The organism is Amycolatopsis mediterranei (assembly GCF_026017845.1).
Classification (GTDB): Bacteria; Actinomycetota; Actinomycetes; order Mycobacteriales; family Pseudonocardiaceae; genus Amycolatopsis; species Amycolatopsis mediterranei.
The window spans coordinates 1342178-1393844 of the sequence record NZ_CP100416.1 but is presented as its reverse complement, the minus strand read 5'-3'; the positions used below and the strand labels follow the sequence as shown (position 1 = coordinate 1393844).

Below are 51667 nucleotides of genomic sequence, written 5' to 3'. Positions count from 1 at the left end.
GAAGGACAGGCCGTAGGTGTGCAGGTCCTTGGTGTCGTCGCTGAAGGCGTTGCCCTGCGGATGCGCGGCGTCGATCGCCTGGAACGCGATCGGGGCCCCGGTGCGCCGCGAGAACACCTGCAGCACCTGCAGCTTGCCCTGCGTCAGATCGCCCCTGTCGCCCGGCACGTAGCGGTAGACGAAGCTGTTGGGCAGTTTGGCGTTGGTTCCGGGCACGGTGGCGCCGCCGGAGTCTTCGACCACCCACAGATTGCCCGCGGAGTCGTTCTGGATGCCCTCGTAGCCGCCGCGGCCCAGCGCCCCGGAGATGTCCTCGGTCCGGGATCCATCCAGAGTGGACTGCCAGACACCGCCGCCGGCGCCGAGCTCGGCGGTGAACAGCAGCCGCCGCGCCCACGGGTCCCACGTGGACCCGTCGAAGTTCGGCAGCGGCTTGCCGTCGGTGGTCGCGGTGGCCAGCAGCGTGACCCGGTGGGCGGTGTCGGCGTCGAGGTTGACCCGCGTGATGAAACCGGTGGCGCCCGCCTCGTGGCCCTGGAAGACGAAGTGCGTGCCGTAGTCGTAGTGCGGGTCGGCACCGCGCTGACCGTGCAGCACCAGGTAGGTGTTCTTGTCCGGCTCGGTCTTGGACGCCTCCACCAGGTGCCCGGCCGCGGGCAGGTCACCCGGGGCCGGCAACAGCGGACCGTCGCCGCGGTAGCCGAAGAACGGAATGTCCGCGACCGGGTTCTCCAGCCGGTTCGAACCCTGCGCAGCGACCCACCCGGCCAGCTCCGGGGAAAGGGCGTTCGCCACGGTGAGCCCGGCCACCTTGGCGTTCGCCGGGACCCCGGTGAGCGCGAGACCGCGACCGGCGCCGTGCCGGCCCATCCCCTGCGCCGGCGCCCCCGCCACCACCGTCGCCGCCAGGGCCAGCCCGCCCGCGGCCACCAGCACCGTCCTGGCCTTCGTTCGCCTGCTTGGTCTCATCTCGAAGCCTCCAGTGTCCGGGAACACCGAGAGCCAAGACGGCGAAAGACACGGCAGCGGCGCAGTTCGATGACCAACGGACGTACTCGCGCCCAACAACCGCTAACTGGTGCACCGGGAACGAAACACCCAGCCCCCGGTGCAGGTTTCGCTTACCGGCCAACGATTCCGACGGTAGATGTCCGCCGGGACGGTGGCCGGCGCCCGTACGAGATCACCGACGCCGGCCGCGCCGAAGTGGCCGGATGGTTCACCACGCCGGCGGAGCGCCGGGAACGTCCCGGGGCGAGCCGGCGATCAAGCTCACCCTCGCGCTGGCCACGCGCAGACCCGGACGCACGCGACAGCGTGGCCGTGGGGAGCACGCAGCTCGGGCTCAGGCCATACTGGGCCGGTGATGACTGGGCCTCTGATAGCCGGACTGGACGACACCGGCAACGGTTCGGCGCGACGCCGGCGCGTCGACCCGGAACGTCGCGTCCGGCTGCTCAAGGACCTCGAAGAACTCGTGCTCGCCGAGGGTTTCCTGGCCCTGAGCATGGACGATCTGGCGCACCGGCTCCACTGCTCGAAAGCCACGCTCTACAGCGTGGCCGGGAACAAGGAACAGCTGGTGGTGGCCCTGACGAAGGGGTTCTTCCGGCAGGCGACCGAACAGATCGAGCAGGCCGTGGCCGAGGTGGCCGACCCGCGGCTGCGCATTCCGGCCTACCTGTCGGGGGTCGGCCGGGCGATGAGCCGGTGCTCGACCCAGTTCTACGCCGACATGATCGGGCTCCGGTCGACCGCGAGCATCTACCGGACGAATTCCGCGGCCGCGGCCCGGCGCGTCCAGGAGCTGATCGCCGAAGGCGTCAAGGAAGGCGCGCTGCGGTCGATCGACGGGAACTTCGCCGGGCAGCTCGTGGCGCTGGCCATCGAAGGGGTCCAGTCCGGGGTGCTCCTGCAGGGCGGCCTGAGCGCGGGTGAGGCGTACACCGAACTGGCCGATCTGCTGCTGCACGGGCTCAGCGCACCACCGGCCTGAGGGTCACCGGATCGAGGATCCGATGGAGATGCCGCCGTCGACGTCCAGGACCACGCCGGTGATGTAGCCGGCGGCTTCGGCGGCCAGGAACGCCGCGGCCTCGGCGATGTCCTCCGGCCTGCCGGTGTGGCGCATCGGGATCTTGCCCGTGAGCTTCTCCCGGGCCGGGCCGTTCATCGACGCGAGCATGGGGGTCTCGATGAGGCCGGGCGCGATGGCGTTGGCGGTGATGCCGTGGCGCGCGCCCTCGAGCGCGAGGGTGCGGGTCAGGCCGACGATGCCGGCCTTGGCGGCCACGTAGTTGGCCTGCCCGAAGTTCCCGCGCCAGGACATGGACGAAAAGCTGACGATGCGGCCGTAGCCCTGCCGCTTCATCGGCCCGAACGCGGCGCGCGCGCAGTGGAAGCTGCCGGTGAGGCTGACGTCGAGCACCGCGCGCCAGTCTTCGTCGGTGATGTCCTCGGCCCGGTTGTCGCGGATGATGCCGGCGTTGTTGACCAGGACGTCGAGGCGGCCGAGGTCGTCGGTGATGCCGGCGATCCAGGCGTCCACCCGAGCGGAGTCGGTCACGTCGACCACCTCCTTGCGGACCTTGGCGTCGTGAGCGATCGCCTCGGCGAGGGCCTCGCCGTTGACGTCGGCCAGCGCGACGGTGGCACCTTCGGCGGCGAACCGGGTCGCCATGGCGAGCCCCAGTCCCTGCGCACCGCCGGTGATGGCGACGACGCGTCCGTGATAGCGGTTCATCGGGTGTCTCCGGTCTCGAGGAAAGCGCGCAGGGCCTCGGCCACCGAGCTCGCGGGCCAGTTGTCGGCGAAGGTCGCCAGTTCCTCGCGCAGGGCGGGTTCCGGCGCGACGCCGTCGATGCGGTGCAGCAAGGTCTTGAGCCGGTGCTGGGCGGGACTGCTGCGGTCGGCCAGCTGACGGCAGATGCGGTCCGCGGTGGTGTGCAGGTCTGCTTCGGGCACGATCTCGCGGATCCAGCCGGTCCCGGCGAACGCCGTCGCGGGCAGCAGCTCGCCGGTGAGCAGGAGCCAACGCGCCAGCCCGCGCCCGACCGCGCCGGGCAGCCGGACGCTGGATCCGCCCGCCGGGACGAGCCGGCGGGCGAGGTGACCGTCGCCGATGAGCGTGGTGTCGGCGGCGACCACGACGTCACAGGCCAGCGCGAGTTCGAGACCGCCGGCGACGGCATGGCCGTGCAGCACGGCGACCCACGGCTTGGTGGCGGCCGCGATGCGGCTGAAGCAGGCCGAGACGTCGGTCAGGAAACCGACCGGATTGCCGCCGCGGTCGTGCAGGTCGAGGAACTGGTGGAAGTCCCCACCCGCACAGAAGCTCGGCCCGGTGCCCGCCACCGCGACGACCGCGGTGGCGGGATCGGCTTCGGCGCTGGTGATCTGCTTGTCCAGGGCTTCGACCAGGGTGACGTCGAGGGCGTTGCGCCGCTCGGGACGGTTGAGCGACAACCACCGGACGGCGCCGCGTTGCTCGACGAGCAGCGGTTCGGTCACCGTGTCAGTTCCGCTCGCCGTCGGCGCAAGAGGTAACGCTGGGTCTTGCCACTGGGTGTCTTGGGCAGGGCGTCGATGAAGTGGACGGTGCGCGGGTGGGCGTGGGCGGCGTAGCGGGTCTTGACGAACTGCTGAAGTTCGGCGGCGAGTGCCGTCGAGGCGTCGTGGCCGCCGCGGAGGACGACGTAGGCCTCGATGACCTCCCCGCGGACGTCGTCGGGTGCGCCGATGACGCTGCACTCGGCGACGGCGGGGTGCTGGGCGAGGACGCTCTCGATTTCGAACGGCCCGATGCGGTACCCGGCCATGATGATGACGTCGTCGTCACGCGAAGAGAAGAAGAACTCGCCGTCGGCGTCGAACCGCCCGGCGTCGCCGGTGAGGTACCACCGCCCGTCGGCGGTGAACTTGGCGTCGCTCTGCCCGGGGAGCTGGTAGCCGCGGAAGGTCATCAGCGGGCTCGCGGCGACGTCGATGGCGACCCGGCCGAGCACGCCCGGTTCGACGGGCTCGTCCTTGTCGTCGGCGAGGACGGTCACGCTCCAGCCGGGCACCGGCCGGCCCATCGACCCGGCCTTGAGGGGACGGGCCAGTTCCGGATGGTGGTGGTTGGCCAGCGGCATGCCGACCTCGGTCTGGCCGAAGTGGTCGTGCACGGCGAGGCCGAGCGCGGCGCCCGCCCAGTCGTTGACCTCGGGAGTCAGCGGCTCCCCCGCGCTGGACGCCCGTTGCAGGCTCAACCCCGGTGGCACGGGCACCGACGAGGAGCGCAGCCCCCGGTACACCGTCGGCGCGGCGGTGAAATCGGTGACCGCGTGCTCGACGAGCGTGCGCCAGGTCGTCTCGACGGAGAACCCACCCGCCAGCAGCAGGCTCGGGATGCCGGCGGCCAGTGGAGCGACGATCGCGGAGTACAACCCGTAGGCCCAGCCGGGATCGGCGGCGCACCAGTAGCTGCTGTCCGGGGTGACACCCAGGGCGTACTCCAGGTAGCTCTGCCAGCCGGCGATGTAGGAGACGGGGTGGATCACCCCCTTGGGCTTGCCGGTGGTACCGGAGGTGAACATGTGCACCAGCGGGCCGTCCCCGCTCGTGGTGACCCGGGGCACCGGCTCCGGTGAGGTGGCGGCGGCCAGGTCCGCCAGCGACGCGCCGGTGACGACGTGGCGCCGGGGGTCGTGCGGCAGGTCGGGACCCGGGTCGAGTTTGTGCCGCTGGTCGGCGTCGACGACCACGACGTGCGCGCCGGATCCGTCCAGCCGCAGGGCGATGGCCTGGGGCGCGAACGCGGTGAACAGCGGGACGTAGACCGCGCCGAGCCGCCAGATCGCGAGGATCAGGGTGACCAGGTCGGTGCTCTTGCCCATCAGGGTCGCGACCCGGTCGCCGGGACCGACGCCGAGCTCTTGCAACGCCCGTGCGTAGCGGTGTGAGCGTGCGGCCAGCTCTCCGTAGGACAACGTGGAAGGCTCGCCGTCGACGACGGTGAACGCGACACGGTCGCCCGCGTGCCGGTCGCACAGCAGCCACGCCACGTCGAGAACGGGTGCGCCGAATTCCGCGGTCAGCTCGGCGACCCGGTCCGCGGCGCTCACGGCTGGTCCGTCCGGTCGATGATCGGCAGGACGAGCCGGCTGGGGTGGCCCGGCCCGTGGTGGATGCGGTTGATCGCGGGTACCAGCTGCGCTTCGGTCTCGCGGGCGATGACGCCGCCGGTGTTGGTGTTGCGGTCGTAGCGCGGGAAGTTGCTGCTGGAGACGTCCAGGCGGATGCGGTGACCGGGCAGGAACACGTTGGAAGTGCACGTCAGATCGATGGTGATTTCGTAGACCGTGCCGGGCTCCATCAGCTCTTCCGTGGCGAGGCCGTTGCGGTAGCGGGCGCGCAGGATCCCGTCGCACAGGTTGATCGCCTTGCCGTCGGGGAAGACGTCGACGAGCTTGGCGGTGAAGTCCGTGTCCACTGTGGACGAGGACACGAACAGCTTCACGGAGACCGGTCCGGTGACCTCGACGAGTTCCTCGAGCACGGGCCCGGCGAAACACAGGACGTCCTCCCGGCCGGCGACGGTCCGCTGGTCGACCGGGCCGCCGAAGCCCGGGGTCATCGGCAGGCACGCCCCGCCGGCGGTGGGCACCGGGCGGCGCGGGTCGTAGAGGTAGGTGTCGTGCCCGGCGACGGCCGCCGGCTCGGTGGTCAGCACGCCGTCGCCGCCGGCCGTGTTGGCGTGGCCGGCGCCGGTGAGGTGGAACTCGGTCCACGTCGTGTCGGGCAGCGGCCAGTCCTGCTCGTCACGCCACTGGTCGATGCCCATCACGAAGATCTTCACGGGGGCCACGCCGTCCAACGCGGTGGTGTCGCCCTTGACCCAGTGGTCGAAGAACTTCACGTGCAGGTCGGTCAGCCCCATCAGCTGGGCCGTGGCCATCGGTCCGAAGGACCGGTCGGGATAGACGCCGTCCACGGACAGGTGATCCCACGGACCGATGATCAGCCGCTGGCCCTCGCGCGCCTGCTCGCTGCCCGCGTTCCGGCGGGCGGCGGTGAAGGTGCGGACGGTCTGTCCGATGTAGAGGTCGTACCAGCCGCCGATGTTCAGCGCCGGAGCGGTGACGTTCTTGAGCTCGGGCGTGAGCTCCATGGCGTCCCAGTACCCGTCGTGCGACGGGTGGGCCATCCAGTCGTCCCACCACTTCCCGTACGCCGCCAAGACCGGAACCTCGGCCGTCGGCAGCACATCGTTGAGGGACTCCTGGGTCAGCAACGCCTGGACGAGTTCCTGCACCCGGGCCAACGAGCCTTCGCCGAGCGCCAGCGACCGCTGCGCGTCGGCGGTGTACATCATGGCGTTCCACGACGTGACCAGGCTCAGCGAGAGCGCACCGCCCGCGGAGTACCAGGGAGCCTCGTAGTTGTCGATCGAAGTGACGCTCGGCGCGATCGCCTTGAGAGCGGGGGCACCGGTCGCGGCCGCTTCCCACTGGACCATCCCCAGGTAGGACGCCCCGTACATGCCCACCGTTCCGTCCGACCACGGCTGAGCGGCGATCCAGGCGAGAGTGTCTTCGCCGTCGGTGCGATCGGCCAGGTGCGGAACGAACTCCCCTTCCGAGCGATGGGTACCCCGGCAGTCCTGCACCACCAGCGCGTAGCCGGCCTCCAGGAAGGCGAGGAAGTTGGGCATGACCGACATGGTGATGCCCATCACGTCCTTGCCGTACGGGAGGCGCACGAGCAGCGTCGGCCCCTCGCCCTCGGCCAGGCGCCACACGTTGGCAGCCAGGTTCACACCGTCACGCATCGGAATCCGGACATCTATCTCGTATACGTGCGGCATTTCGACGCTCCTCGGTGAGCTGCTGCGGATCGTTCGGATCGAGACGGTACGTTAGACAGTCCATCTGTACCCTGTCAATGTACCTGCCGTCGAGCTCGGACTACGAGAAGCGGGGGTGTCACCTGGTGCCTAGGCGTCCCCGTCGCCGGCGTCGCCCCAGTAGTCGTCATCACCGGGCCCGCCGGTGATCAGGCCCCACAAGAGGAAGGCGAGCAGGGCGCCACCCAAGATCGCCGTCGCGGGCTGGTGTTGGACGATGCCGGTGACCATCAGGGCGGTACAGCCGGCCAGCAACAGCACGAGGACGATCACGCCGGCACGCCCCGTCCCCGGCGCAGGGCCAGTTCGGCGAGGACGGCGGCGCCGTCCGGCAGGACCGAGTCGTCGAACTCGGCCAGCGGCGAGTGGTTGTCCGCGGTGCCGACGCCCGCGCCGAGCAGGACGAAGGCTCCGGGGATCCGTTGCAGGACCCGGGAAAAGTCCTCGCCGCCCGGCAGCGGGGCGGCCAGCGGGTGGAAGCGGTGCTCGCCGAGGACTTCGCCGACGGTGCCGGCGACGAACGCCGTCTCCTGCGGGTCGTTGACGGTCATGGGATATCCGTCGACGTAGGTCACCTCGGCTCGCAGACCGTGGGCCCGCGCGATCGACTCGGCCAAGATGATGGCCGCGTCCTTGATCCGGGCTTTGGCGGGCGCGGAAAACGTGCGCAGGGTCGCTTCGAACCTCGCCGTGTCCGGGATGACGTTGCGTCGCGTTCCGGCGTGCAGTGAGCCCACGGTCAGCACCACCGGGTCGAAGATGTCGGACTGGCGGGTGACCAGGGTTTGCAGTGCCGTGACGATCTCGCACACCACCGGGATCGGGTCGTGCGCGCGATGCGGCCGGGCGCCGTGCCCGCCGGAGCCGACGACGGTGACTTCGAGTCCGTCGGAGGCCGCCATCGTCGTGCCCGGGCGGGCCGTGAACACCCCTTGCGGCACAGCGGAAGCGAACACGTGCAGCGCATAAGCCGCGTCCGGTCGCTGGCCCGCGGCGTCCAGCACACCCTCGGCGATCATCGCGGCCGAGCCGTCCCAGCCCTCTTCGCCGGGCTGGAACATGAAGATCACGTCTCCGGGCAACGCGTCCCGTCTCGCGGCGAGCACGTGCGCGGCCCCGACCAGCATGGCGGTGTGCAGATCGTGCCCGCAGGCGTGCATGACACCCTCCACGCGGGACGCGTAGTCGAGTCCGGTGCGTTCTTGCACGGGCAGGGCGTCCATGTCCGCGCGCAGCAGGACGACCGGCCCCGGCCGGTTCGCCCGCAGCACGGCGGTCACGGAGCTCAGCCGTTCCCCGAGGGACACCTCCAGCGGCAGCCCGTCGAGTGCGGTGAGCACGCTGTCCTGGGTCCGCGGCAGGTCCAGGCCGATCTCGGGTTCGGCGTGCAGCCGGCGGCGCAGCCGGATCATGTCGTCGTGGATCGCGGTGGCGTCCTCGTGGACAGACATCGGGGGTCTCCTCGGGGGGTCGGTGGGCTCCTTGCCGAGAATCGCGCCCGGTGCGACGCTGTGCGCCAAACTCATGATTTCGCTCATCTGGATGGTCCGGGATGCAGGATGTGCTCATACCCGACGAGACGGATCTCAGGCTCGTGCAGGCGCTGCAGGCGGCACCCCGCGCGACCTGGCACGAGATCGGCAGGCTGATCGGCGTCGACTCCGTCACCGCGACGCGGCGCTGGCAGCGGCTTGCCGAGGCCGGATCCGCCCGGGTCACCGCCTATCCCGACGTCCGGCTGTGGGCGCAGGACCACTGCAACGCGTTCATCGAAGTGGATCTCCAGCCGACGGCCCGGGCGGAGGCGGTGGCGGTGCTGTCCCGGGTCCCGCAGATCGCCTCGATCTCGATCGTCAGCAGCGGCCGGGACCTGTTCCTGACCGTGCTGACCCCCGATCTGGCGACGCTGTCGCGGCTCGTTCTCGAGAAGCTGCAGCAACTCTCCGGCCTGCGCGGAACGCGGACGCACGCGATCACCACCGTCTACGGCGAGGGCAACCACTGGCGGCTTGACGCTCTCTCGCCGCAGCGGCGGGGGTACGTCCCCCCGGCCACCGGCAACCGGCCCGTCTGGAAGGACCACTACCGGGCCGTGCTCCGCGCCCTCGAGGACGGCCGGAGCCCGGCGGCCGACATCGCGGCGCGCACGGCGAAAAGCGGGTCCACCGTCCGCCGGTGGCTCAACGAAATGATCGACGGTGGCCTGCTGTCGCTGCGCTGCGAGGTCGCCCAGCCCATCACCGGCTGGCCCGTCGCCGCGACGTTCTGGGCCCGGGTACCACCCGCCGAACTGCACCGGACCGCCACCGCGTTGACCGAGCTGCCGGAAGTCCGCCTGTGCGCGGCCACCACCGGAGCGGACAACCTCGTGATGACCCTGTGGCTGCGCTCCCTCGGCGACATCCAACGCCTGGAAGCGGAACTCGCCGGAAAACTCCCCGCGCTCACCCTCACCGACCGCGCTGTCGCGCTCCACGCCGCCAAACGCATGGGCTGCCTGCTCGACGACACCGGCCGGATCACCGACGTGGTACCCATCGACCCGTGGGCACCGTTCTAGAACCGGCGGTCAGCCGGCCGGCCCCTCACCGCTCTTTCTCCGCCCGGCGGCGGGACCAAGCGCCGGCGTCGGTGGTGTAGCGGACGAGGAGCCGCGCGAACTGGGTGCGTTCCTCCGGCGACCATCCGGCTGTGATCTCCTCGAACGCCGCGCGCTGCTCGGCGGCGAACCGGGTTCGCTCGGCCTCGCCCTGTTCGGTGAGCTCGAGCACCGTCCGGCGGCCGTCGGCCTGGGAAGCCGCCCGCCGCAACAGGCCGTCGGCGATGCAGGCCGCGACCATCCGGCTGGCCACCGGCTGCGCGACGCCCATCTCCGCGGCGAGCCCGCCGACCGTCATCTCCCCCGGAACGTCGGCGATCACGTTCAGCACCAGGTTGCGGGACACGTCTCGGCTCGACGCCGGGATGCGCCGGCGCAGCCGTGACAGCGCCGGACCGATCTGGTCCAGCAGGGAGTCCACGTCGGTCATCTTCCGGATCGTAGTACCCCGCGCATTTGCATACCAGTCCGAAACTGCATAGCATCAGGTATGTAACTGCGAGCGAGAAAGCGAGGCCGCCATGGCCACCACTGCCATCACCGGTGCCCGGGTGTTCGACGGGGAGAAGACGCTGGGGGTGCAGACCGTCGTCCTCGACGGCCGGACGATCCGCCAGGTCGGCGGCGAGGTACCCGATGGCGCCGAGGTCGTCGACGGCCGGGGCGCGACCCTGTTGCCCGGGCTGATCGACGCGCACGTCCACTCCAGCCCCGGCTCCCTCGCACTGGCCCTGCGGTTCGGCGTCACCACCGAACTGGAGATGCAAGGCCTGAACACCCGCGAGAACCGCGCGCACATCACCGAAGACGACACCGTCGCCGACGTCCGGTCGGCCGGCTTCGGCATCACCCCACCCGGCGGTCACCCCAGCGAGCTCATGCCCGAAGGGTTCCGGCCGGGCGGCGACCTGCCGCCGGTGATGCCGCTGATGCCGTTCTCCACCACCCCGGAACAGGCGGCCGCGTACATCCCGCAGCTCCTGGCGCGCGGCTCCGACTACATCAAGTTCATGGTCGACGACGGCAGCGTCGAAGGACACCCCGGGCTGCCGATGCTCGACCAGGCCACGCTCACGGCAGGCGTCGCCGAGGCCAAGAAGTACGGCGCCCTCACCGTCGCGCACACCCTGACCCTCGACGCCACCCGCATGGCCGCCGAAGCCGGGATCGACGGCGTCGTGCACGTGTTCATGGACCGCCCGCACACCAGGGAAATCGTGGATTTGATCGTCGAGTCGGGGATGTTCGTCGTGCCGTGCATCAGCCTCGACGCGTCGATGATGGGCATCACCGGCAGCGCACTGGCCGACGATCCCCGGGTCGCCCGCCGCCTCGACGACAAGTGGGAAGAGACCCTGCGGTCGAGCTACAACCGCTACCCCCAGGGCAAGCTCGAGGACGTCCTGGAAACCGTCGGGGCCTTGGCCGCAGCGGGCGTGGACCTGCTGGCCGGCACCGACGCCTCCATGGCCGAAACCTTCTTCGGCGGCCTGGCCCACGGAGCCAGCCTGCACCACGAGCTGCAATACCTCGTGGCCGCCGGCCTGACCCCGGCCCAAGCACTGCGCGCCGCGACGGCAACCACGGCCCGCCGCTTCGGCCTCGGTGACCGGGGCCGCATCGCCGAAGGACTCCGCGCCGACCTGCTGCTCGTCGACGGTGACCCCACGAAGGACATCGGCGACACGCTCGACACCCGAGCCATCTGGCGGCGCGGCAGCCGGCTGGAGAATGCGTAACAGCCACCGGCTTCCGCGCCCGCTGCACGGCCTGCCGTGCGCCCCGGTGGGGAGCGGTGTCCCGGCCGCGGGTCCTCTTCGGTCTGTCCGAAGAGGACCCGCGGGACCTCAGCGGGGCAGGACGAGGCGCTCGGCGATGGCGTAGAGCTCCGCCTGCGCGTTGTGACCCGCGACGGCGATCGGTGCGTCGTGGACGGCGTTGAGGATCCACAGCGTGCGGTAACCGTTCTCGTCCACGTAGCGCGTCGCGTGCCCCTGGACCGGTTGCCCCGCCGTGCCGCTCACCTGGACGGCCTCGCCGATGTGCACCTGGATCGCGGGCAGGGTGCTGCACGTGCCCACCGAGTAGCCCGTGCGCGGACCGCTCGGGCCGCTCTTCTCGACGTCGAACGTGCACATCCGCAGGCCGTCGGGTAGCTTGCCGAGGCCGAACGCCGGGGTGACGGTGGTCTTGCCCGGGAAGGTGACGTTCTCCGCGACGCGGCGGCCCGCGTCGGTCAGTTGCTGCGCCGTGGCCGTGCTGCCCGGCTGCGCGGCCACGTTGACGTACAGCGAGCCGCCTTCGGGGTGGGTCAGGTAAACCTCGTAACCGCCGGGGCCGTCGGAGTGCGAGCTCTCGACGCCGGCCCGGCCGCCGATGGTGACGGGCCGGCCCGGACCGGACTTGAAGGCGGCATGCTCGACCGGCATCATGCGCATTTCCTGCACGTCCACGAGCAGGACCTGACGCCCGGACGTGACGGTCAGCATGTACTCGCCGCCGTACACCGGCTTGTCGTGGTTGGCCGCGCTGCTACCGGTGTTGATCCGGCGCGCGAGGTAGTCGGCCTGGCCCGGCGGCAGCCAGCCGAGCGAGTAGGGCATGGTCAGCTCCGCGATGGCCGCCTTGGCCGGTGCCTCGACGGCGGCCGGAGCGCCGGCCTGGCCGGCGCCCGTGGCCACCTGGTTGTCGGGCGCGGGCCGGTTCAGCGCGGCGACGGTGCCCGCGGCCAGGACGAGCAGGACCACTCCGGCGGCCACCGCGAGCGGCCGGCTCACCACGGCGGGCCTGCGGTCGAGGCGCTGACGCGTGGCCGCCAGCACCTGGCCGCTGTCGGGGGCGTCGGGTTCGTGGGCGGTGAAAGTGTCTTTGATCAGGTTCTCGATGTCCATCAGCTCTCCTTGGCCTGAGCCATCCGGTCGATGCTCAGGCCGTGTCGCAGGGTCGTCAGGGCTTTGCGGGCGTGGGCCCGCACGGTGGCCTGGGCGCAGCCGAGCAGGTCGGCGATGTCGGCGTCGGCGAGCTGCTCGTAGTACCGGAGCACCACGACCGCGCGCTGGCGCCGGGGCAACCGCGCCAGGCGCTGCCACATGTCCTCGCGTGCCGCGTGGTCCGATACGAAGTCGTCCGGCCGCGCCTGCTCCGGCGGATCGCCCACAGCGATCAGCCGCGCCGAACGGCTGCGCCGCCAGGACAGGTAGTCGTTGGTCACCATCCGCAGGACGTACCGGTCGGGGTGCTCGGCGTCGCTGATCCGCGACCACCGTCGGTACGCCTTGACCAGCACGTCCTGCACCAGGTCAGCGGCCTGCTCCCGCTCCCCGGTCAGCATCGTCGCGTACCGCAGCAACCGCGGCAGGTGCGCCCGGGCGAAGTCCTCGTAGTCAGCCATCACCAGGAAGACTGCCGCCGCGCACGATCCGTGTACCTCCAGGCAGAACTTCCTTGCGAAAGCGGCGCCGACAGTCGGGACGACCGCCGCGAACAGGCCGAAGCCGGACGAAGAGCAGCGCCCGTCGCGACTGGGCCGATCCGGTACGGGCGCCTACGGCCCGCTGCGATAGGCCGCCTGGATCAGTTCCGACGCCCGCTCGGCGATGGCATAGACGGTGGCGTTGGTGTTCGCGGACACGATCGACGGCATCACCGAGGCGTCGGCGACCCGCAGCCCGAGGATGCCGTGGACGCGCAGTTCGGGGTCGACCACGGCCATGGCGCCGGTTCCGATGCGGCACGCAGCCTTTGGCGCCTTCCTCGGCCCACCGGTCACGACCGGACCGGTGGCCGCGGGCGAAAATCATCCCGTTGATCGCCGAGGAACCGCCCAGATCGCGGTGCTCGCCGATCCGGTCATCGCGATTCCCGCCGCCGTCTACGGCCTGCTGGAATTCCTGATCATCCCGCTCTTCGGGCGGCTCGTCACCCGCACTGCCGCCACCGGGACCCGGCCCGGTGGTGAGCCGAGCCCGGTGGCGAAGGCCGACGCGGGGTTGGCGCCGCCGATGGCGTCGGGTGTCTCGATCACGACAGCTCCTCCGGGTCGAGGTGGGGCAGGAAAGCGCAGAGTTCGGACAGGTGCCGGCCGGCCCGCAAGACGGTGCCGTCGGGCCGGACGATGACGGCGTGCGCCCGGCCCTGGCGCAGCCAGTCGTGCAGGACCGTGCCGGCGGGCGCGGTGACGCCCACTCCCCCGTGCCGCTCCACGACGGCCTGGTGCGCGGCGGGAACAGGTGACGCCGAGACGAGGGCGAACCGGCCCGCGGTCACCTCGTCGAGGCGACGGCCGTCCTCCAGTACGGCGTTGGGGCACAGCCGCCCGGCGAGGGTCCGGCGCAGGCGCGGCCGGGCGACGAGGCCGGAGCGGCACAGGGCGGGGGTTTCGCTGTCCAGGACGATCCGGCCCAGGCTCGGCGTCCGGGCCAGCAGCGGCAGCGCGGTCCGGCGCAGGAGGTTGCCGGCCCGGCCGCCCCGGGTCATCGCCACGCCGATGAGCTTGGCCAGCCGGATCAGGCCGCGGGCGTGCGGCTTGCGTTCGGCTTCGTAGGAGTCGAGAACATCCTGCGGGAGGGTGCCGTCGAGCGCGCCGGCGAGCTTCCAGGCGAGGTTGGCCGCGTCGCGCAGGCCGGCGCCCAGGCCCTGGCCGATGAACGGCGGGGTCAGGTGGGCGGCGTCGCCGAGCAGGAAGATCCGGCGGTCGCGCCAGCGGTCGGCGAGCCGGGCCCGGAAGGTGTACTCGGCGATCCGGACGACCTCCAGTGCCTCGGCCGGGGTCTGCTCGGTCCACGGCAGCAGCAACGGGTGCAGGCGGGCGAGGTCGCGGTAGTCCTCGGCGGTTTCGCCGTCGTGGAGCCGGAATTCCCAGCGGTAGCGGCCGGGGCCGATGCGCATGTAGGTGGCGGCGCGGTCCGGGTCGCACACCTGGTGCACGCCTTCCCACTCGCCCAGATCGGCGTCGGTGGCGACGTCGACGACCAGCCACCGCTGTTCGAACCGCAGGTCCCGCATGGTGGCGCCGATCGCGGTCCGGACGACGCTGTTGGCGCCGTCGCAGCCGAGGACGTAGTCGGCGAGGACCGAACCGTGCGCGCCGCCGACCCGGTCGGTGTAGTCGACCCGCACGGGTCCGGGACCGTTCTGCGTGACGCCGGTGACCTCGGTGTCGCCGCGCAGCGTGACGTTGTCGGATCGCTTGACGTTGGTGCGCAGCAGCCGTTCCAGCTCCGGCTGGTCGAACATGTTCGCCTCGGGGTAGCCGTGCCGCCCGGTGCCCGCGCCGCGGCGGAACTCCGCGAGCACCCGCATGTCCGGGTCGAGCAGGCGAAGCCCGTGGCACGGCCACGAGATCGCGGCGAACTGCTCCGCCACGCCGAGCCGGGCCAGGATGCGGTTGACCTCGTCGTCCAGGTGCACCGCGCGCGGCTGCGGGTAGACCGACGCCCACCGGTCCAGCACCAGGCACTCGACGCCGTACTGGGCGAGCAGCGTCGCCGCGGTCAGCCCGGTGGGGCCCGCGCCGACCACGACCACCGGCACCCGTGGCGTGCTCACGACAGCACGACCAGGTAGCCGGCGACCAGTGCCGTGCACACCACCGCCGGCGCGGCCTTGCGCAGCCCGTCGCCGTTGCGCACGTGGGTGACCACGGCCCCGGCGAGCAGGAGCAGCAGCCCGGCACCGGCCAGGAAGCCGAGCGGCGGGAGCGCCGGTCCGAGAGCCACGCCGACGGCGCCGGCGAGTTCGAGCGCGCCGATCCCGCGGTAGGCGCCGACCGGGAACCCGGCCTCGGTGGCCAACGCCCGCATCGGGGCGATGGCCAGGACTTTGACCAGCCCGAGCAGGGCGAAGATCATCGTGGTGACGGCCGCGAGGCCGATGGCGGGAGTCATGAGACGTCCTCGAGAATCCGGGGCTCCCAGCGCACGGCGTAGGCGCCGAGAGCGGCGTGCACGGCAGCCTCGTCCTCGGCCGCGGCGAGGGCGACCGTGGCGACGACCGAACCGTCCTGCACCCGGGCACCGACCTGGGCACCGGGAATTCCGGCGAGCGCAGCGGCGACGGCGCGGTGCGTGGCGTCGGCACGCAGGGCGAGCTTGTCCGGCTTGCCGAGCACGGTGACGGGCAGGGCTTCGAGCACGGTGACGGCCTTGGGCACGGCGGCGCGTTCGGGCACGCGGTCCGCGGCCCAGGCGAGCAGTTCCTCCTCGGTGACCACCGTGCCGGGGGCGAGCGTCACGTAGGCCACCGGGACCTCGCCGGCGTGCGGATCGGGACGCCCGACCGCGCCGGCCGCGGTGACCTGCGGGTGCGCGAGCAGCGCGTCCTCGACGAGCGCGGGGTCGATGTTGTGGCCGCCGCGGATGATCAGGTCCTTGGCCCGGCCCCGCAGGAAGACGAACCCGTCCTCGTCGACCTCGGCGAGATCCCCGGTGTCCAGCCAGCCGCCGGCCAGCTTGCCCAGGCCGTCCAGCACGAGGCCGTGGTCGTCGCGGCCGGTGACGTAGCCGGGGAACACCGTCGGGCCGCCGATCCGGAGAACCCCGTCCTCGACCTTCATCCGCTGGTACGGCAGCCGCTGGCCGACCGCTCCGGGCCGCGGGGTGTCCGGGAAGCTGCGCGCGCTGGCGCAGGTCGCCTCGGTGAGCCCGTAGCCCTCGAGCAGCGGGACGCCGGTGTGGTCTTCGAAACCCGCCCGCACCGCGGCGGGCAGCGGCGAGGCGCCGACCATGGCGAAGCGCAGGCTGCCGATGTCGGCGTTCACCGGGACCTGCGCGAGCACGGCGTACACCGTGGGTACCGCGCTCATCGACGCGATCCGGTGGTGCTCGACGATCCGCCAGAACTCGCCGTACAGCGCGGGATCCCGATAGCCGAGCGGTCCGGCCCAGACGACGTGCTGCCCCTTGAACAGCGGGGTGAGCAGCGTGACCACGAGCGCGTTGACGTGGAACAGCGGCAGCGCGGCGAAGAGCACCGAGTCGCTGTCGAACAGCGAATTCGCGGCGAGCATCCAGGCGTCGGCGACCTCGTTGCCGTGGGTGTGCGCGGCCAGCTTCGGGGCGCCGGTGGTACCGCCGGTGTGGAAGACCGCGGCCAAGTCACCGGATCGCGGCGGCTTCCCCGCGAACGCGGTGGGGTCCTCGTCCGCGGCCAGCTCGTCGAGGTAGCCGATCAGCACCCCGTCGACGGCGGGCAACGGCGTCGCGGGCCCGGTTGCGCCGGTGGGCCGCAGCACCAGGATCGCGGCCGGCTCGACGCCCGGATCCCGGACGGTGTCCCAGGTTCCGGCGTCGAGTTCCGGTCCGGCGGTGATCAGCACGCGGGCACCGGAGCGGCGGAGCAGTTCGGCGAGGTGTTCCCGGGACAGTGCGCCGTTGACCGGAGCGGCGATGCCCGCGAGCTGCGCGGCCAGCGTCGCGGTGATCAGCTCGGCGCAGTTCGGCGCGATCAGCGCGACCGCGTCGCCGCGCCGGATCCCTAGGCGGTGCAAAAGGTTCGCGAACCGGTGCACGTCGGCGAGCAGTTCGGCGAAGGTGCGCGACTCGGCCTCCGCCCAGCGGGCTGCTTCGGGCAGGACGGAAATCGCGGAACGCTCCGGCCACCGTGCGGCGGCGCGGGCCAGCAAGGCGTACGTCGATTCCGGCAGGCCGCGATCGGCCAGCGGCACCGCCTCGATCGCGGCGAGATCGGCGGGCGAGTCGTACCGGGGCCACAGCAGGTCGCTCATCGGGCGTACCGCACAACCGTGCGCTGGGTACCGAGATCGACGACGCCGTCGCCGGTGGCGATGCTCGCTTCGATGCTGTCACCGTCGGCCAGGTACTTCGGATTTCCCGCCTGGCGCTTGAAGAACAGCCTCCACTTGGTGGCCGGCGGGAGCAACGACCCGAGGATTTCCAGCGGCTTCGGCGGCGCACTCAACGCGGTTCCGGCCGGGGTTCCGGTGAGGACGAGGTCGCCGGGATCGAGCCGCTGGAAGCGAGCCAGCGCGGTGAGTGCCTCGGCGGGGCGGTAGATCATGTCGGGTCCGACCGTCCTGTCCTGCCGGATCTCGTCGTTCACCGACAGCCGCAGCCGCAGGTCGGGGAACCGCTTGAGCTCGTCGGCGTCGAGCAGCACCAGGGCCGGGCCGACGGGGGTGAACGTCGGATAGGACTTCGACTCGTAGAACTGCGTCTTGGGCAGCTGCAAGTCGCGGGCGGAGACGTCGTTCGTGACGACCAGCCCCGCGACGTACCCGGCGAGGTTCTCGTCGGTGACCTCGGTGCCGACCGGCAGCTCCCGGCCGATGACCAGCCCGATCTCGACCTCGTAGTCCAGCAGCCGGACATGGGCGGGCTTGACGACGTCGGCGAAGGGCCCGCTGATCGAGCCGGAGGCCTTGCGGAAGAAGGTCAGCGGCACGGTGTCCGGGTTCATCCCGGCGTCGCGCACGTGCGAGGCGAAGTTGGTCATCTGCGCGACCACCCGGCACGGCGCGGTCACCGGGGAAATCAGGTCCAGCCCGGAGATCGGCACCGTGGCCGGGTTCGAGGCCGCCGCGGTGACGGCCGGCCGGTCGGCCAGCAGCTCGGCGGTGGTCGAGGCCGTGGTGTCGATCCTGGCCGCGCCTTCGGGAGTGGCCGCGTACCAGGCGTCGGTGGTGCGGAGGACGGAGAGGGTCATGAGGTGGCCACTTTCAGCAGGCCGCGCAGGCGGCCGAAGTCGAATTCGTTGTCCTGGCGGAGGGCGCCGAGCATCGTGCGCAGTTCACGCAGCACCTGCGGTCCCGGCTTGACGCCGAGGAAGTCCTTGGTGGCGGGCGGGCCCCACTGGGCGAGGCCGGAGGCCGTCATCGGGGCCCAGCCGGGTTCGAGGGTGTTGTCGAACAGGTCGCCGTCGCTGAAGTGCTCGACCATGAACCCGTCCGGGTCACGCCAGTAGTCGAAGAGCTGGCTGCCCTGGATGTGCCGTCCGATGCCCCACGAGTGGTGGTAGCCGTGGTCGCGCAGGTACTCCCCGCCCGCGGCGAGCGCGTCGAGGTCGGCCACCTGGTAGGCCGAGTGCACGTAGCGGTTCGCCGGGCCGAGCGCCAGGGCGAGGGTGTGGTGGTCGGCGGGCTCGCCGCCGCGGTCGCAGCGGAGGAAGCTCATCACCGGGCCGCGGTCGCGCTGCCCCGGGTAGTGGAGGAAGTCGCTGACGATCAGCCCGAGGTGCCGCAGGTACCAGTCGAGCGTCTCCCGGTACTTCGTCGACTGCCACACCACGTGCCCGAGCCGCTGGACCTTCGCCGGCTCCCGCACCGGCCGTTGGGTGGCGTTGGCGCGCGGCGTGTCGTGGCCGAAGTTGAACCTCAACGGCTCCTGCGCCGGAAGAGCGGACAGCTCGTGTGTGTCCGCGACGACCCGGACGCGCAGCCCGCTCGGGTCGGCCAGGTCGACGGCCAGGCCGCCCAGGCTCTCCGGGAGCTTGACCGCTCGCCGCCCGGTGGCTTCGGCGAGCCTGAGCACGTCCGCCGAGTCGGCGGCGCGGAAGGCCGGCCCCAGGAACGCCGACCGCTCGCCGCGGCGGATCAGCACGCAGGGCGCACCGGGATCGGCACCCCGCAGCTGCAGCTCGTCCGGCGTGCGCAGCGCCGTGGTGAACCCGAAGGCCCGCGCGAAGAGCTCCGCCTTGGCCAGATCGGGCTTCTCGAACTCCAGCCACGCCAGGTCGTGCACCTTGACGATCGGCTCGGCCGCGCGCCCCGGGTGTTCGCCGGTCAATGCGCCCTGCTCGCTGTGCAGGCCGCGGTGGGGATCGTGGTGGTTGCTCATCGACTGCTCCCTCCAAAGATGACGTAATCGTCAGCTATGAGAACACCATCAGTCAAGTACTTCTGAGGATTTCGTCAAATATGACGCAGCGCGCTAAGGTGTCGGTGACCAGTGAGGGAGGACGGACAGCCATGGCCGAGCAGGCACCCAACCGCGTCGACCGCCGCAAGGCACGCACCCGCGCGGCACTCGTGCGCGCGGCCCAGACCTGCATCGCGGAGGGCCGGACCGCCGTCCCGATCCTGGAGATCACCCAGCTCGCCGACGTCGGGATGGGGTCGTTCTACAACCACTTCGAGACGAAGGAACAGCTCTTCCAGGCCGCCGTCGAAGACGCGCTGGAAGCTTTCGGCAGCACCCTGGACACCCTCACCGAGGACATCGACGACCCCGCCGAAGTGTTCGCGCAGAGCTTCCGGCTCACCGGGCGGCTGCACCGCAAGCACCCGGAACTCAGCCTGGTCCTGCTGCACAACGGCCTGGCACTGGCGAGCTCCGGCCAGGGCCTCGCCCCCCGCGCCCGCCGCGACATCGAAGCCGCCGTCCGGGCCGGCCGGTTCATCGCCGTGCGCGACACCGACCTCGCGCTCGCCGTCGCCACCGGCGCCGCCCTGACCCTGGGCCGGCTCCTGCACGACGAACCCGGCCGCGACGACGCGGCGGCGACCGACCTCGTCACCGAAGACCTGTTGCGCATGTTCGGCGTCCCCGCCGCCGAAGCACGCGCTCTCTGTCAGCGCCCCCTGCCCGACCCGGACACCCTGCCCGAGCGGGACACCGCGGCCTGACGCCTCGCCGTCAGGCCTCCGCCGAAGCGGGCGCGGCGCCGTTCGCGTGGATGAGCTTCGTCAGCTCGAGGATCTGCTTGGACAAGTTCAGCAGCTCTTCGTTCTGCCGCTCCTCCGCCTGAACCGTCCGCCACTGCTGGTCGGCCAGCACCTGCCGCCGCTCGTCCGCGCGGTTCTGGCTGATCATCACGAACGTCGAAAGGAAGATCGCCTCCAGCGACACGATCATGGTGAGCAACCCGAACGGGTAGGGCTCGACGCCGAAGCCGATCCACGAGCCGAACCAGATCAGGTGGAGGTAGACGAACTTCATCGAACCGGAGAACTGCGTGATCCGGTCGGCGACGCGGTTCTCCAGGCGTTGCCGGCGCTCCTGCAGATGCCGCGACAACGCCGGATTGGCCGGCACGGGCGGCCGTCGTGGGCGCATTGCGTCTCCCTCGCGTGGTCAGGTTCTCATTCTCCGCATCGGTCTTCGGTCCGGCCGGGCGCGGGCGGAGCGGGCTACCAGGCTTCGATCCCGGGCAGGGGGCGCGTGGCGACGCGCCCGGCGTCCCGGGCCGGCACCCCGAGCATGCGCAGGAGCGCCGCGGCGAGCTGGTCGACGGCGGATTCGCCGATGTCGCCGGGACGGTCCTGGTGGACGCGGAGCAGGCCCAGCAGACCACCGGCGGCGGCGCTGAGGGCGACGTCGGGGTGGGTGCCGGTGAAGCGCCCGGCGGCCTGACCGGCTTCGATGTCACGCCGGGCGCGCGGTGCCAGCCCCCAGGAGACGTCGAGCAGGCCGAGGCCGGCGCCGGTGAGGAAGCGGGCGAGGTCGGGGTGCGTCCAGCCGAGCCGGCCCGAAATGCGCAGGGAGGTGGCGAACACCTCGGCCGGATCGTCGAGGCCGGCGCAGGCGCGGTCGATCAGCTGCCCCCACCGTTCCAGCACTTCCTCGGACGCGGTGCGGAACAGCACTTCCTTGCTGTCGAAGTGGTTGTAGAAGGAGCCGAACCCGATGTCGGCGGCTTCGGTGATCTCCTGGATGCTGGCGCGCTCGCCGCGGCCTTCGGCGATCAGCCGGACGGCGGCGTCGACGAGAGCCTGCCGGGTCCGGGCCTTGCGCCGGTCCAGTCGCGTCCCCACGGGCGCGTTGTCCCCGGCTGCTTGCTGCGCCATCGATACCTCCTCGTCATCGCTCTTCGACGCTACTACAACTCTGATCTGCTATGCCAAGTGTGAGCCAACACTCCTTGACTGATGAAATCATCAAAACTGATAGTAGATGACAGAAACGCTGGCAGGCACCCGGACCGGCTCCTCCGGTTCGGCACGAACGAAGGAGCGCACCATGACCCCCACCGAATCCGTCGCCACCATCCGGTTCCCCCAGTCCGGCCAGGCGTACCAGGCCCTGAGTGACCTGCACGGACTCTCCGACACCCTCACGAGCCTCGAGGTCCGCAGTGCCGCGCTGGTCGAACGGACCCCCGAGGGCACCTTGCACGTGCCCGAGCAGGGCGACGCGGTCGTCGGCACCGGCGCCACCGCGGGCGGGCTGGCCGGCATGGTCCTCGGCGTACTGGGCGGTCCGCTGGGCGTCCTGCTCGGCTTCGGAACCGGCGCCCTGGTCGGCGGCGTGTTCGACGTCGATCGCGCCACCGGCGTCGAGAGCGCACTGGCACTGCTGGCCGCGCGGATCCCGCCCGGCACCACGGCCGTGGTCGTCGACGCGGTGGAGGCCGGCCCGGAGCCGCTGGACCAGCTCGCCGCCCGCTACGGGACGACCGTCGAACGACAGCCGGCTGCCCAGCTCACCGCCGAAGTCGAGGCCGCCGACGCGGCAGCCGAAGCCGCGCGCAAGGAAGCCCGCCGAGTGTTGCGCGAGCGCAAGCGCATCGAAGCCAAGGCGAAGATCGACGAGAAAATCGGTGCGGTCAAGGAGAAGCTGCACCACGGCTGATCTCCGAACACCCCGCTCCGGCCGATCGAGCACCTCATCCGCAAGAAGACAGGGAGCAGCCGTGACCGATACGCTCCGCGCGAACGGCGGCCCGGGACGCCGGGCCGCCGCGACCGTCGCCGTCTCCCGCGTTCACACTGGGGTGCGCTACCCCTCCGACATCGTCGTCGGGGCGGTGGTCGGCGACCAGTGCGGTCGAGTGGTCACCGAGCTGTTGCCCCGCCCCGGAACCGGGAGGAGATCGTGATGGCGAACGATGCCGGCCCAGTGGTGGTGATGAATCCGCGCTCCGGCGGCGGAAAGGTGGCCCGCTTCAGGCTGATCGAGCGGGCGCAGGCGATGGGCGCGCAGGTCAGGTTGACCGGCCCGGGCCAGGACGTGGCGTCGCTGGCCCGTGCCGCCATCGCGGAAGGGGCCGCCCTTCTCGGCGTCGCAGGCGGCGACGGCACGGTCGCCGCCGTGGCCGCGGTGGCCATCGAAGCCGGGCGGCCGCTGGTGGTGATCCCCGCGGGAACCCGCAACCATTTCGCCCGTGATCTGGGCCTGAACATCCGAAACCCGGTATCGGCGCTCACCGCGCTGCACGCCGGCGACCCCGTCCCGGTCGATCTCGGCCAGGTCGGCTCCCGGATCTTCATCAACAACGTCTCCTTCGGCGCCTACGCGGACGCATTGCTGACACCCGGCTACCGAGAAGCGAAGGCACGCACCTTCGCCGAAATCGCACCCGGATACCTCCAAGGCGAACAGCGGATCGACGCCGTCGTGGACACCGCCGAAGGCCCGATCGACGGCCCCCAGATCGTCCTCGTGTCCAACAACCCGTACGACCTCGACTCCCTGCGCCGCCTCGGTCACAGGTCCGCCCTGGACACCGGCCGGCTCGGCGGAATCGTCGTCAAGCACCCGGACGGCACGCCACCGCCCGACCTTTTCCCGCGGCTGCGCAGGGAACTACGGCAGCAAGGGCACTCCGGGCCACCGGGCGCCGGAGTCCACACGTGGACCGCGCCCCGGATCACCCTCCACAGCACCGCGGCGCACCTGCCCGCCGGCATCGACGGCGAACCCGTGGAGCTCGACCTCCCGATCGTGTGCGAAATCCGCCCGGGAGCTTTGCAGGTTCTGCTGCCCCGGCGGACAACCTGACCCGCACCGCTACCGGAGATCCGGCGCTTGCCGGCCAAACTGATCCTGCGCGCCACCGACGTAAACGTCACGGCTCCGGTCGGACAACCACCGATCGCGGCGTGAAGAACCGTCGCCGCACGAATTTCGTCCCATAGGACAGCGCCGCGACGGACGCGAACACCGTGACCAGGAACAATGCGATCAACGCGAACACGCCGATCGAATCGGCCAACTCGTCGGCCTGGGACAACAGGAGCGCGGCCGGACCGGCACCGATCAGGGGAGCGACGAGCCAGCAGTACAGGTAGGTGCGCGCTATCTCCGCCCCTACCAGCCGTGAGCGGCCGACGATGTGGTACCTGGTGGTGGTTTTGGTCCCGAAGGTCAGCGAGCCTTCCTCCATCAGGTAGTAGCGGGCGATCGGAACGATCGGCAGCACGATGCTGATCCACGCCGTCTTGAATTGCGACCCCGAGGCATCGGGCACAGTCGGTCCGAGCAGGACCCGCCCGATCCCGTTCACCGACTGAAAACTGCGAGCCCGCTGCTGCTCGGCAGCGCTGAGCGACCACACGATATCCGGCACGAGCGGACAATACCCCGGCACTATCGAAAACGACAAGAACGCACGCATCGTAACGGAGACCGAGAACCGCAGATTCCGTCAGCGAAGTCAAGACGGCATTTCTTCCGTGGCAAAAGCAACGATTCCGCCTTCGGCGAAGCCCAGCCCGGATCACCGGCCACACCAACCGATCGGCTGATACCGTCCGCCACCCGGCCCGTTCCGGGTTGTAGCCGGGGAGTCGATCCGCACCGCTTCCGGTTGAGCCACGGTGAGATGACCGAGCGGCCATGCGCGAACACGTGAGTTGCGTTGATTCGACAACGTCGGACAGCCGTTGCGCCGAGTCCGGGTGCACGAGTCCGGGCAGCGCATCGGCAAGGCGTTCGGCCACTCGCCCGCGCGCGCGTCGAGCTGCCACCCGAGGAGACCGGTCAGTTCTTCAGGCTGTTCGGTCAGCTGGCTGCGGCGAGCCGGCTCGGTGCGGACGGCGCTCCGGTGTCCTGGTCCCGGCTCAGCACCGAATGGCTCGCCATCGTCAGCGACGGATTTGCCGCGTGCGGCCGCGGTCCGGCCGCAGCACAACGACTCGCCACGGTCTACGTCGCCCAAGTGCGTGGTCTGCTTCTCGACCTTGACGCGACCGGTGACAGTCAGCGCGTCGAACGTGCCTACCACCATTTCATGGCCGTTCTCACCCGAAGTCCGGATCTGGCGGAAACCAAGCCACGCCCGGCACGGACAAGGCGGCCGACCGGGGCTGCGTCGGACTGCTGATCGGTGACATCCGGCGCGCGCCGTCAGGGCGAAGAACCGGTCGCACGCCTTCCGGGCAACCGCGGCGGCCTTCCCGGCGTGCTGGAGGCATGACGTCTTCGAAGTCCTGGCTGCCCGAGGCCGCCTTGCGGTGGCTTCCCCTGGTGGTGCTGGTCGGCGGCCTCGCGGTGGTGTGGACCGGCGTTTCCATGGCCGCGGATGTGCACCGGTCGGCGGGGCTCTTCCCGGGGCGGGTCGTCGCGACCGACGTCCGGGAGCACCTGACCGCGGACGTCGAATACACCGGACCCGACGGGGTGACGAGGACGGAGACCTTCGAGCACCACCAGGGGCGGGTGATCGTCCCGGGGCGCCGGGTGCAGATCCGGGTGTGGCCGGACGAACGGCGCGCGGAATTCGACCAAGGTGACGAGCACACCGGGCCGATCGTGGCCGGCAGCCTGCTGACTCTGCTCGGCGCGGGCGCCACCGTCCTGCTGTTCCTGTGGCATCACGGCGTGCGGCTGGAGAAGTCCCGGGCGCGGCTCGAACGGTGGTGGTTGTTGTCGTGGTGGTGGCTGTCTCGCTGGCGGTGACGGCCCGTGCACTGGCCGGCCGCCGATGACAGCGTGTCGACCTGCTTGTGCTGTGGGCCGTGCTACGGTGATCTCCGGCGTGGCTCACGCCGGACCTCCGCCGACTGCCCCCAGCGCAGTCCCGAATGGGGGCAAAGGGACTTCTCGTCTCGGGTCGTCGTTCTTGTCCGTCCGTCTCGGGCGTGGTGTTCGCTGGGGGAACTTCCGTCCGAGCTGCGGAAGGGCTTCGATGACGACGAACAGGAACTTCAAACGCCGGGTTCGTGCCCGCGCGGCCAAGACCGGCCAGTCCTACACGACCGCTCTCCGGCACTTCCGGCAAGCTCCGGGAGGAGACGTCCCGACGGAGCCGAAACGGCTGCGGCTGGCCGTGGCGCAGGCTGTGCTCCGCGAAGATCCTCGCCGCAGCGCGGGGCTGCGGGACAGCGGGAGCGACATACGCCGGCTGATGCGCGAGGCGCACGAGGCGGGTGCGGCACTCGTGCACTTCCCCGAGGGCGCGACCTGTTCTCCGCACAAGCGGATCATGTCCGTCGACGGCCCGGACAAGGTCGGGCCGGCGGACTGGACCCGGTTCGAGTGGGGTGTGCTGCGCCAGGAACTGACCGCAATCGCGGAACTCGCCCGAAAGCTCAGGCTGTGGACTGTGGTGGGCTCGGTGCACGGCCTGACCCCGCCGCACCGCCCGCACAACAGCTTGTACGTCATCTCCGACCGGGGAGAAGTCGTCACGCGTTACGACGAGCGCATGCTGTCGAACACGAAGGTGACGCACATGTACACGCCGGGAACGGCGCCGGTGACGTTCGACGTCGACGGGCTGCGGTTCGGGCTCCTGCTCGGCATGGAGGTCCACTTCCCCGAGCTGTTCATCGAGTACGAACGGCTCGACGTCGACTGCGTCCTGTTCTCCACGGCGGGGGCCGGCCGGCAAACCGACGACGGGGACTTCGCCACCCAGGCGCAGGCGCACGCCGCCACCAACAGCTACTGGATCAGCTACGCCGGCCCCACACAGGACGTGGCCTCCGGCGTGATTTCTCCCGCGGGCCGATGGGTCGTGCGCTGCCGCGAGACCGGGAAGCCCGCCATCGCGATCATCGATCTCGACAACGGCCCGCAGAACTTCGCACGGCGGTGGCGCCGCACCGCACGCTCGGGCGTGTACGACCCGCACCTCGTCCAAGACGACCGCAGGAGCAACGACCGTCGGGTGTTTTAGAGTTCCCGCCGGACCCGGCAGCAGAGGAACGGACGCCGGCGGACGTTGACCTATCCCACCTCGAACGCGCCAATGTCCGGTTTGCCGGTGTACAGCGGGGTTCCCGCGTAGTCCCGGCCGCCGTTACCGCTGATCGCGACGCCACGGTTCACGGCGGCCGAGCCGGACCGGACGCGCAGACCGTACGCCGCGGTGAGGCGCGGGCCGGACGCCGGTGTGCCCGCCGTGTAGTCCGGTGTCCCGGTGAACTGCGGGTCCGCGCGGACGGCGTGCGCGTCCCCCGACGGCACCGGCAGGGTCGCTCCCCCGTACAGGTTGCTGTCGTAGCGGATCGTCGAGCTCGTGGTCAGGGACGCCCCGGCCACCTTCGAGTACAGGATGTTGTCCGTGAGGTCGTAGGACGAGGTCAGCGACGTCCCGTAGCCGTAGACCAGGTAGTTGCCGCGGTCGTTGTAGAGCGTGTTGCCGTACACCGTCGCCTTCGACGCCTTGTCGGAGTGCAGGTACAGCGGGTACCGGGTGTTGCCGGCGAGCACGTTGTAGCGCAGCACGACGTCGCCGAAGACGAACTGGCACAGCAGGATGCCGTCACCGTTGCCGTGGGACCAGTTGTACTGGACGACCACCTTGGTCGTCCCCTTGTCGGCGTCGATGCCGTTGGCGTCCGCGCCGTGGGCCTTCTGCGTCGTCCCGGCGACCTCGTTGGACTGGACGGTGACGTCGTCGGCGAAGTAGGCCTCGATGCCCGACGTCCCGGCCCGGTCCACGACGTTCCGCTCGACCACCGCGTGCCGGACACCGGTGAGGTACACGCCGTTGCACCCGTAGGCAGTGCCGGGCTGGCTGATGTGGTTGCCGCGGACGACCACGTTCGTGTGCGGCGTGAACCTGGTGTCGCCCGCGCTCGTGCGGCTGCCCCAGCCGGTGGCCACGGCGCCCGGGGCGTCCCCGGAGTACTGCTTGACCACGATGCCGGCGAACGAGGTGTTCGCGATGACGGAGTCCTGGACTGTGATGCCGTCGAGCACCGTCGGTGTCGCCGGGGCACCGGGGTTCGCCACCGTGGCGTCGAAGACGATGCCGCCGGTCTTCTTCGAGCGGTCCCAGCCCGTCTTGAAGTGGATGCCGGGCGCGTCGTCCGCCGTGTCGCCGCCGATCCAGTTCACCTCGCCGGTGACGTCGTGGACGTTCACCCCGTCGACGACGAAGCCGTGGAGCGCCCGGCCGGCGGTGCCGGTGACGTGGATGCCCCGCAGGTCCTTCAGGTTCGCGCCCGGTGTGCTCGTCGACGGTGCCTGGTTGGTCACCTCGAGGTGCCGGATCGTCCAGAACTCCTGGTCGGCCAGGCGCACGGTATCGGCGACCGCGCCGCCGCCGTCGATCCGCGGATTCGCGCCGTCGCCGTACCGGTCCACGGTGACCGGAGCTCCCGAGGCGCCGGAGCCCTTCGGCCACAGCTGCCCGCTCCACCGGCCACCCGCCCGCAGCAGGACCTGGTCGCCCGCGTGGAAAGTCACCTGGTTCACCCGCGCCAGGCTGCGCCACGCGTGGGCACTGTCCGTCCCGGCCGCGCTGTCGTTGCCCTGCGCGGCGTCGACGTAGTAGCTCACGCCGGCGGCTGACGCGAGCGCGCCCGGCGCCGAGGCGGCCAGCAGAGCGGCCGCGAGCAATCCGGGAAAAGCTCGCCTGAAGAAACGCAACACGTGCTGCTCCTCACGCCGTCTTCGTCGTGCGGGAAAGGGCGAACGGCCCACCGGTGTCAGCCGTTCTGCACCAGGCTGAAGTCGTCGGCGTTCACCCAGTTGCCCGCGTTCGCGTCGGAGTACAGCCCGACCTGGATCGACCCGTTCGTCACCGCGATGCCGGAGACGGTCACCTTCGTCCAGCTCCCGAGCGACTGGCTGATCGACGCGCTGACCTCACTGCCGCCGTAGTTCTTGGCGAAGATCGTCGCCTTCTTCTGCCCGCCGCTGCTCTTCACCCACGCCGACAGCGTGTACGTGCCGTTCGGCAGCGAAATGTTCTGGTACCGCGAGGCGGTGTAGGCCGACGACGAACTCTGCGCGAACGCCCACCGTCCCGCGTGGCCGCCCTGCTTGTTGCTGTTCACCACACCGCCGGTGGTGGTCCAGCCGGCGAGATCGTTCTGCGCCACCCGATCGGCTTCGGCACTCGGGTTGAGGACGTAGTTGTTGCCACGCCCCACCGCCCACGTCCCCGCCGCCGCATCGACGGTCCACTGGCTCAGCGAATGGAACACCGGCGTCGACCCGGTGAACGTGACCGGCAGCCACTGGTTGTAGCCGATGCCGTTGCCGGCGAAGTCGCTCCAGCGGTCGCCACCGAACACCACGAACGAACCCTGAGAGCCGGTCACCGTGAACGCCAGGCCGGTCTGCGTCACGTGCGAGAAGTCGGCTTCCGTGCCCTGCAGCACGAACTCCGACGAGTACGGACCCATGATGTTCTTCGCACTGATGCAGTACGTGTGGGAGGCGTTCCAGCCGTGCAGGTCCGAGGAACAGAAATAGTACGTCCCGCTGTACTTGAACATGATGTTGCCTTCACGCCCACCCGCCGAGCTGTTGTACACATTCTTCGCCGGATCGACCTGCAGGAAGTCCGAAGCCCGCAACGTCGAGACGTACAGGTGCGAACGGCCGCTCTTGTTGCTGTAGATCAGGTACGCCTTGCCGTCGTCGTCGGTGAAGACCGACTGGTCGCCGGACATGCCGGTGGAGACACCTGCGATGCTCGACTGCGTGCCCGCGCGGGTGAACTTGCCGTTCGGCGTGCTGCTGGTCGCGAACACCAACCCGCTGTCGAGCTGCGAGACCAGCACGTACTTGCCCGTGTTCGGGTTCCGCGCAACGCCGATCCGGCCGACCCAGCCGCCGCCCAGGTCGGCGCCGGTCAGCGCGTTGCCCTCGAACTTCCAGTTCGCCAGATCGGTCGACGAATAGATGGTGATCGCGCTCAGCGACGTGTCACCGTTCTTCCCGCCACCCGGGTTGGCGTAGTAACTGACCGCGCCGTTGTACTTGGCCCCGTACCAGTAATAGGTGCTGCCGACCTTCAGGACACCGCCGCCCTGGGAGTAGACCGGGTTGCCCGAGGTGTCCTTCCAGAACACGTCGTTCTGGATCGTGACAGCCGCCGCGACGTGCGGCTCGGCCGCGGCGGCACCGCCGGCGGGAACCAGCGCTACGACCAGGGACAGGACGGCGCCGAACCCGAAGTTCTTCGCGGCCATGTGGACTCCTCACTCCGAGGTAGCTGATCGGCAACCGGCGTGCACCGGCCTCCAGGAGTGAAACTCGACCGGGCCGGCGAAATTGGGAGCGCTCCCAACATAACACGGCCGATACCTCCGCGAAACCTCAGGAAGCGCTTTCTCAACGGGCGCCTTTTGAACCGTTCAACGCACCGAGCTCACCTGCAGCGGCCCGAACCGGATCCGCACCGAGAACCCGTCCGGCCAGCCGATCTCGGCCCCCTCCTCGGTGACGGCGGCGACCGGATCGCCCGTATCGGTGCCCAGTACGGCCAAGGCGACGAACACCGCCGTGCCGTGGACATCCGCGGTGAGCCTCGGGAGCGAAACCCACGTGACGAACGCCGTTCCGTGCGGGGCCCGGACTTCGTCCTGGCCGGTCCAGCCGGCCAGCGGCCGGAGGACGGATTCGCCGGGTGCGGTCGCCCAGCCTGTCTGCTCGACGGTCGCGCCCGGCGGTGCGCCGAGCACCCGGTGCACCCGCAGCTCGTCCGGTCCCCGGACGACGGTCACGCTTTCGACGCGCAGACCGGGGACCGGGCCCCGCCCGAACACCGGGTGGTGCCAGGATCCCGCCCAGCCCCAGCCTTCGCCGTGGCCGGCGCCAAGTGGGTGGATCCGGCGCCGGACGCTGCCGACGTCGGCGACGACGACCGCGAAGTGGTTGTCGGCCGGGTTGTCCCGCGCGGTCGGTCCGGTCCGGGTCGAATAGGCGAACCGGCCGTAGTGCGGGTTCTCCCCCGCCGGCGACTCGGCCTCGTGCGGCCGGACGGCGTCGCTGCCGTGGTTGTGCAACCGGACGACGCCGTCGTCGCGGGTCGCCTGCAGCAGCAGGCCCGGGCCCGGCAGAGCGAGCACCGTGTCGGCGCTCTCGCTCGGCGCGAGCTCCTCGGTGGCCGTCCACAGTGGATGCTCCGGCGGTGCCAGCAGGCACACGAACGCCTTCGACGCCCAGTACGGCGACCCCGGGCCGGAGTAGTGCTGCACCGTCGGCGCGTGCGGCCCGTGCCAGCCGAGGCTCAGCAGCCCGTGCTCGTCCACGGCGCCGCGGTCGGCGAAGTAGCGCAGCGCCCCGCTGAGCAGCCGCCGGGACACGCCCGGCCGCAGCGGGGTGTCGCCGGTGACCGCGCCGAGGCCGACCGCCGACGCGGCCGCGAACCGGTAGGTCAGCGACCGCCCGAAGTGCAGCGGCGCGCCGTCGCCGCCGAACCACAGGCCGAAGCTTTCCAGGTGTTCGCGCAGTCGCGGGCCGAACCGGGTCGCTTCGCCGGCGAGGTGGGCGTCCAGTACCGGGTACAGGTGCAGCGCCCAGCCGTTGTAGTGGTCGAAGGCACGGCCGTCGCCGTCGGCGTACCAGCCGTCGCCGCGGTACCAGCCCTCCAGCAGCTCCAGCGCCCGGTCACGGGCCTGCGCGGTCTCGGCGTCGGCACGTCCCACCGAGGACAGGAACCCGGCCACGGTGAACGGGAACAGGTACCAGTTGTTCGGCGCCGGGACGTGCCGCAGCGCACCGCGCAACCACGCCTCGACCCGGTCCTGCACGGCGGGCGCGAGGTGGTCCCACAGCCACGGCCGGGTCAGCCGGAGCCCGAGCGCGACGGACGCGGATTCGACCATCGGCTGCCCGGCGACGGGGTGGTCACGGATCTCCGGCCACGACTCGGCGTCGTCGCGTCCCGGCGTCCGGGTCCCCGCCTCGATGCCCCCGGCGTACCGCTCCAGCCAGCCGTGTGGGTCCTTCCCCTCCTCGCCCGCGACCCGGAAGGCCGCGGCGAGGAACGTCCGCGCGAACCCCTCCAGGCCGTCCGAGCGGACGCCGCTGCCCGACGGCGGGCCCGGCAGGTCGAGCCGGGCGCCACCCGGGGTCGCCCAGCGCCAGGCCGCCGCCAGCAGGCCGTCCGCCGCGGCGATCCAGTGGTCTCGCGTGTATCCGGTGTGCGGGCTCAGCGCGCGGTTCCCGGCGGGCAGCTTCACGCGATCATCCCCAGGCGTTCGCGGCGGACGGGGTGGGCGAACTCCTCCCCGGCCGCCCAGCGGGTGACCTCCGCGACGGCCAGTTCGGCCAGCCGCCGCAGCTCGTTGCCCTGCGAGCCGGCCAGGTGCGGGGTGATCAGCACGTTGTCGTCGGTCCACAGCGGGTGCCCCGGCGGCAGCACCTCGGGATCGGTGACGTCGAGGACCGCCCGGATGCGGCCGGCTCCGGTCGCTTCGGCCAGTGCGTCCTGGTCGAGCACCGCCCCGCGGGCGGTGTTGATCAGCACGGTGTCCGGCCGCATCGAAGAGATCAGCTCGCGGCCGACCAGCCCGCGGGTCTCGGGCAGGAGCGGGGTGTGCACGCTGACGACGTCGCCGCGGGCGAACAGCTCGGCCAGGCTCACCGCTTCCGCCCCCAGTTCCGCCGCTTCCGCCTCGGTCAGGTGGGGATCGTGCACGAGGACGCGGAAGTCGTGCGGACGCAGCAGGTCGATCACCCGCCGTCCGATCATCGACGCCGACAGGACGCCGACGGTCCGGCCGTAGTTGCCCAGGTGCGGCGGCACGCCCAGCCCGTCGTCGGCGCGGCGGGCCGCCCGGTGGTCGCGGGCGCGTTCGAGCACCCGTTTGCCGGAGAGCAGGATCATCGCCACGGTGTACTCGGCCACCGGCACCGCGTTCGCCGCCGCGGCGGACGTCACCGCGATCCCCCGCTCCCAGCACGCTTCGGTGACGTGCCGCCGGACCGAGCCGGCGGTGTGCACGACCGCCCGCAGCCGCGGCGCGCCGGCGAGCACGGCGGCGTCCAGCGGCGGACAGCCCCAGCCGGTGACCAGCAGCTCGACGTCACGCAGGACGGCGTGGGCCGCCGGGCGCGTGAAGTCGTCGAGCACGCCGTCCGCCAGGTCGGTGATGCGGCGCAACGCCGTCAACGCGCCGTCGTCGAGCACCGCGGCGGCGGTACGGGGAGCCATCGCCAGCGCGGCGCGGGGACGGCTCACTTGACCGCCCCCGCCGTGAGCCCCGATCGCCAGAACCGTTGCAGCAGCGCGAACGCCAGCACCAGCGGCAGGATCGCCAGCAGTGACCCCATGATCACCACCGGGTAGTACTCGGGTGACGTCGTGGCCGCGCTGTTCCAGCTGTAGAGGCCGAGGCTCACCGGGTACAGCTTCTGGTTCGACAGCATCACCATGGGCAGGAAGAAGTTGTTCCAGATGGCGGTGAGCTGGAACAGGAACACCGTGACGACCCCGGGGCCGAGCATCCGCAGCGAGACCCGGAAGTAGGTCGCCAGCTCCCCCGCGCCGTCGATCCGCGCCGCCTCCACGACCTCGCCGGGCACGTAACCCTGGCTGAACACGCGCCCGAGGTAGACGCCGAAGGGGTTGAACAGCACCGGGATGAAGACCGCCCACACGGTGTCGACGACGCCGGTGCTCGAAGCCAGCAGGTACAGCGGGAGCGCGAGCACGGTCTGCGGCACCATCACCGCGGCGAGCACCAGCCCGAAGAGCTTCTCCTTGTGCCGGAAGACGTACTTGTCGAAGGCGTAGCCGCAGGCGATGCTGACCAGCGCGCTGACCGCCGCGCCGCCGACGGCGTACAGGAGGCTGTTGAGGTACCAGCGGCCGTAGATCCCCTTGTCCATGGCGAACAGGTCCTGCAGGTTCTTCAACGGCGAGAACCCCTGCAGCGAGAGGATGTCACTGCCGAACAGCGCGTCCCGGTCCTTCATCGCCGCGAGCACCAGCCACAGCGCCGGGATCAGGGTGTAGAGCACGGAGATCGCCACGATCGTGTTGACCGCCGCGCGGCCGAGGAACTTCGGCGGGTTCACGCGGCCGCCTCCCGGGCGCGGTTGGTCCAGCGCGTCACGCCGTAGGACAGCGCGATCGTGCACGCCAGCAGGATCACCGACGCGGCCGCGGCGAGCCCGTAGTTGTTGCGGGTGAACGCGGCGTCGTAGATGTACATGCTCGGCGAGAACCGGGCGGTGATCATCGGCGTGGCCTGGGACAGCAGCATCGGCTCGGTGAACAGCTGCAGCGACCAGATCAGCGTGAACAGCACGACCATCACGATCGACGCCCGGATCATCGGTGTCTTGATCCACAGCGCGGTGCGGACACCGCCGGCGCCGTCGACCACCGCCGCTTCGACCACCTCGCGCGGCACGGCCTGCAGGGCGGCGTAGAAGACGACGACGTTGTAGCCGAGGTTGCTCCACAGCGCGATGTTCACCATCGACGGGATGACGGTGTGGACGCCGAGGAAGTCCACCGTGATCCCGGCCTGGCCGAACAGGTCCACCACCGGGCTGAGCCCGGGGATGTAGAGGTAGAGCCAGATGATCGCGGCGATGATCCCGGGCACCGCGTGCGGCAGGAACAGCGCGAGCCGGGCCGACCCCCGCAGCCGCGCGAGCCCCGAGTCGAGCAGCAGCGCCAGGCCGAGCGAGGCGACGACCAGGAGCGGCAGGTACAGCAGGCAGTACAGCGCGACGACGCCGAGCCCGCCGAGGAACGTCGGATCGGCCAGGACGGCCGCGTAGCTGCGCAGCCCGACGAAGATCGTGTGCTCCGGGCCGAATCCCAGGCCCGGTTCGTCGGCGCCGAAGAAGCTCAGCCACAGCGCCGTCCCGGCCGGGATGAGGAAGACCACCACCAGCAGCACGAAGAACGGCGCCATCAGCACGGCGCAGGCGGTGCCCGGCCGGTGCCGTCTCCGGACGCGCGGCGCGGGCGTCCTGGAAGCGCTTTCCGGACGCGCGAGTGTCGTCGTCATCGCCTCTCCTCTAGCTGCTGTGCTCGGTCGTCGCCAGCCCCAGGGCGATCAGGTCCGGCATGGTGGCGCGCTGGGCGTCGCGGAGGGCGTCGAGCAGGGTGCCCTGGCCGGCGCTCGCCCGGGCGAACCCGTCCTGCAGGACGCGCTGGGTCGCGCTCATCCGCGGGCCCCACGTCCAGCCGTCCCGGATCTTCGCGGCCTCGGCTTCGAACAGCCGGTAGATGTCCTGGCCGCCGTAGTAGCGGCGGTCGAACGCCTTCCGCCCGACCTCGACCAGGTCCGGCGCGGCCGGGTACTGGCTGCTGGTGCCGCTGGAGAGCCGGGCGCGCAACGCGTCGGGGTGCGACACCTGCCATTCGATGAACTCCATCGCGGCTTCCGGGTGGGCGCTGTCGCGGGTGACGGCGAACGTCGAACCGCCGTGCGTCCCGACCGCCGGGTGCGCGGGATCCCACTGCGGCAGCGGCGCGATCGCCCACTGGCCCTTCTGGGCCGGCCGGGCCTTCATCTGCGCTCCCGCGTCCCAGGCGCCGCTGAGCCGGGCGAGCACGAGGCCTTGGCCGATCTGCGCGTCCCCTTGCCGGCCCGCGACGCCGTTGGCGAACACGAGACCTTCGTCGATCAAGCCTTGCCAGTACCCGGCCACGCGGCGGGTCGCGGCGTCGGCGAGGGAGACGTTCCAGGCGCCGCCGGAAGTGTCGAACCACTGCGCGCCCGCCTGCCAGGAGGCTGCCGCGAACTGGGTCGCCCCGTCGGTTGCGAAGGCGACCAGCCGGCGCCGGTCGTCGCGGACCTTGCGGGCCGCCGCGGTGAAGTCGTCCCACGTGCGAGGAGGGCTCAAACCGTGCTGGGCGAACAGATCGGTGCGGTAGTGCAGCACCATCGGCTCGACGTCCAGCGGCACGGTGAACACCCGCCCGGCGAACGTCGTCAGGCGCAGCGCCTGCGGGAGGAGCTTGGCCCGCAGGCGGTCGCCGACCAGATCGGTGATGTCCCGCGCGACCCCGTCGATGGCGAACCCGGGCACCTGCGGGTATTCGAGGGTGGCCACGTCCGGTGCGTTGCCCGCGCGGACCGCGTTGCTCAGCTTCGCGTACCCGCCCTGATCGCCGGACGGGATCTGCTGGAACACCACGTGGATCCGGTTCTGGGAGCGGTTGAACGCATCGACCACCTGCTGGCTGCCCCGCAGCGCCGACCAGAAGGTGATCCGGGTGGCGCCCCGCGGGGCGTCGCCGCCGGGACCCGAGCAGGCGGCCGCGAGCGGGACGGCGAGACCCGCGGCGAGCACGGTCCGGCGGCTGGGTCGGCCAGGCATCGATGCCTCCTGCGGGTCGCGAACTCCACGCAGTTTGGGCGCCTGAACGAATTCCGGTCAATAGCGCCGGACAACTCGGTCAATCGATCAGCGGCCGGGTGGACCCGCGCACCTTGAGTTCGGGCAGCACCGCGATCCGCCGCGCCGGCCGGCCCGCCGGTCCGTGCAGCCGCTCCAGCAGCAGTTCCGCGGCCAGCCGGCCCACCTCGGCCTTCGGCGGCGCGATCGCGGTCAGCGGGGTGCTGCCCAGTGCCGCCACGACGTCGTCGTAGGCGACCACCGAACAGTCGCCGGGCACGGTGATCCCGGCGTCCGCCAGCTGCTGGACGAGCATCAGGGCATCGACGTCGCCGTGCATGATCACGCCCGTCGCGCCGCGACCGCGCAGCACGTCGGCGAGTGGCTCGAGGTCGCGCACGGGCTCTTGGTCGGCGACCGCGCCCGGCGCGCTGAGCACCACGGTCCAGTCTTCGACCTCGGGCCGCCCGGCGCAGATCCCGGTGAACGCCGCACGCAGCGCCCGCGCGGTCGGGCTGTCGTCCCGGGCGGCCAGGACGATCCGGCGGTGGCCCAGCGCGAGCAGGTGCGTCACGGCGAGGTGGACGCCGTACCAGTGGTCGGTGCACACGGAATCCCTGGCGTGCAGCGCACTTCCCGGCCGCGGCCGCCGTTCCATCAGGACGACCGGGACGTCGGCCGCGGCCAGCCAGCCGTCGTCGGCTTCCTCGGTGACCACGCTGCGCCAGCGCGGCGCGACGAGCACGCCCCGGGCGTCGTCGGCCAGCAACCGTTCGACGATCGCCCGCTCGGCACCGGGAACCTGAGGCGCCGGGTGCAGCACGACGCGGACGTCGGCCTCTTCCAGCGCGCCGCGGGCGCCGTGCAGGACCTCGGTGAGGTAGGCGTGGCGTTCGGGAACGACCAGCACCACCGGGCCCCCGTCGTCCGAGGCGGGCGCCGGCTCCGGTCGCCGCGGAACCAGCGAGCGGACGACGCCGTGGCCCCGCCGCAGCCGGCCGGCCCCGGCCAGCTCCTCGACGTCCCGGCGCACGGTGATGACCGAGACGGCCAGCTCCGCGGCGAGCTCGGTGACCCGCGCCTGACCGCGCGCCTCGACCACGGCCAGGATCCGCCGCCGCCGGTCCTCCCCCGACTCCCGCATCTCGACCTTCGTTCGCCGGTTGTTCGTTCGATCGTTTCGCCCAGCATAACGATCAGTCGTCGCACCGGTCCAGACGGCGGAGCAGGGTGGCCGCGAAGCCGATCTTCGCGGTAACCTAAATCAAGCAGTTGCTTTAACTCGGCTCGTTGGCCCGCCCCCGTACCCGCCGAAGGGATCTCATGTCCGCTCAGCCAGGAGCGCCGGACCGCACCCGCTTCACCCCCGAAGAGCTCGGTTTCGATCCCGAATCCCTGCGCGCCAAGTACCGGGAAGAACGGGACCGTCGCCTCCGTCCGGACGGCGCTGCCCAGTACCGGCGGGCGGCCGGGGAATTCGGCTACTACGCCGCCGATCCCTACACCGCTCGCGTCGAACGGGACGCCGTGCACGACCGCGTCGAAGCCCTCGTGGTCGGCGGCGGCTTCGGCGGCCTGCTCACCGGGGCGCGGCTGCGCCAGGCCGGTCTGGCGGACATCCGGATGCTCGACGAGGCCGGCGACTTCGGCGGTACCTGGTACTGGAACCGCTACCCGGGCATCCACTGCGACATCGAGTCCTACTCGTACCTGCCGCTGCTGGAAGAAGTCGGCTACGTCCCGCAGTGGCGCTACTCCCCCGGCGAGGAGATCCGGCAGCACGCGATCGCCATCGCGAAGCACTTCGACCTCTACCGCGACACCCTGTTCCACACCCGCGTCACCGAGCTGCGCTGGGACGACGACGCCGCCGAGTGGCAGGTGCGCACCGACCGCGGCGACGCCTTCCGCGCCCGCTACATCGTGGTCTCCTCCGGCACCCTCACCCAGCCGAAGCTGCCCGGCATCCCCGGCATCGACACCTTCCGCGGGCACACCTTCCACACCAGCCGCTGGGACTACGGCTACACCGGCGGCAGCCCCGACGGCGGCCTGGACCGCTTGGCGGACAAGAAGGTCGGCGTCGTGGGCACCGGCGCGACCGGGATCCAGGTCATCCCGCACCTCGGCCGTGACGCCGGGCAGCTGTACGTCTTCCAGCGGACGCCGTCGTCGGTCGACGCGCGCGGCAACCGCCCCACCGACCCGGACTGGGCGGCCTCCCTGAAGCCGGGCTGGCAGCGGGAACGGATGGCCAACTTCCTCGCCATCGTCACCGGCGGGCACGTCGAGCACGACCTGGTCGGCGACGGCTGGACCAGCACCGGCCGGCTGCAACGGCAGATGCTCAGCGGCACGGTCGACACCGACCTGCCGGCCGAGGAGCGCGAGTACCTCGACGAAATCGCGGACTTCGTGAAGATGAACGAGATCCGCGCCCGGGTCGGCGAAGTCGTCACCGACCCGGCCACGGCGGAGCTGCTCAAGCCCTGGTACCGGTACATGTGCAAGCGGCCGACGTTCAGCGATTTCTACCTGCAGACGTTCAACCGCCCCAACGTCACGCTGGTCGACACGGCCGATCACGGCGGCATCACCCGGATGACGGAGAACGCCGTCGTCGTCGGCGACCGTGAGTACGAAGTGGACTGTGTCGTCTTCGCCACCGGCTTCGAGGTCGGCGTGTCCGGCATCCTCTCCGGCACGCTGCCGGTGTACGGCCGCGGCGGGACTCCGCTGCTGCAGTCGTGGCAGCGGGGACCGAAGACGCTGCACGGCTTCTACAGCCACGGTTTCCCCAACTTGTTCCACCTGGGGCCGTTGCAGAACGCCTCCGCCGTCAACTTCGTGCACATTCTCCAGGAGCAGGCCACGCACATCGGCGCCGTCGTCGCCGAGGCCCGCGAACGCGACGCCCGATACATCGAGCCCACCGCCGACGCCCAGGAGGCGTGGGTCGCCACGCTCCGCGCGAACGCCCGCGACACCTCCGCGTTCCTGACCGAGTGCACCCCCGGTTACTACAACAACGAGGGCAAACCGCGTCCGGCGGGCAACTCCTTCGCCCCCGGGCCGGTCGTGTTCCACGATCTGCTGCGCCGCTGGCGCGAAGAAGGCGGGATGGACGACGTCCTGGTCGGCGCATGACGGCGTGCCACGTCCGCCGGCTGACCCGGCCCACGTCGCTGCGGGGCTCGAACGGGGTCGCCTTCGGCCCGGACGGGCGGCTGTACGTGGCGCAGTTCCTGGCCGGCGAGATCGGTGCCGTCGACCTGGCCACCGGCGACGTCGAGGTGGTCGTGCCGGTCGGCGGGCCGGTGCAGGCGCCCGACGATCTCGCCTTCGGGTCCGACGGGTCGATGTACGTCACCGACCTCGTGCCCGGCCGCGTGTGGCGACGGCGTCCCGACGGCACGTTCACCCTGGTCACCGACCAGGTGCGGCTGCCGAACGGGATCGCCTGCGTCGGCGACCGGCTGTTCGTCAACGAGATGATACCGGACGGCCGGCTCCTGGAACTCGGCAACGGGGAGCCGAAAGTGCTCGCCGGCGGCCTGGCCATGGGCAACGCCATGCAGCTCGGCCCGGACGGTGCCCTCTACTACCCCCACATGCTCACCGGCGAGGTCTTCCGGATCCCGCCCGACGGCGGCACTCCCGAGCTCGTCGCCACCGACGTCCACCAGCCGGTCGCCGTCCGGTTCGACCTCGGCGGTGTGCTGCAGGTGCTTTCCCGCGGCGTGGCCGGCATCGTCACCCGCATCGACCTGTTCGGCAGCGGCGACCGGACACTCGTCACCAGCGGGCTTTCCGGGCTGGACAACGCGGCCTTCGACACCGAAAACCGCATGTTCGTCTCCAGCTACGCCGGCGGCGGCATCACCGAACTGCACCCCGACGGCCGGACCCGCGAGATCGCGCCCCGCGGGTTCGCCGGGCCCTACGGCGTCACGGTGGACCTCGGCGGCACCGTGCACGTCGCCGACCACTACCGCATCGCCGAGCCCCGCGACGACGTCACCACGACCGAACTCCTCCCGTTCGCGCACGGCATCGCCGCCGACGGGGACCTGCTGCACCTGACCTCGCAGTACGGCCAGGTCCGGACGTACGACCGGACGACCCGGTCCGTGCGCACGCGAGCGAACGGCCTGGCCGAGCCCGCGGGGATCGCCGTCCACGCCGACGGCGCGCTCGTGGTCGCCGAGGCCGGTGCGGGCCGCGTCCTCACCATCGACTTCGAGGACACCGTCGGCGTGCTCGCCGACGGCTTCGGCCGTCCGGTCGACGTGGCGGTGGACGGCGACGGTCGCTGGTACGTCAGCGACGAGGAGCGCGGTGCGGTGTACCGCCTCGACGGGGAAACCGCGGTCGTCTTGGCGGACGATCTCGGTGCCCCACAAGGAATCGCGGTCGTCGGTGGCTGCTTGTACGTCGCCGAAACCGCGGCGGGCCTAGTTGTCGCGGTCGACCTGGTCACCGGCGAAGCCCGGCAGGCAGCCGACCTCCCGGCGAGCCCGGGCCGGCCCGGCGAGCAGCCCGCGTTGCACGCCCACGGCCTTCCCGGCGTCCCCCGCCCGTTCACCGGCCTGGCCACCGCTCCCGGCGACTCCCTCTACGCCGCCGCCGGCGGCACCGTCGTACATCTGACCCCGGCGGAGCAACCGTGACCGCACGCCGGCAAGTGCTCCAGGCCCTCAGCGGCCTGCTGCTCGCCTTGTTCGTCTCCACGCTGAGCAGCACCGTGGTCGCCACCGCGCTGCCCCGCATGCTGCACGACCTGCACGGCACGCCCGTCCAGTACGCCTGGGTGGTGACCGCCACCCTGCTCGCGGCCACCGCCGCGACACCGATCTGGGGCAAGCTGGCCGACCTGTACCGCAAGAAGACGCTCATCCAGATCACCGCCGTCGTCTTCATCGCCGGCTCGATCGCCGCGGGCCTGGCGCAGAACACCGGCCAGCTCATCGGGGCCCGCGCGCTGCAGGGCGTCGGCGTCGGTGGCCTGCAGTCCTTGGTCCAGATCGCCATCGCCGCGATGATCCCGCCGCGGGAACGCGGGCGGTACGCCGGTTACCAGAGCAGCGTCACGGCGCTGTCCACCATCGGCGGACCGCTGCTGGGCGGCTTCATCGTCGACACCTCGTGGCTGGGCTGGCGGTGGTGCTTCTTCATCGGCGTGCCCGTCGCCGTCGTCGCCCTCGTCCTGCTGCAGCTGACGCTCCGCCTCCCGGTCGTGCGCCGGGAGAACGTGCGGATCGACTACTGGGGAGCCACCCTGATCACCGGCGGGGTCAGCCTGCTGCTGATCTGGGTGTCCTTCGCCGGGGACGCGTTCGGCTGGGCCTCCTGGCAGACGGCCGTGATGGTCGGCGGCACCCTCGTCCTGCTCGGCCTCGCCGCCTTCGTCGAAACCCGCGCCGCCGAGCCCGTCGTCCCACCCCGCATCATCCGGCAGCGCACCACGGCGCTGGCCATCCTCGGCAGTCTCGCCGCCGGCACCGCGATGTACGGCGCCGCGGTCTTCCTCAGCCAGTACTTCCAGGTCAGCCGGGCCCGCACCCCGACAGAAGCCGGGCTGCTGACGATCCCGATGATGGCAGGCATCCTGGTTTCCTCCATCGTCGCCGGCCGCCGGATCAGCCGCACCGGCCGCCTCAAGCCGTTCCTCGTCACCGGCGCGGTCAGCCTCACCGCCGGCTTCGCCGGCCTGGGCCTCATCGACGAGCGCACACCCCTGCCCTTCATCGGCATCGCGATGCTCCTGATCGGCACCGGAGTCGGCATGACCCTGCAGAACTTCGTGCTCGTGGTCCAGAACGCCGTCCCCCTCCGGGACATCGGCGCGGCCAGCGCCACCGTCTCCTTCTTCCGCTCCCTCGGCGGCACCATCGGCGTCGCCGTGCTCGGCGCGGTCCTCGCCCGCCAAGTCGCCGACCGTCAGGCCGCCGGTGCTCCGCCGCCGGTCGCCTACGGCGTCGCCACCGGGCACATCTTCGCCATCTCGGCCGGCGTCGCGCTGCTCGGCGTGCTCGCCGCGGTCCTGCTCAAACCCGTCTCCCTCCGCGACAGCCTCGACCTGCCCGACGCTGCCGCCCCGCGAAAGGAAACCCATGTCGCAGAACGGCCATGACCGCCGCTTCACCGGCCGCACCGTCATCGTGACCGGCGCCGGATCGGGCATCGGCCGCGCCACCGCGGTCCGCGTCGCCACGGAAGGCGGCCACGTCGTGGCCGCCGACCTCGACCCGGCCCGGCTGGCCGGCCTCGTCGAACAGTGCGGCGAGGAATCCGTCACCGCCATCGCCGGGGACATCACCGAGCCGGAAACCGTGGCGCGGATCGTCGCGGCCGGCGGCCACCGGATCGACGGACTGGCCAACATCGCCGGGATCATGGACGGCTTCCTGCCACCGTCCGAAGTGGACGACGCGGTGTGGGACCGCGTCCTGGGCCTCAACCTGACCGCGACGATGCGGCTCACCCGGGCCGTGCTCCCGGCGATGATCGAAGCGGGGCGCGGCTCGATCGTGAACGTCGCTTCCGAGGCGGCGCTGCGCGGGTCGGCGGCCGGTGCGGCGTACACCGCGTCGAAGCACGCCGTGGTCGGCTACACCGCCAGCGTCGCGTTCTTCCACGGCCCCCAGGGAGTGCGGGCCAACACGGTCGCGCCAGGACCGACGATCACCGGCATCGACGGCGGGATGCGTTCGGAGTACGCGGCCGGCCGCGGTGGCCCGGTCATGCAGGCCACCATGCCCGCACCGGCGGCACCCGAACAGGTGGCGGCTTCGATCGTGTGGCTGTTGAGCGACGACGCCGCCAACATCAACGGCGTGGTCCTGCCCAGCGACGGCGGCTGGTCGGTCGCCTGACTGCCGTCAGTGACGGGTTCCCGGACACGACGAGCCCGCACCGCTCACCGGCGGCTTGCCGCCGGTCGAAGACCCGGGTCCGGGGTGACTCCGGTGGCGGTGGCCGTGGCCTGCCAAAGCTCGCCGGCGAGCACCGGGTCCTGCGCGGCCGCCGAGCGGTGCGCGGGCCCGGCCGGACCGCGGATCTCGAACGGCCCGGTGGGGCCCAGGTAATCGCCGCCGCGCACCGGCCCGGTGGCCGCGAGCAGCTGGGGCCGGATCCCGGCGGCGACCGGCTGGGACACCCAGCGATCCGGCAGCACGAGCACGCGGGCTTTCCACGTGTTGCCGCGGGCGAGGGCGTTGTTCAGCAGGTCCGAGGCCGTCAGCCCGGGGTGGGCGGCGATCGACAGCACCGGGTCGCCGTCGAGCCGCAACCGCCGGTCGAGTTCCGCGGAGAACAGCACGTTCGCCAGTTTCGAGGCCCCGTAGGCGCGCGTCGGCGAATAGCGCCGGCGCTCCCAGTTGAGGTCGGTGAGATCGAGCCCGCCGGTGCGGTGGGCCAGGCTCGACGTCGTCACCACCCGGGCGGGCTGGTCCGGGTTTCCGGCGGCCCGCAGTGCCGGCATCAGCAGCCAGGTCAGCGCGGCCGGGCCGAGGTGGTTCGTCCCGAATTGCAGCTCGAACCCGTCGCGGGTCCGCGCGTGCGGCCCCAGCGACACGGCGGCGTTGTTGACCAGCACGTCGACCCGGTCCCCGGAGCGGTCCCGGATCTCCGCGGCGGCGGCGCGCACCGAGGCGAGGTCGGCCAGATCGAGCAGCACGGATTCAGCCGAGCCGGGACCATCGATTCCGGCCCTCACCTGTTCGACGGCTGCCGCTCCGCGCTCGGCGTCGCGAACGGTCATCAGGACGCGGGCACCGGCTGCGGCCAGTGCCCCGGAGAGGGCGAGGCCGAGGCCGGAGGTCGTCCCGGTGACGACGATCGTGCGTCCCGTGAGATCGGGTACTTCATGTGACACTGTCATATCAACGACTGTCCCGTAACTCGGATGACATTGTCAACTAGACTGCCCGGCATGACCCGAGCCGAGAGCGCCGCAGCCACGCGACAGGCTCTCGTCCGCGCCGCCTCCGAACTACTGGACGAGGGTGGGCCGGCCGCGGTGACCCTCCGCGCGGTCGGAGCGCGGGCCGGAGTTTCGCGTGGCGCACCCTACGGCCACTTCGAGAACAAGGAGCACCTGCTGACGCAGCTCGCGATCAACGCGTGGAACGCGCTGGCGGACGACGTCGAGCAAGCACGCGCAGACCCCGGCACCACGGCCGAGGCGCGGCTCGAGTGGGCCGTTCTGAGGCTGATCGGGCTCGCCCGGCGGCGACCGCACCGGTATGCGCTGATGTTCAGCACTCCGGCGGACACGCCGGCCGCCGCCGAAGCTGCGAGCCGTCTCGAAAAGGAGTTCCTCGTCCTCGTCGCGGACGTGGTCGGCGAGCCTGACGCAGGCCGCTACGGCGCCCTGCTGATGTCGAGCGCGCACGGCATCGCCGGAATGGAACTCAGCGGTCATCTGTCGAAGAACACCTGGCGGGTCAGCGTGGAGCAACTCGTGCGCATGCTGGTCGACGCGATCCGGCCCGGCGGCCGGGATCGCCCTCCCCATCAATGAGTCACTTGTCTCGTAAGATGCGACGATGAGCTATTCAGCGGATCCGCGAGCGGTGCGCAGCCGGGAGGCCATGCTCGCCGCCGCCCGGCGGCTGCTGGCCGAGGAGGGCCTCGACGCGGTGACGCACCAGCGAGTCGCTCAGGAAGCCGGCGTCGGCCGGGCCACCGTCTACCGGCACTGGCCCCGGACCGACCAGCTGCTGCTCGACGCCATGGGCGGCGCCGACCTCCCGCTGTTCCGCGCCCCGGAGACGCCCGTTCGCCGATGGCTGCGCAAGGAGCTTCGGCAGATGGCCGACGAGCTCGCCATCCCCGCCGTCGCCGCCGTCTCGCTCACACTGGCGCAGTCCGCGCTCTCGGATGCCCGGATCGCGCACCCCCACGACGAGTCCGTCAAGACGATCACCGAACGGATCCACGCCGCCATCCGATCGGCCGTCGCCGCCGGCGAGCTGGAGGCCGACATCGAGCCGCCCGACTTGACGGCGATGCTCGTGGGGCCGATCGTCTACCGCGCGACCATGCAGCGAGCCCCGGCTTCCGACGATTTCCTCGGCCGGCTCGTGGACAGCGTGGGAACCTGGCACGATCAGCCGGGTTAGCTCGCCCCCGCAATGGCGGTGACGGCGAAGGCGAAATGAGCCACCATCGCAGCGACCCGGATCCAATCGGTTCGCACCAGCCGAACAATGGCGGCTTGATCGGCAGTTTTCCGTATGTGCAGCTGAATCGGAAGCTGAATGAGAGCGAACGACACCCAGGACGCCGTCAACGCCGCCAAACCGGCCCACAACGGCCAATCCGGAACGGCATCGGGTGCTCCGGCAAGCATGACGACCACCAGCGCGGTCAACAGGGTTTTCGGTACCACATAGACGATGCCGCTGCCATGCCCCTGAGCCGTCTGGACGGTCCGGAATTCCTTGACGCCGACCGCCGGCCACCCGGAGAAGACGGCGAAATGCTCCATCAGGCAGCCGGCCAGGCAATAAGCGGACAACATGCCGTAAACCAGCAACCATGCTTGAACGGACAACGGTGATCCCCTCGGGCAAAGACGAGTCGGCCGGCAAGCGCCGCGTTGTGCGAGACGAGCGTCTCACAGTGGGCGATTCTGGCACGCGGGCAGGCTGTGAGTCAACCGTCTCATAGATCCCGGGGTCGCCGCGTGCTCCCTGTCGCAAGCCGGTGACCGCCGGCGCCGAACAGACCATGGCCATTGGCGAGGCGGCACGCCGGGATCCGGCGCTATGGGGCCGCTACGAGGACCTGACGCAGCTCCTGGAAGACAACGCGCGGCGCATGGCGACACCCTGCGGCGAGCCGTCGGCCCGACGAAAAGACGATGACGACGCCCAGGGCGTGTTGGACGACCGAATCTGTCACAAAATCTCGCCCTGACGCGATAGATCGCGCATGCAGGATGAAAAAGTCTCGCCCGCCGGTCCCGCCGTCGAAGTCCGGATCACGCCGACGGACAGCGCGGACGTACCTCGGTTGCAGCAGTGGCTGCGCGACGTGCGGAACGTGCGACTCGAGCCAGTACCCGCACCGTCCGAACCAGGCGAGCAGGGTGACTCTTGGGACTTCCTCGTCGCGCTGTGCACAACCGGCGGAGCGGTGCCGGTGCTCCTGAGCGCGCTGCGCTCCTGGATCGAGGCGCGGGTGACCAAAGTCCGGGTGAAGATTCAGGACGTCGAGGTCGAGCTGACCGGCACCGACCCGGAGGCGCTGGAAACGCTGCTGAAGGTGGCCCGCAAGAGCGTCCCCTCCGGCAAGGGGAGCTGAGCCATCACCGGCGCAGCCATTGACTTCGAACGCTCCCGCGCGATCCTGGTCGGCACCGCAACCTACACCGCCGGGCTGCCCGACATGTCCGCGGCAAGCCGCAGCCTGCATGCGGTGAGGCGCGCGCTCACCGGACCGTCGTGCGGGTGGCCGGAGTCCCGGATTGCCGTGTTCGAGGACCAGAACACCGGCGACAGAGTGCCGGAACGGGTGGCCAAGCTCATTCACGAGACCACTGACGTGCTGCTGTTCTACTACGTCGGGCACGGCCAACTCCTTCCCAACGAAAAACTCGGGCTCGCACTGACGGACACGAGCAAAGATCCGCGCCTGCGGCACAGCACTTCGTTGCGCTTCGACGACATCCGCGACGAGCTGCACTACAACTGCGACGCCCGTGTGCGCGTGGTGATGCTCGACTGCTGTTTTTCCGGCATCGCCACCGCGGGCACGCAGGGCGTCGGCGTCGCTGACCAGGTGGAGATGCTGTCGAAGGTAGAAGGCGCGTACACGCTGACCGCCTCGAGGGCCTCTGAGAAGGCTGTCTACGACGTCGTGCCCGGCGGACAGACATACTTCAGCAAGTTCCTCACCGCCATCCTGGAAGAAGGCGTCCCCAGCGCCAACGAATACCTCTCGTTGGCCGCGGTCCACAAGGAGCTGCGACAACGATTCCGCAGTCTGAACCTGCAGGACGGGAGGCAACGGCCGGAGCCCAGCACGATGTCGCGAGAGACGGCGCAAGACCTCCTTATCGCGCGCAACAGCGCCTACCTCCCTCCGCCTCCTCCCGTCCCTGCAGCGGACGAGGTGCCCGCTCCACCACCGATCGAAGAACCCGAGCCCGCCATGGAGGATGAAGCGGCGACCAGACAGGTGGTCGCTGACTTGGTCAGGCCCACGCTCCCACCCGACGCCGTTCCGCCCAGCCTCCGCACGATGCTCGTCATCGCCGCCGACAAGGACTTCTCGGCCGTGTTCGGCAGCTACTTCGATGGACAGGTCTTCTCAGCGGCCGCTCACCGGAAGGGCGCCACGAGCGCCGACGTGTGGGCTGCGTTGATCGAACACGCCGCGCGGTCGATCGACTGGCTGCCGACCGATCCCTACCTGGCGGAGACGGCGCAGGCGCAAGCCATCCCCGGTTTGGTCAGCTACACCGAGGATCTTCGACGTGCCCAGCTCAGCCACCTCGAACGACTGGTCGACAACGACATGGGGCAAGCACTCGCGTTCCTCAACGAAATCTCCGACGACTTCCCGGCCACCAGTGCGAAGATCATCGTCGCGCTCGGATCGCGCCGGCCCGCGGCAGGCGGCCGTCTCCTGCTCGGCTGCATCGATTTCGAGGAGACGGTGGGCCTGCGTTTGCTGGACGCGGCACTCCACCTCTCCGCGACGGCCATCTTGCGCCGCATCGTGCGACAGCTCTCCCATCAAGACATCACAGCGATCTTCCTGCTGTGCGAGAGCCGCGCGCCGCAGCTGCGCGAACGCTTCCTGCGACTGCTGCCCAGCCCAGCGAACGCTGACTGACGGGCATCGGCATGCCCTGATCGCACTCGTGGTGATCGCCACGGCGTTCGCCGGCCGGCTGACTGCTGGCCGCCACCCCCGGGCCCGGTCGTCGTGGGAGCCCGTGTACCGCACACCCCGCCTGACGTCCTGGCCGGAGTAACAGGTGGCCTTTCCGGTCAAAAGCAGCGCCGCGGCGAGCACCGACCAGAGCACCCTCCGACGGCGGCGGACGTCGAAGGTTTTTGGTCAAGGAACTACCTTTCCCGGGTGGCCGGCTCAGCCCGGCAGCAAGCCGGTGAAGAACTCGACGACCGGCGGTCGGGTCCCCGCGGCGCTGTGCCCCACCCCGGGGACCACGACCTGCCGGACCGCCGTGCCGTGCCGGGTCAGGGACCGGGCCAGCCGGTCGAGCTGCTCCGGCCGGTTGCGGCCGTGGTCGCCCATGACGGCCAGGTCGGCCCGCCCGTCGTCGTCGCCGCCGATGACGAGCAGCACCGGCACCCGGGCGACCGCGGCGGGGTCCACGGTGATCCCGAACCGCTGCCGGGTGTCGCCGGTGCCTTCCGGCCAGGCGAGTGAGTCGTCGAGCAGGGTCACGCCGCCGGGCGCGCCGACCGCGACGGCGGCGACCCGGTCCGGGTGCAGGTACAGGAAGCGGTGGGCGAACTGGCCGCCGCCGGAGTGCCCGCACAGCAACACGGTGTCGACCCGCGCGTTCCACCGGAACCGGACCTGCTCCAGGATGCCGAGCAGCACCCGGTCGAACCGGATCCCGTGGGCGTCGAGGAGCTTGTAGTCGTGCACGTCGTCGCGATCGTCGATGCCGACCGGGAACAGCGGGGTCACGACGATGACTTCGTGCTGTTCGGCGAAGGGAATGAGCCCTTCGCGCAGCTCCCCGACGCTGCGGCCGGTGCCGTGCACGGCCACCAGGACGGGCAGTTCGGCGTCCGGGGTCCAGCTCGTGGGAATGTAGGCGCAGTAGCTGCAGCGCGGTTCGTCCGGTGCGGCGAAGAACGGGGTGCGCTTGGTGAGCAGCCGGCGGCCGGGGTGCGCCACCGGCAGGTCTTCGACACGGATCACGGGCTTTCCTCCACGGGTCGGGTCGATGACGGGACCGGCATGCGGGCGAGGGGAACGTGGTGCTGTCCCGCGTGGATGTCGCGGTCCCGCAGCGATCCCTGGCTGACCGGACGGGGGAAGGAGATCTTGACGACGTTGAGCGACGGGATCCGGAACAGCTGGACCGCCTCCTCCTCGACGCGGTAGAGCTGCGCGATCACGCTCTCGTTGAGGAAGGATTCGTCCGCGGCGATCCGGTAGCCCTCGGCGTCGCGCATGAAGAGTTCCATGGTGACCCAGAACGGGCCGGCGTTCTTGGAGCGGACTTCGTGGGCCAGATCCGCGAGGGTGGTCTCAGGCACGGGTCTCCCCCGGTTCGATCCGGAACAGGCCGGCGGGATCGCAGTCCACGACGTGGTTCAGCACGAACTCGTACGCGGCGCCGCGCTCGACTTCGGCGGGCGACGAAGCGAACGCGAAGCTGGGCAAGTAGTCCATTCCCGGGGTCGGCAGGTGCAGCATCAACGGGTTGGCGACCTTGGCGACCGCGGTGGCGGTCGGCTGGTCGGGGGCGTTGACGAGCAACATCACGCCGACCTCGCGCGGCGGCCCGCTCTCGGGCTCGAGGTCGTCCAGAACCGCGTTGTGGCCGTAGAGGCGCAGGTCGAAAGCGTACTCGTCGTCCGCCAGTCCGAGTGTCTGGCCCACCCGCTGCGTGATCATCGTGCGCATGAGCTCCGCCCAGGCGTCGATCTCCGCCAGGACGCGCGGGTCGCGGATCGCGGTGAAAGACATGGTTTCGTAGCCGGTGATCCGGGCGCCTTCGAGTTTGATCGTGTACTGGCCGGCGAAGTGGAACTCCGAGCCCTCGACGCGGACGGTCCGGTCGTCGAGCGCGGTGTACCGCGCGTCCCGGACGTCGAGGGTGCCGGCGGGCTCGCGCATCTCGAACGGGTTCGCGGTCTCGTAGAGCATGTGGGCGGCCACCGAGATCGGCGTGCACGACACGGTGGGGTCGAGCGGCTCGACGGTGAAGCCGCCGGCGTCGATGGTGGCGAGGACTCCGCCCGCCCGCGGGTTGCCGGTGCACTGGCCGCCGCACTCGATGATCTTGGCGGCGTGCCACGTGGGCCCGGCGGGCATCCCCCGCATGAGCGGGTAGGCGGCCGCCACGGCGGTGTCGGTGGCGCGCCCGGCGAGCACGACCTGGGCGCCGGCGCGCAGTGCCTCGACGATCGGTTCGTGCCCCATCGCGCCGACGATGTGGGTGCAGCTCTCGAGGGTCTCGGCGGTCAGTTCTCCCAACGGGGGCAGCGGGTGGATCCGGCCCGCGTCCAAGTGCTCCTTCAGCTCGGCCGCGTCCTGCTCGCTGTAGATCCTCGCCACCTCCAGGTCCAGGCCTTCCTCGGCCATCACCTCGGCGGCGATCCCGGCGACCCAGTCGACGCCGCGGTCGGTTCCGCTCGTGCCGCAGGAGCCCACGATGACGGGGATGCCCGCGGCGGCCGCCGCCGTCAGCAGGCTGCGCAGGTCGCGCGCCACCGCCTTGGCCGTCGTCTTGGCCGTCGCGGCGCCGAGATAGTGGGGACCGGAATCGGTGGACCCGCCGTCGATGCTGATGACGTCGGCCCCCAGGGCGATGCCGCGCTCGACCGTCGCGTGGTCCCACCCGGCGCCGAGCATGCCGCTCGGCGCCAGGACGCGCACTGTGTTCATGTTTTCCTCATTTCTCTTTGTTCACCACGAACCTCGTCACCGGGACGCAGGTGGTCCGTGGTGATCGGCACGCGCGCTTTCACAGGGCCCGCCCGGCGGACGATCGGCGCTGCCGGGCACTGACGCGCCCGACCGCCAGCACGGCGAGGAGCGCGACGATCGCGACGTGGAGCAGCAGCAGGGGCCAGCCCGTCAGGTCGACCAAGCCGCCGACCACGGCCGGGCCGAGGAAGCCGCCGCTCACCCAGCCCACGGTGTAGAGCCCGGTGTAGGTGCCGACCAGGCGGGTGGAGGGGGCGAGGTTCCACAGCACGACGACCGCGTTGACCAGGAACGCGGACGCCCCCGCGGACGCCACGCAGAGACCGGCGACGACACCGGTGGGCGTCCGCACCACGGTGGCGAGCACCGCGCCGGCCGCGAACACCGTCATCCCGGCGGTCATCACGCGAAGCCGGCCGAAACGTTCGGCGAGCCTGGCCACCGGGTAGGCGGCCACGATGAAGGCGACACCGCTGGGCAGGGTCAGCCCGCCCGCTTCGCCGCGGGACAGGCCCAGCACTTCCATGCCGTACGGCGTGATGAGCGATCGCGAGGCCGCCCAGGCGCCGCTGAAGAGGAAGATGGCCACGATGAGCAGCAGCCGGCTGCGGTCGGTGTCCCGCACGATGTCGAGCACGGTGTCCCGCACCCGTGCGGCGGGCGCCGCCTGTTCGCGTTCTTCGTCGAGGGCGGCCTGGTAGGCGGGCGACCGGCTGTCCCGCACGTTCGCGGCCAGCACCACCAAGGACACCACCATCAGGATCGCGGGGATCGCGAACGACAGCTTCGGATACGTGTCGATCAAGAAGATGCTGATCAGCGCCGCGACCATCACCGTGAGGCTGGCCGCGATCTTGACGACCGCGTTGGCCCGGCTGCGCCGCTCGGGCGGGACGAAGTCCGGGAGCAGGGATTCGGCGATCGGCTTGAACGAGTTCGCGACCAGCGCGTAGCCGAACATCGTCAGGATCAGCAGCGGCAGCGACGCCGCGGCGTGCGGGATGGCGAGGAACAGCAGCGCCGCCACGGGCATTCCGACGAGGAGGTAGGGCATGCGCCGGCCCCACGAGGTGCGCGTGCGGTCCGACCGGTTGCCCATCCACGGCTGGATGAAGATGCCGAGCACGTTGTCCATCCCCATCAGGAGACCGATCAGCGCGGCACTGCCGAGGTGCTCGCGCAGCAGCGGCGGAACCTGCGAGTCGTAGAGGTTCCACGTCGACTCCTGCGCGAAGACCGCCAGGGCCACGAAGAACGTGATCCGCTTCGTCAGCACGCGCTGGGTGCTCGACGTCGTCGTCATCTCGCCAAGCTACTTTTGCTATAGCAAGAACGTCAAGTGTGCCTTACAGGCTTTGCCATGGCAGA

Annotated in this window: 50 protein-coding genes and 2 pseudogenes; 17 read left to right on the top strand and 35 right to left on the bottom strand. The window is 70.9% G+C overall.

The window, feature by feature from the left end:
- Positions 1 to 969 (bottom strand): annotated as a pseudogene (locus ISP_RS06690) (alkaline phosphatase PhoX); the annotation flags it as partial.
- Positions 970 to 1366: 397 nt separating this feature from the next.
- On the opposite strand from ISP_RS06690, the gene ISP_RS06685 reads away from it, so the two are divergent.
- Complete coding sequence (locus tag ISP_RS06685; protein WP_014467243.1) at positions 1367 to 1996, top strand: TetR/AcrR family transcriptional regulator; 630 nt, start codon at positions 1367 to 1369, stop codon at positions 1994 to 1996.
- 3 nt (positions 1997 to 1999) lie between these two features.
- Here the strand turns inward: ISP_RS06685 and ISP_RS06680 are convergent, their stop codons facing one another.
- From ISP_RS06680 to ISP_RS06655, 6 genes are all read right to left on the bottom strand, one after another.
- The gene (locus tag ISP_RS06680) at positions 2000 to 2743 is read right to left on the bottom strand and encodes an SDR family oxidoreductase (RefSeq protein WP_013227159.1); all 744 of its coding nucleotides are present in this window, start codon (positions 2741 to 2743) and stop codon (positions 2000 to 2002) included.
- A complete protein-coding gene (locus ISP_RS06675; RefSeq protein ID WP_013227160.1) occupies positions 2740 to 3510 on the bottom strand; it encodes an enoyl-CoA hydratase/isomerase family protein in 771 nt (256 codons plus the stop codon). Before ISP_RS06675 ends, ISP_RS06680 begins: the two co-directional genes overlap by 4 nt.
- Positions 3507 to 5105: an acyl-CoA synthetase gene (locus tag ISP_RS06670; protein ID WP_013227161.1), complete on the bottom strand. Its 1599-nt coding sequence runs from the start codon at positions 5103 to 5105 to the stop codon at positions 3507 to 3509. Before ISP_RS06670 ends, ISP_RS06675 begins: the two co-directional genes overlap by 4 nt.
- Positions 5102 to 6811 (bottom strand): CocE/NonD family hydrolase, encoded by a 1710-nt coding sequence (locus tag ISP_RS06665; RefSeq protein WP_013227162.1) that lies wholly within the window; start codon positions 6809 to 6811, stop codon positions 5102 to 5104. Before ISP_RS06665 ends, ISP_RS06670 begins: the two co-directional genes overlap by 4 nt.
- A gap of 165 nt (positions 6812 to 6976) precedes the next feature.
- A complete protein-coding gene (locus tag ISP_RS06660) occupies positions 6977 to 7159 on the bottom strand; it encodes a hypothetical protein (RefSeq protein ID WP_013227163.1) in 183 nt (60 codons plus the stop codon).
- Positions 7156 to 8337: a M20 metallopeptidase family protein gene (locus ISP_RS06655; protein WP_013227164.1), complete on the bottom strand. Its 1182-nt coding sequence runs from the start codon at positions 8335 to 8337 to the stop codon at positions 7156 to 7158. Before ISP_RS06655 ends, ISP_RS06660 begins: the two co-directional genes overlap by 4 nt.
- A gap of 101 nt (positions 8338 to 8438) precedes the next feature.
- On the opposite strand from ISP_RS06655, the gene ISP_RS06650 reads away from it, so the two are divergent.
- The gene (locus tag ISP_RS06650; RefSeq protein WP_013227165.1) at positions 8439 to 9446 is read left to right on the top strand and encodes an Lrp/AsnC family transcriptional regulator; all 1008 of its coding nucleotides are present in this window, start codon (positions 8439 to 8441) and stop codon (positions 9444 to 9446) included.
- Positions 9447 to 9471: 25 nt separating this feature from the next.
- On the opposite strand, the gene ISP_RS06645 is transcribed toward ISP_RS06650, so the two are convergent.
- A complete protein-coding gene (locus ISP_RS06645; protein ID WP_013227166.1) occupies positions 9472 to 9915 on the bottom strand; it encodes a MarR family winged helix-turn-helix transcriptional regulator in 444 nt (147 codons plus the stop codon).
- Positions 9916 to 10006: 91 nt separating this feature from the next.
- Here ISP_RS06645 and ISP_RS06640 point away from each other — a divergent pair, with 91 nt between their 5' ends.
- Positions 10007 to 11224, top strand: a complete 1218-nt coding sequence (locus tag ISP_RS06640; protein ID WP_013227167.1) for an amidohydrolase family protein — start codon at positions 10007 to 10009, stop codon at positions 11222 to 11224.
- Positions 11225 to 11332: 108 nt separating this feature from the next.
- Here ISP_RS06640 and ISP_RS06635 read toward each other — a convergent pair whose 3' ends face one another.
- From ISP_RS06635 to ISP_RS06595, 10 genes and pseudogenes are all read right to left on the bottom strand, one after another.
- Entirely contained in the window at positions 11333 to 12376 is a 1044-nt protein-coding gene (locus tag ISP_RS06635) for a hypothetical protein (RefSeq protein WP_013227168.1), read from the bottom strand.
- The gene (locus tag ISP_RS06630; protein ID WP_014467244.1) at positions 12376 to 12876 is read right to left on the bottom strand and encodes a SigE family RNA polymerase sigma factor; all 501 of its coding nucleotides are present in this window, start codon (positions 12874 to 12876) and stop codon (positions 12376 to 12378) included. Before ISP_RS06630 ends, ISP_RS06635 begins: the two co-directional genes overlap by 1 nt.
- Positions 12877 to 13029: 153 nt before the next feature.
- Entirely contained in the window at positions 13030 to 13254 is a 225-nt protein-coding gene (locus ISP_RS06625) for a GMC oxidoreductase (protein WP_378251300.1), read from the bottom strand.
- A pseudogene (locus ISP_RS48240) lies at positions 13235 to 13312 on the bottom strand (GMC family oxidoreductase N-terminal domain-containing protein); the annotation flags it as partial. The gene ISP_RS06625 and the pseudogene ISP_RS48240, both read right to left, overlap by 20 nt.
- Before the next feature lie 44 nt (positions 13313 to 13356).
- Positions 13357 to 13509, bottom strand: coding sequence for a hypothetical protein (locus tag ISP_RS06620; protein ID WP_014467245.1), 153 nt, complete (start codon positions 13507 to 13509; stop codon positions 13357 to 13359).
- Positions 13506 to 15032: a bifunctional 3-(3-hydroxy-phenyl)propionate/3-hydroxycinnamic acid hydroxylase MhpA gene (gene mhpA / locus ISP_RS06615; protein ID WP_014467246.1), complete on the bottom strand. Its 1527-nt coding sequence runs from the start codon at positions 15030 to 15032 to the stop codon at positions 13506 to 13508. Before mhpA ends, ISP_RS06620 begins: the two co-directional genes overlap by 4 nt.
- Positions 15029 to 15370: a DoxX family protein gene (locus ISP_RS06610; protein ID WP_013227172.1), complete on the bottom strand. Its 342-nt coding sequence runs from the start codon at positions 15368 to 15370 to the stop codon at positions 15029 to 15031. Before ISP_RS06610 ends, mhpA begins: the two co-directional genes overlap by 4 nt.
- Complete coding sequence (locus ISP_RS06605) at positions 15367 to 17208, bottom strand: acyl-CoA synthetase (RefSeq protein ID WP_013227173.1); 1842 nt, start codon at positions 17206 to 17208, stop codon at positions 15367 to 15369. The genes ISP_RS06610 and ISP_RS06605 overlap by 4 nt, the downstream gene beginning before the upstream one ends.
- Complete coding sequence (locus ISP_RS06600; RefSeq protein WP_013227174.1) at positions 17205 to 18146, bottom strand: fumarylacetoacetate hydrolase family protein; 942 nt, start codon at positions 18144 to 18146, stop codon at positions 17205 to 17207. The genes ISP_RS06605 and ISP_RS06600 overlap by 4 nt, the downstream gene beginning before the upstream one ends.
- Positions 18143 to 19276 carry a VOC family protein gene (locus ISP_RS06595; RefSeq protein ID WP_013227175.1) on the bottom strand — a complete coding sequence of 378 codons (1134 nt, stop codon included), beginning with the start codon at positions 19274 to 19276 and terminating at the stop codon, positions 18143 to 18145. The genes ISP_RS06600 and ISP_RS06595 overlap by 4 nt, the downstream gene beginning before the upstream one ends.
- Positions 19277 to 19407: 131 nt before the next feature.
- On the opposite strand from ISP_RS06595, the gene ISP_RS06590 reads away from it, so the two are divergent.
- Positions 19408 to 20064, top strand: a complete 657-nt coding sequence (locus ISP_RS06590) for a TetR/AcrR family transcriptional regulator (RefSeq protein WP_013227176.1) — start codon at positions 19408 to 19410, stop codon at positions 20062 to 20064.
- A gap of 10 nt (positions 20065 to 20074) precedes the next feature.
- On the opposite strand, the gene ISP_RS06585 is transcribed toward ISP_RS06590, so the two are convergent.
- Complete coding sequence (locus ISP_RS06585; protein WP_230468377.1) at positions 20075 to 20494, bottom strand: DUF1003 domain-containing protein; 420 nt, start codon at positions 20492 to 20494, stop codon at positions 20075 to 20077.
- A gap of 74 nt (positions 20495 to 20568) precedes the next feature.
- A complete protein-coding gene (locus tag ISP_RS06580; RefSeq protein ID WP_013227178.1) occupies positions 20569 to 21225 on the bottom strand; it encodes a TetR/AcrR family transcriptional regulator in 657 nt (218 codons plus the stop codon).
- A 172-nt stretch (positions 21226 to 21397) separates the two neighbouring features.
- Here ISP_RS06580 and ISP_RS06575 point away from each other — a divergent pair, with 172 nt between their 5' ends.
- Both ISP_RS06575 and ISP_RS06570 read left to right on the top strand, forming a co-directional pair.
- On the top strand, positions 21398 to 22009 hold the full coding sequence (locus tag ISP_RS06575; protein WP_013227179.1) for a hypothetical protein: 612 nt from the start codon (positions 21398 to 21400) through the stop codon (positions 22007 to 22009).
- Between the two features lie 189 nt (positions 22010 to 22198).
- On the top strand, positions 22199 to 23158 hold the full coding sequence (locus tag ISP_RS06570) for a diacylglycerol/lipid kinase family protein (protein WP_326938432.1): 960 nt from the start codon (positions 22199 to 22201) through the stop codon (positions 23156 to 23158).
- A gap of 67 nt (positions 23159 to 23225) precedes the next feature.
- On the opposite strand, the gene ISP_RS06565 is transcribed toward ISP_RS06570, so the two are convergent.
- Positions 23226 to 23726, bottom strand: coding sequence for a hypothetical protein (locus ISP_RS06565; protein WP_230468378.1), 501 nt, complete (start codon positions 23724 to 23726; stop codon positions 23226 to 23228).
- Between the two features lie 845 nt (positions 23727 to 24571).
- Between ISP_RS06565 and ISP_RS06560 the strand changes: the two genes are divergently transcribed.
- Complete coding sequence (locus ISP_RS06560; protein WP_014467248.1) at positions 24572 to 25057, top strand: hypothetical protein; 486 nt, start codon at positions 24572 to 24574, stop codon at positions 25055 to 25057.
- A gap of 229 nt (positions 25058 to 25286) precedes the next feature.
- Positions 25287 to 26279 (top strand): carbon-nitrogen hydrolase family protein, encoded by a 993-nt coding sequence (locus ISP_RS06555; protein ID WP_013227182.1) that lies wholly within the window; start codon positions 25287 to 25289, stop codon positions 26277 to 26279.
- Positions 26280 to 26329: 50 nt separating this feature from the next.
- Here the strand turns inward: ISP_RS06555 and ISP_RS06550 are convergent, their stop codons facing one another.
- The 8 genes from ISP_RS06550 to ISP_RS06515 form a co-directional block, all read right to left on the bottom strand.
- Positions 26330 to 27982, bottom strand: coding sequence for a right-handed parallel beta-helix repeat-containing protein (locus ISP_RS06550; RefSeq protein ID WP_230468379.1), 1653 nt, complete (start codon positions 27980 to 27982; stop codon positions 26330 to 26332).
- A gap of 56 nt (positions 27983 to 28038) precedes the next feature.
- Positions 28039 to 29532, bottom strand: a complete 1494-nt coding sequence (locus tag ISP_RS06545) for a family 43 glycosylhydrolase (RefSeq protein WP_013227184.1) — start codon at positions 29530 to 29532, stop codon at positions 28039 to 28041.
- Positions 29533 to 29697: 165 nt separating this feature from the next.
- Positions 29698 to 31527 carry a DUF2264 domain-containing protein gene (locus ISP_RS06540; protein ID WP_013227185.1) on the bottom strand — a complete coding sequence of 610 codons (1830 nt, stop codon included), beginning with the start codon at positions 31525 to 31527 and terminating at the stop codon, positions 29698 to 29700.
- A complete protein-coding gene (locus ISP_RS06535; protein ID WP_013227186.1) occupies positions 31524 to 32528 on the bottom strand; it encodes a hydroxyacid dehydrogenase in 1005 nt (334 codons plus the stop codon). Before ISP_RS06535 ends, ISP_RS06540 begins: the two co-directional genes overlap by 4 nt.
- The gene (locus ISP_RS06530) at positions 32525 to 33367 is read right to left on the bottom strand and encodes a carbohydrate ABC transporter permease (protein ID WP_013227187.1); all 843 of its coding nucleotides are present in this window, start codon (positions 33365 to 33367) and stop codon (positions 32525 to 32527) included. The genes ISP_RS06535 and ISP_RS06530 overlap by 4 nt, the downstream gene beginning before the upstream one ends.
- Complete coding sequence (locus ISP_RS06525; RefSeq protein ID WP_013227188.1) at positions 33364 to 34314, bottom strand: carbohydrate ABC transporter permease; 951 nt, start codon at positions 34312 to 34314, stop codon at positions 33364 to 33366. The genes ISP_RS06530 and ISP_RS06525 overlap by 4 nt, the downstream gene beginning before the upstream one ends.
- 10 nt (positions 34315 to 34324) lie before the next feature.
- The gene (locus ISP_RS06520) at positions 34325 to 35632 is read right to left on the bottom strand and encodes an ABC transporter substrate-binding protein (protein ID WP_013227189.1); all 1308 of its coding nucleotides are present in this window, start codon (positions 35630 to 35632) and stop codon (positions 34325 to 34327) included.
- 79 nt (positions 35633 to 35711) lie between these two features.
- Entirely contained in the window at positions 35712 to 36794 is a 1083-nt protein-coding gene (locus ISP_RS06515) for a substrate-binding domain-containing protein (RefSeq protein WP_013227190.1), read from the bottom strand.
- A 179-nt stretch (positions 36795 to 36973) separates the two neighbouring features.
- Here ISP_RS06515 and ISP_RS06510 point away from each other — a divergent pair, with 179 nt between their 5' ends.
- The 4 genes from ISP_RS06510 to ISP_RS06495 are packed head-to-tail and all read left to right on the top strand — an operon-like array spanning position 36974 to position 42525.
- Positions 36974 to 38797 carry a flavin-containing monooxygenase gene (locus tag ISP_RS06510; protein ID WP_013227191.1) on the top strand — a complete coding sequence of 608 codons (1824 nt, stop codon included), beginning with the start codon at positions 36974 to 36976 and terminating at the stop codon, positions 38795 to 38797.
- The gene (locus ISP_RS06505; protein ID WP_013227192.1) at positions 38794 to 40320 is read left to right on the top strand and encodes a Vgb family protein; all 1527 of its coding nucleotides are present in this window, start codon (positions 38794 to 38796) and stop codon (positions 40318 to 40320) included. The genes ISP_RS06510 and ISP_RS06505 overlap by 4 nt, the downstream gene beginning before the upstream one ends.
- Complete coding sequence (locus ISP_RS06500) at positions 40317 to 41783, top strand: MDR family MFS transporter (RefSeq protein ID WP_013227193.1); 1467 nt, start codon at positions 40317 to 40319, stop codon at positions 41781 to 41783. Before ISP_RS06505 ends, ISP_RS06500 begins: the two co-directional genes overlap by 4 nt.
- Complete coding sequence (locus ISP_RS06495) at positions 41764 to 42525, top strand: SDR family NAD(P)-dependent oxidoreductase (RefSeq protein WP_013227194.1); 762 nt, start codon at positions 41764 to 41766, stop codon at positions 42523 to 42525. Before ISP_RS06500 ends, ISP_RS06495 begins: the two co-directional genes overlap by 20 nt.
- Before the next feature lie 44 nt (positions 42526 to 42569).
- Here the strand turns inward: ISP_RS06495 and ISP_RS06490 are convergent, their stop codons facing one another.
- The gene (locus ISP_RS06490; RefSeq protein WP_034286197.1) at positions 42570 to 43532 is read right to left on the bottom strand and encodes an SDR family NAD(P)-dependent oxidoreductase; all 963 of its coding nucleotides are present in this window, start codon (positions 43530 to 43532) and stop codon (positions 42570 to 42572) included.
- A 51-nt stretch (positions 43533 to 43583) separates the two neighbouring features.
- Here ISP_RS06490 and ISP_RS06485 point away from each other — a divergent pair, with 51 nt between their 5' ends.
- Positions 43584 to 44174 (top strand): TetR/AcrR family transcriptional regulator, encoded by a 591-nt coding sequence (locus tag ISP_RS06485; protein WP_013227196.1) that lies wholly within the window; start codon positions 43584 to 43586, stop codon positions 44172 to 44174.
- Positions 44175 to 44199: 25 nt separating this feature from the next.
- Positions 44200 to 44775 carry a TetR/AcrR family transcriptional regulator gene (locus ISP_RS06480; RefSeq protein ID WP_230468380.1) on the top strand — a complete coding sequence of 192 codons (576 nt, stop codon included), beginning with the start codon at positions 44200 to 44202 and terminating at the stop codon, positions 44773 to 44775.
- Here ISP_RS06480 and ISP_RS06475 read toward each other — a convergent pair.
- On the bottom strand, positions 44772 to 45209 hold the full coding sequence (locus tag ISP_RS06475) for a hypothetical protein (RefSeq protein ID WP_141748453.1): 438 nt from the start codon (positions 45207 to 45209) through the stop codon (positions 44772 to 44774). The two genes, ISP_RS06480 and ISP_RS06475, sit on opposite strands and share 4 nt — an antisense overlap.
- A 152-nt stretch (positions 45210 to 45361) precedes the next feature.
- On the opposite strand from ISP_RS06475, the gene ISP_RS06470 reads away from it, so the two are divergent.
- From ISP_RS06470 to ISP_RS06460, 3 genes are read left to right on the top strand one after another with little or no spacing between them, the layout of a single operon-like run.
- On the top strand, positions 45362 to 45574 hold the full coding sequence (locus ISP_RS06470; RefSeq protein ID WP_014467252.1) for a hypothetical protein: 213 nt from the start codon (positions 45362 to 45364) through the stop codon (positions 45572 to 45574).
- A 15-nt stretch (positions 45575 to 45589) separates the two neighbouring features.
- Positions 45590 to 45961 carry an effector-associated constant component EACC1 gene (locus ISP_RS06465; RefSeq protein ID WP_013227198.1) on the top strand — a complete coding sequence of 124 codons (372 nt, stop codon included), beginning with the start codon at positions 45590 to 45592 and terminating at the stop codon, positions 45959 to 45961.
- Between the two features lie 3 nt (positions 45962 to 45964).
- Entirely contained in the window at positions 45965 to 47497 is a 1533-nt protein-coding gene (locus tag ISP_RS06460) for a caspase family protein (protein WP_320109501.1), read from the top strand.
- A 258-nt stretch (positions 47498 to 47755) separates the two neighbouring features.
- On the opposite strand, the gene ISP_RS06455 is transcribed toward ISP_RS06460, so the two are convergent.
- The 4 genes from ISP_RS06455 to ISP_RS06440 all read right to left on the bottom strand — a co-directional run bounded on the left by ISP_RS06455 (position 47756) and on the right by ISP_RS06440 (position 51602).
- Positions 47756 to 48562 (bottom strand): alpha/beta hydrolase family protein, encoded by an 807-nt coding sequence (locus ISP_RS06455; RefSeq protein ID WP_013227200.1) that lies wholly within the window; start codon positions 48560 to 48562, stop codon positions 47756 to 47758.
- Positions 48559 to 48903 carry a DUF4387 domain-containing protein gene (locus tag ISP_RS06450; protein WP_013227201.1) on the bottom strand — a complete coding sequence of 115 codons (345 nt, stop codon included), beginning with the start codon at positions 48901 to 48903 and terminating at the stop codon, positions 48559 to 48561. Before ISP_RS06450 ends, ISP_RS06455 begins: the two co-directional genes overlap by 4 nt.
- Entirely contained in the window at positions 48896 to 50257 is a 1362-nt protein-coding gene (locus ISP_RS06445; protein WP_013227202.1) for an acyclic terpene utilization AtuA family protein, read from the bottom strand. Before ISP_RS06445 ends, ISP_RS06450 begins: the two co-directional genes overlap by 8 nt.
- A gap of 79 nt (positions 50258 to 50336) precedes the next feature.
- On the bottom strand, positions 50337 to 51602 hold the full coding sequence (locus ISP_RS06440) for an MFS transporter (protein ID WP_013227203.1): 1266 nt from the start codon (positions 51600 to 51602) through the stop codon (positions 50337 to 50339).
- Positions 51603 to 51667 lie beyond the last annotated feature (65 nt).

What these genes read in the sequence shown, in the direction of transcription:
- ISP_RS06505 (WP_013227192.1), top strand. Translation starts at nt 38,794, where the DNA reads ATGACGGCGTGCCACGTCCGCCGGCTGACCCGGCCCACGTCGCTGCGG.
- ISP_RS06485 (WP_013227196.1), top strand. Translation starts at nt 43,584, where the DNA reads ATGACCCGAGCCGAGAGCGCCGCAGCCACGCGACAGGCTCTCGTCCGC.
- ISP_RS06605 (WP_013227173.1), bottom strand. Translation starts at nt 17,208, where the DNA reads ATGAGCGACCTGCTGTGGCCCCGGTACGACTCGCCCGCCGATCTCGCC.
- ISP_RS06680 (WP_013227159.1), bottom strand. Translation starts at nt 2,743, where the DNA reads ATGAACCGCTATCACGGACGCGTCGTCGCCATCACCGGCGGTGCGCAG.
- ISP_RS06525 (WP_013227188.1), bottom strand. Translation starts at nt 34,314, where the DNA reads ATGACGACGACACTCGCGCGTCCGGAAAGCGCTTCCAGGACGCCCGCG.
- ISP_RS06600 (WP_013227174.1), bottom strand. Translation starts at nt 18,146, where the DNA reads ATGACCCTCTCCGTCCTCCGCACCACCGACGCCTGGTACGCGGCCACT.
- ISP_RS06495 (WP_013227194.1), top strand. Translation starts at nt 41,764, where the DNA reads ATGTCGCAGAACGGCCATGACCGCCGCTTCACCGGCCGCACCGTCATC.
- ISP_RS06590 (WP_013227176.1), top strand. Translation starts at nt 19,408, where the DNA reads ATGGCCGAGCAGGCACCCAACCGCGTCGACCGCCGCAAGGCACGCACC.
- ISP_RS06510 (WP_013227191.1), top strand. Translation starts at nt 36,974, where the DNA reads ATGTCCGCTCAGCCAGGAGCGCCGGACCGCACCCGCTTCACCCCCGAA.
- ISP_RS06610 (WP_013227172.1), bottom strand. Translation starts at nt 15,370, where the DNA reads ATGACTCCCGCCATCGGCCTCGCGGCCGTCACCACGATGATCTTCGCC.
- ISP_RS06445 (WP_013227202.1), bottom strand. Translation starts at nt 50,257, where the DNA reads ATGAACACAGTGCGCGTCCTGGCGCCGAGCGGCATGCTCGGCGCCGGG.
- ISP_RS06520 (WP_013227189.1), bottom strand. Translation starts at nt 35,632, where the DNA reads ATGCCTGGCCGACCCAGCCGCCGGACCGTGCTCGCCGCGGGTCTCGCC.
- ISP_RS06645 (WP_013227166.1), bottom strand. Translation starts at nt 9,915, where the DNA reads ATGACCGACGTGGACTCCCTGCTGGACCAGATCGGTCCGGCGCTGTCA.
- ISP_RS06630 (WP_014467244.1), bottom strand. Translation starts at nt 12,876, where the DNA reads ATGGCTGACTACGAGGACTTCGCCCGGGCGCACCTGCCGCGGTTGCTG.
- ISP_RS06640 (WP_013227167.1), top strand. Translation starts at nt 10,007, where the DNA reads ATGGCCACCACTGCCATCACCGGTGCCCGGGTGTTCGACGGGGAGAAG.
- ISP_RS06560 (WP_014467248.1), top strand. Translation starts at nt 24,572, where the DNA reads ATGACGTCTTCGAAGTCCTGGCTGCCCGAGGCCGCCTTGCGGTGGCTT.
- ISP_RS06575 (WP_013227179.1), top strand. Translation starts at nt 21,398, where the DNA reads ATGACCCCCACCGAATCCGTCGCCACCATCCGGTTCCCCCAGTCCGGC.
- ISP_RS06685 (WP_014467243.1), top strand. Translation starts at nt 1,367, where the DNA reads ATGACTGGGCCTCTGATAGCCGGACTGGACGACACCGGCAACGGTTCG.
- ISP_RS06440 (WP_013227203.1), bottom strand. Translation starts at nt 51,602, where the DNA reads ATGACGACGACGTCGAGCACCCAGCGCGTGCTGACGAAGCGGATCACG.
- ISP_RS06480 (WP_230468380.1), top strand. Translation starts at nt 44,200, where the DNA reads ATGAGCTATTCAGCGGATCCGCGAGCGGTGCGCAGCCGGGAGGCCATG.
- ISP_RS06650 (WP_013227165.1), top strand. Translation starts at nt 8,439, where the DNA reads ATGCAGGATGTGCTCATACCCGACGAGACGGATCTCAGGCTCGTGCAG.
- ISP_RS06580 (WP_013227178.1), bottom strand. Translation starts at nt 21,225, where the DNA reads ATGGCGCAGCAAGCAGCCGGGGACAACGCGCCCGTGGGGACGCGACTG.
- ISP_RS06665 (WP_013227162.1), bottom strand. Translation starts at nt 6,811, where the DNA reads ATGCGTGACGGTGTGAACCTGGCTGCCAACGTGTGGCGCCTGGCCGAG.
- ISP_RS06515 (WP_013227190.1), bottom strand. Translation starts at nt 36,794, where the DNA reads ATGCGGGAGTCGGGGGAGGACCGGCGGCGGCGGATCCTGGCCGTGGTC.
- ISP_RS06545 (WP_013227184.1), bottom strand. Translation starts at nt 29,532, where the DNA reads ATGGCCGCGAAGAACTTCGGGTTCGGCGCCGTCCTGTCCCTGGTCGTA.
- ISP_RS06490 (WP_034286197.1), bottom strand. Translation starts at nt 43,532, where the DNA reads ATGACAGTGTCACATGAAGTACCCGATCTCACGGGACGCACGATCGTC.
- ISP_RS06595 (WP_013227175.1), bottom strand. Translation starts at nt 19,276, where the DNA reads ATGAGCAACCACCACGATCCCCACCGCGGCCTGCACAGCGAGCAGGGC.
- ISP_RS06465 (WP_013227198.1), top strand. Translation starts at nt 45,590, where the DNA reads ATGCAGGATGAAAAAGTCTCGCCCGCCGGTCCCGCCGTCGAAGTCCGG.
- ISP_RS06635 (WP_013227168.1), bottom strand. Translation starts at nt 12,376, where the DNA reads ATGGACATCGAGAACCTGATCAAAGACACTTTCACCGCCCACGAACCC.
- ISP_RS06555 (WP_013227182.1), top strand. Translation starts at nt 25,287, where the DNA reads ATGACGACGAACAGGAACTTCAAACGCCGGGTTCGTGCCCGCGCGGCC.
- ISP_RS06655 (WP_013227164.1), bottom strand. Translation starts at nt 8,337, where the DNA reads ATGTCTGTCCACGAGGACGCCACCGCGATCCACGACGACATGATCCGG.
- ISP_RS06585 (WP_230468377.1), bottom strand. Translation starts at nt 20,494, where the DNA reads ATGCGCCCACGACGGCCGCCCGTGCCGGCCAATCCGGCGTTGTCGCGG.